At 61.7% G+C, this 40,491-nt stretch carries 33 protein-coding genes and 1 riboswitch; of the genes, 27 read left to right on the top strand and 6 right to left on the bottom strand.

Going from position 1 to position 40,491, the window contains the following annotated elements:
- Together ABW043_RS20405 and ABW043_RS20400 are read left to right on the top strand one after the other, a co-directional pair.
- Positions 1–1,550: chemotaxis protein CheA (locus ABW043_RS20405; RefSeq protein WP_353923029.1), on the top strand; the 1,550-nt coding region annotated here is incomplete at its 5' end.
- A gap of 110 nt (positions 1,551–1,660) precedes the next feature.
- Positions 1,661–2,149: a chemotaxis protein CheW gene (locus ABW043_RS20400; RefSeq protein WP_353923028.1), complete on the top strand. Its 489-nt coding sequence runs from the start codon at positions 1,661–1,663 to the stop codon at positions 2,147–2,149.
- A 58-nt stretch (positions 2,150–2,207) separates the two neighbouring features.
- On the opposite strand, the gene ABW043_RS20395 is transcribed toward ABW043_RS20400, so the two are convergent.
- Both ABW043_RS20395 and ABW043_RS20390 read right to left on the bottom strand, forming a co-directional pair.
- Positions 2,208–2,843 carry a DJ-1/PfpI family protein gene (locus ABW043_RS20395; protein ID WP_353923027.1) on the bottom strand — a complete coding sequence of 212 codons (636 nt, stop codon included), beginning with the start codon at positions 2,841–2,843 and terminating at the stop codon, positions 2,208–2,210.
- Positions 2,844–2,860: 17 nt separating this feature from the next.
- A riboswitch (ZMP/ZTP riboswitch) is annotated at positions 2,861–2,940 on the bottom strand.
- A 56-nt stretch (positions 2,941–2,996) separates the two neighbouring features.
- Complete coding sequence (locus ABW043_RS20390) at positions 2,997–3,350, bottom strand: hypothetical protein (protein ID WP_295412704.1); 354 nt, start codon at positions 3,348–3,350, stop codon at positions 2,997–2,999.
- A gap of 208 nt (positions 3,351–3,558) precedes the next feature.
- Here ABW043_RS20390 and ABW043_RS20385 point away from each other — a divergent pair, with 208 nt between their 5' ends.
- The 17 genes from ABW043_RS20385 (at position 3,559) to ABW043_RS20305 (ending at position 24,170) form a co-directional block, all read left to right on the top strand.
- A complete protein-coding gene (locus ABW043_RS20385; protein ID WP_353923026.1) occupies positions 3,559–4,104 on the top strand; it encodes a chemotaxis protein CheD in 546 nt (181 codons plus the stop codon).
- Between the two features lie 170 nt (positions 4,105–4,274).
- The gene (locus ABW043_RS20380; protein ID WP_353923025.1) at positions 4,275–5,117 is read left to right on the top strand and encodes a CheR family methyltransferase; all 843 of its coding nucleotides are present in this window, start codon (positions 4,275–4,277) and stop codon (positions 5,115–5,117) included.
- A complete protein-coding gene (locus tag ABW043_RS20375; RefSeq protein WP_353923024.1) occupies positions 5,114–6,160 on the top strand; it encodes a protein-glutamate methylesterase/protein-glutamine glutaminase in 1,047 nt (348 codons plus the stop codon). The genes ABW043_RS20380 and ABW043_RS20375 overlap by 4 nt, the downstream gene beginning before the upstream one ends.
- Before the next feature lie 111 nt (positions 6,161–6,271).
- On the top strand, positions 6,272–6,661 hold the full coding sequence (locus tag ABW043_RS20370; protein WP_035085417.1) for a response regulator: 390 nt from the start codon (positions 6,272–6,274) through the stop codon (positions 6,659–6,661).
- A 226-nt stretch (positions 6,662–6,887) separates the two neighbouring features.
- Entirely contained in the window at positions 6,888–9,398 is a 2,511-nt protein-coding gene (locus ABW043_RS20365) for a methyl-accepting chemotaxis protein (protein WP_353923023.1), read from the top strand.
- A gap of 157 nt (positions 9,399–9,555) precedes the next feature.
- Positions 9,556–11,631, top strand: a complete 2,076-nt coding sequence (locus ABW043_RS20360) for a methyl-accepting chemotaxis protein (protein ID WP_353923022.1) — start codon at positions 9,556–9,558, stop codon at positions 11,629–11,631.
- 306 nt (positions 11,632–11,937) lie between these two features.
- The gene (locus ABW043_RS20355; RefSeq protein ID WP_353923021.1) at positions 11,938–14,346 is read left to right on the top strand and encodes a methyl-accepting chemotaxis protein; all 2,409 of its coding nucleotides are present in this window, start codon (positions 11,938–11,940) and stop codon (positions 14,344–14,346) included.
- A gap of 309 nt (positions 14,347–14,655) precedes the next feature.
- On the top strand, positions 14,656–16,356 hold the full coding sequence (locus ABW043_RS20350) for a methyl-accepting chemotaxis protein (RefSeq protein ID WP_353923020.1): 1,701 nt from the start codon (positions 14,656–14,658) through the stop codon (positions 16,354–16,356).
- A 151-nt stretch (positions 16,357–16,507) separates the two neighbouring features.
- Positions 16,508–18,133 (top strand): methyl-accepting chemotaxis protein, encoded by a 1,626-nt coding sequence (locus tag ABW043_RS20345; protein WP_353923019.1) that lies wholly within the window; start codon positions 16,508–16,510, stop codon positions 18,131–18,133.
- A gap of 82 nt (positions 18,134–18,215) precedes the next feature.
- The gene (locus ABW043_RS20340) at positions 18,216–18,575 is read left to right on the top strand and encodes a DUF1801 domain-containing protein (RefSeq protein ID WP_353923018.1); all 360 of its coding nucleotides are present in this window, start codon (positions 18,216–18,218) and stop codon (positions 18,573–18,575) included.
- A gap of 36 nt (positions 18,576–18,611) precedes the next feature.
- Complete coding sequence (locus tag ABW043_RS20335; RefSeq protein ID WP_353923017.1) at positions 18,612–18,974, top strand: methylglyoxal synthase; 363 nt, start codon at positions 18,612–18,614, stop codon at positions 18,972–18,974.
- A 156-nt stretch (positions 18,975–19,130) separates the two neighbouring features.
- Positions 19,131–19,916 (top strand): ABC transporter ATP-binding protein, encoded by a 786-nt coding sequence (locus tag ABW043_RS20330; protein ID WP_353923016.1) that lies wholly within the window; start codon positions 19,131–19,133, stop codon positions 19,914–19,916.
- On the top strand, positions 19,916–20,620 hold the full coding sequence (locus tag ABW043_RS20325) for an ABC transporter ATP-binding protein (RefSeq protein ID WP_353923015.1): 705 nt from the start codon (positions 19,916–19,918) through the stop codon (positions 20,618–20,620). Before ABW043_RS20330 ends, ABW043_RS20325 begins: the two co-directional genes overlap by 1 nt.
- Positions 20,621–20,623: 3 nt before the next feature.
- Positions 20,624–21,628: a branched-chain amino acid ABC transporter permease gene (locus ABW043_RS20320; protein ID WP_353923014.1), complete on the top strand. Its 1,005-nt coding sequence runs from the start codon at positions 20,624–20,626 to the stop codon at positions 21,626–21,628.
- Positions 21,625–22,914, top strand: a complete 1,290-nt coding sequence (locus ABW043_RS20315; protein ID WP_353923013.1) for a branched-chain amino acid ABC transporter permease — start codon at positions 21,625–21,627, stop codon at positions 22,912–22,914. Before ABW043_RS20320 ends, ABW043_RS20315 begins: the two co-directional genes overlap by 4 nt.
- Before the next feature lie 60 nt (positions 22,915–22,974).
- Positions 22,975–23,508, top strand: a complete 534-nt coding sequence (locus tag ABW043_RS20310) for an antitoxin Xre/MbcA/ParS toxin-binding domain-containing protein (protein ID WP_353923012.1) — start codon at positions 22,975–22,977, stop codon at positions 23,506–23,508.
- A 2-nt stretch (positions 23,509–23,510) separates the two neighbouring features.
- On the top strand, positions 23,511–24,170 hold the full coding sequence (locus tag ABW043_RS20305; RefSeq protein WP_353923011.1) for an RES family NAD+ phosphorylase: 660 nt from the start codon (positions 23,511–23,513) through the stop codon (positions 24,168–24,170).
- Here the strand turns inward: ABW043_RS20305 and ABW043_RS20300 are convergent, their stop codons facing one another.
- Positions 24,171–24,764, bottom strand: coding sequence for a class I SAM-dependent DNA methyltransferase (locus ABW043_RS20300; protein WP_353923010.1), 594 nt, complete (start codon positions 24,762–24,764; stop codon positions 24,171–24,173).
- 77 nt (positions 24,765–24,841) lie between these two features.
- Positions 24,842–26,038, bottom strand: a complete 1,197-nt coding sequence (locus tag ABW043_RS20295) for an ABC transporter substrate-binding protein (protein WP_353923009.1) — start codon at positions 26,036–26,038, stop codon at positions 24,842–24,844.
- A gap of 223 nt (positions 26,039–26,261) precedes the next feature.
- Here ABW043_RS20295 and ABW043_RS20290 point away from each other — a divergent pair, with 223 nt between their 5' ends.
- From ABW043_RS20290 to ABW043_RS20265, 6 genes are all read left to right on the top strand, one after another.
- Positions 26,262–27,326 (top strand): glycine betaine ABC transporter substrate-binding protein, encoded by a 1,065-nt coding sequence (locus ABW043_RS20290; RefSeq protein WP_353923008.1) that lies wholly within the window; start codon positions 26,262–26,264, stop codon positions 27,324–27,326.
- 222 nt (positions 27,327–27,548) lie between these two features.
- Positions 27,549–29,054 (top strand): putative bifunctional diguanylate cyclase/phosphodiesterase, encoded by a 1,506-nt coding sequence (locus ABW043_RS20285; RefSeq protein ID WP_353923007.1) that lies wholly within the window; start codon positions 27,549–27,551, stop codon positions 29,052–29,054.
- A 104-nt stretch (positions 29,055–29,158) separates the two neighbouring features.
- Positions 29,159–29,575, top strand: coding sequence for a protein tyrosine phosphatase family protein (locus tag ABW043_RS20280; RefSeq protein ID WP_353923006.1), 417 nt, complete (start codon positions 29,159–29,161; stop codon positions 29,573–29,575).
- 107 nt (positions 29,576–29,682) lie between these two features.
- Positions 29,683–33,123 carry a pyruvate carboxylase gene (gene pyc, locus ABW043_RS20275; protein ID WP_353923005.1) on the top strand — a complete coding sequence of 1,147 codons (3,441 nt, stop codon included), beginning with the start codon at positions 29,683–29,685 and terminating at the stop codon, positions 33,121–33,123.
- A gap of 339 nt (positions 33,124–33,462) precedes the next feature.
- Positions 33,463–35,265 (top strand): ABC transporter ATP-binding protein, encoded by a 1,803-nt coding sequence (locus ABW043_RS20270; protein ID WP_353923030.1) that lies wholly within the window; start codon positions 33,463–33,465, stop codon positions 35,263–35,265.
- Complete coding sequence (locus tag ABW043_RS20265) at positions 35,262–37,160, top strand: ABC transporter ATP-binding protein (protein ID WP_353923004.1); 1,899 nt, start codon at positions 35,262–35,264, stop codon at positions 37,158–37,160. The genes ABW043_RS20270 and ABW043_RS20265 overlap by 4 nt, the downstream gene beginning before the upstream one ends.
- A gap of 49 nt (positions 37,161–37,209) precedes the next feature.
- On the opposite strand, the gene ABW043_RS20260 is transcribed toward ABW043_RS20265, so the two are convergent.
- Entirely contained in the window at positions 37,210–37,749 is a 540-nt protein-coding gene (locus tag ABW043_RS20260; protein ID WP_353923003.1) for a glyoxalase superfamily protein, read from the bottom strand.
- A 334-nt stretch (positions 37,750–38,083) separates the two neighbouring features.
- On the opposite strand from ABW043_RS20260, the gene ABW043_RS20255 reads away from it, so the two are divergent.
- Together ABW043_RS20255 and ABW043_RS20250 are read left to right on the top strand one after the other, a co-directional pair.
- Complete coding sequence (locus ABW043_RS20255) at positions 38,084–39,061, top strand: L,D-transpeptidase family protein (RefSeq protein ID WP_353923002.1); 978 nt, start codon at positions 38,084–38,086, stop codon at positions 39,059–39,061.
- Positions 39,062–39,130: 69 nt separating this feature from the next.
- Positions 39,131–39,832, top strand: a complete 702-nt coding sequence (locus ABW043_RS20250) for a hypothetical protein (protein ID WP_353923001.1) — start codon at positions 39,131–39,133, stop codon at positions 39,830–39,832.
- On the opposite strand, the gene ABW043_RS20245 is transcribed toward ABW043_RS20250, so the two are convergent.
- The coding region (locus ABW043_RS20245; protein WP_353923000.1) for a queuosine precursor transporter at positions 39,829–40,491 on the bottom strand (663 nt) is incomplete at its 5' end. The genes ABW043_RS20250 and ABW043_RS20245 overlap by 4 nt on opposite strands.

Below are 40,491 nucleotides of genomic sequence, written 5' to 3'. Positions count from 1 at the left end.
AATTCGTCGACGGCGATTGCAGCATCGAAGTGGTGCCGCTCGGCCATGTCGTGCCGCCTCCGGCTTCTGTGGTGGCTCCGGCGCCTGTTGCCGTCGTCCAGCCCGCCAAAGGCAACGAAAATCTGATGGCGCTCACTGAAGACGAAGTGGCTTCCGCTCCTGTGCGCCTCGTCGCCCAAGCGCCTGCCGCTCCAGTGGAAGCAGCGCCTGTTGCCGAAGAGCCGGCGCTCAGCTTTGCCGATCTCGCCAATGAAATCTCGGCCTCTGCGCCGCCCCGGCCCGTGCCGCAGGCTGCAGCACCCAAGGCTGTTGTCGCGCCAAAACCCGCTGCGAGCGGAGAAGGTGGCGAAGAAGGCGGCAATCGCGCCACTGGTGTGCAGTCGATCCGCGTCGATCTCGACAAGGTTGATCGTGTCGTCAACATGGTCAGCGAGCTGGTGATCACCCAGTCGATGTTGACCCAGCAGATGGATGAGAACCTGCGCGCTCGCTACACCGAGCTGGTGCGCGGCCTCGAAGTTCTGGCGCAGACGACGCGTGGCCTGCAGGACTCGGTCATGGCCATCCGTGCGCAACCCGTGAAATCGGTGTTCTCGCGCATGCCGCGCCTCGTGCGCGAACTTGCGACCAAGACCGGCAAGAAGATCAAGCTCGAAACGATCGGCGAAAACACCGAAATCGACAAGACTGTCATCGAGCAGCTTTCCGATCCGCTGACCCACATGATCCGCAACTCGGCCGACCATGGCATTGAGGATCCGGAAAAGCGCAAGGCGCGTGGCAAGTCCGAAATCGGCACCATTCGCCTTTCGGCCGAACAGGCTGGCGGCAATATCCTCATCATCGTTGAAGACGATGGCAACGGCATCAACCGTGAACGCGTGCTCCAGCTTGCCCGCGACAAGGGTCTCGTTGCCCCCGATATCACCCCGACCGACGAGCAGATCGACCAGTTGATCTTCGCGCCGGGCTTCTCGACCGCCGATGCGGTGAGCGACATTTCCGGCCGCGGCGTCGGCATGGACGTGGTGCTCTCCAATATCAAGAAGATCGGCGGCTCCGTGCATGTCCGTTCCTGGACCGGCAAGGGCTCGCGCATGACGCTGCGCCTGCCGCTGACCCTGGCCGTGCTCGATGTCATGCTCGTCAAGGTCGGCGAAAGCCCCTATGTGGTGCCGCTTTCCTCGATCGTTGAAACCATGCAGTGCTCTGGCGCCGTGTTCGAACGCGTACCCTCCGGCGGCCAGGTGCTGCAGGTGCGTGGCGAATATGTGCAGGTCATCGACGTGGCGCAGCGCTTCGGCATGCATTCGAACAAGGCGCCCGACGATCGGTTCGTGGTGCTGTGCGAAAGCGAAGGCAGCCAGAAAGTGGCGCTCGTGGTCGACGACATCATCGGCCAGCAGCAAGTCGTCATCAAATCGCTCGAAGAAAACTTCGAGCAGGTCGAAGGCATTGCCGGCGGCACGATCCTGGGCGACGGCAATGTCGCTCTCATCGTCGACGTGCAGGGTCTGCGTGTTCACCAGATCCACCAGAACGCGGCCTAGTCGAACAAGTGGCGCGGCGGCGATGCCGCGCCGGAATACGAGTAATGCGCGGCTCGTTAGCCGCTCACAGTGTGTAACCGGCCCAGAAGGGCGGCAGAAAGGCCTGGAAAATGGAAGCGCTCAGCCTCCGCGAAGACATTGGGGATAAAACGGCCGTCGCAGGCCAGAACACCCTGCAACTTATCGCCTTCTCGATTGGCGAGCAGACCTATGGCGTGGAAATCACCACGGTGCGCGAAATCCGCGCCTGGAATGGTGCTACCCCGCTGCCGAACACGCGCGACTTCGTGCGCGGCGTGATCAACCTGCGCGGCACCATCGTGCCGATCTTCGACCTGCGCGCCCGCTTTGGCGATGGCCAGACCTCGCCCACCAAAAACCACGTCGTGGTGGTGATGAGCGTGGGTGACAAGTGGGTCGGCATCCTCGTCGACGCTGTGTCCGATATTCTGACCGTGAGCCGCGAAGACATCCACAACGTGCCCGAAGGCAATGCCATCGACACTGAACTGCTCAACGGCATCATCACCCATGACAGCCGCATGGTGGGTCTCATCGACCTCCACGCCGTGGTCAACGGCGCCAAGCTCGACGGCTAGTCGAAACTGCAATTTTCCGAAATGGATGGGGCGCCGTTGGCGCCCTTTCTATTGTTGCCTACCGGAGCATATCTTCGACCAATCGAACGCGTTCGGGGGTGGCATGGCGCTTGGGATCGCCCGTTCCGTACGGAGGCGTGGGGTCGTATTGCATGCTGAGTTCGATTGCCTCGGCAAGTTCGGTGCCGAGGAGTTGGCCGCAGACTGTCAGCCCAAGGTCGATGCCCGCGGAGACGCCTGCACTGGTCATGTACTTGCCGTCGTGGGTGACGCGATCGGGAGAATAGATCGCGCTGAAGCCGGCCAGGGCATTCCTTGCCCGCCAGTGCGTTGAGGCGCGACGACGATCAAGCAGTCCGGCAGCGCCCAGAATGAGAGCGCCTGTGCAGACCGAACAAGTCAATCTAGTTGTAGCATCGATCTTTCTTATCCATGCGTGGAGTTTGACGTCCGCTAGGGCCTCACCCAGTCCGGGAGCGCCGCCGCCGGGGACAATTAGGACATCGGCTTGTTCGACATCGTCGATGCAGTGATCGACAAAGAGGCCCAGTGCTCGATTGCCGGTTCGGACCTGGCCAACCTGCCGTCCGACGAAGGAGACCTCGATTTCGGGGCTTCGAGAAAGCGACTCAAATGGCCCTACGGCATCGAGAGCGGTAACGCCGTCAAATAGGTAGATTGCAACGCGCAGCATGACATCCTCATTGTTTTCGAGAATGCCCAGGCGAGCGGCCGATAACGCTGTGGTCCCCGGTGGTCTCCCACCTCAATCGCCAGTAGCACAGCCACCAAAAGGTATCTCATTTGCACCTATTGGCAAGTAACGCAAACTTGGCTGCCATTCGGCCTAAAAAAGCTCGATCTCGCCGTGGGGCTGGTTGGCGGCGACGCCGGAGAGGGCTGGGACGCGCAACTCGTCGAGCGTCAGGCTCTGCCAGATTTCGTCGTAGACGCTTTCAGGGGCAGTCGGTGGCAAGAGCGAAAACTGGCGGGCGGCCAGTGCCATATTGCGGCAGCGTTGTTCGATGCGGTCCTGGCCCTGGAGGGCGGTGATGATCATCATCATGGCCTGGCGTACGGAAGCGTCCTTGCCGGCCGAAGAATCGGTCAGAAGGTCTAGGGCTTCGGTAATCCCTTCCAACATTGCGGCGGACTGACGGGCTGTTTCGTCGAGCTCTCTTGCCAGTTTCTGCAATGACATACGCATAACCTCAGGTCTACCGGCCCACACTATCCGATTATTTCTAAACCGCTTCTTGCCGTGACCACTAGATCGGGATCACCCGCGTAGCGTGGTTAGCGTTTGGCTAACGAGTTAAAGCTAAGGTCGGAAGCAATTGGACTCGACGGGTATTCGTAGACAAATGGGCCAGAATAGCTCCCTGCCTCCTGAATTCGACAGAGGTATCGTGACCACGGTCCATCAGGGTGATTGCCACGTTTCTGCGGCGCAGGATGTCACGTTCTCGACTGTTTTGGGCTCGTGCATTTCGGCCTGCGTCAGGGACCGAGTCGCCAATGTCGGCGGGATGAACCATTTCCTCCTTGCAGAGCAGTCGGGTTCGGCCAAGGACCGTTATGGCGCTTCGGCCCGCTATGGCGCCTTCGCCATGGAGCAGCTCATCAACAAGGTGCTCTCGCAAGGCTCGGGCAAGAAGTCCAATCTCGAGATCAAGGTCTTTGGCGGCGGCAAGATCAATTCGGCGCTCGACGATGTCGGGGCCAAGAATATCGAATTCGTGCGCCAGTTCCTCGCCGACGAAGGCTATATGGCCTCGAGCGAAGACCTTGGCGGCAATTTCGCCCGGCGCGTGCTGTTCAAACCCCATTCCGGTCGCGCCTTCATCAAGCGGCTCGACAGCGATGTCGGTGCCAATGTCGCCAAGGAAGAACTGGCGCTCGCCAAGCGTCGTGTCGTGGTGCCCGCACCGGTCGACGATATCGAACTTTTCTAGGCGGCCTGACGCAAATATCGCCCGGCTTTCCGGGGGGAATTTACGCAATCTAAGGAATGAACCGGCCAGAATGACTTTCGCTCAACAGCGTGGCGCGGCAATCGCACCATGCTCGCGGAACGGCAACTCGCCGCTGCGCGACAAGGGCCTGGGTAGTCGGGGAAGGTTTCATGGAACAGGGAGAAATTTCCCTCAGCGAGCGCGAGTTTTCGCGCATCAAAAGCCGCGTCTATAAGGTCGCCGGCATTTCCCTTAGCGACGCCAAGCGGACCCTGGTGGTATCGCGCCTGTCAAAGATCGTCCGGGCGCTCGAACTCGCCAGCTTCGACGACTATGTCGATTTTCTCGAAAAGGGCGCCTCGGCCAGTGACGGGCAAGACTTCGTCAACGCCCTGACCACCAATCTCACGCGCTTTTACCGCGAAGATCACCATTTCGATCATCTCAAGACCTATGTCGGCACGCTGATGAGCGAACGCCCACGCGGACAGCGCCTGCGCATCTGGTCGGCCGGCTGCTCGACGGGGCAGGAGCCCTATACGATCGGCATGGATCTGCTCAATGCCTTTCCAGAGCTCAAGCGCTGGGACTTCAAGATTCTCGCGACCGACATCGACACGGCCGTGATCGCCAAGGCGGCGCGCGGCATCTATCCGGAAAACGAGCTTTCCGGCCTCAGCAGCGAACGCGCCCGGCCATTCCAAAAGCACGGTGATGGCACGGTGCAGGTGCCGCAGGCCGCGCACGAACTGGTGTCGTTCAGGCCGCTCAACCTGATCGCCGAATGGCCGATGAAGGGGCCGTTCGACGCCATCTTCTGCCGCAATGTGGCAATCTATTTCGACAAGCCGACGCAGGGGGCCGTCTTCGGCCGCTTCGGCAAGCTCCTTGCCCCTGAAGGCTTCCTCTATATCGGCCACTCGGAAAATCTGGGTTCGGGCGGGGAAGGTTTCCGCCTCGTGGGCAAGACCATCTATCAATCCAAGCGGATGAACAAACGAGAAGCAGCATGACTATCAAGGTTCTGGTCGTCGACGACTCGGCCCTCATTCGCGAGGTGCTCACCCGCATGTTGTCCCGCGACGCCGACATCACTGTCGTCGGCACGGCAACGGACCCGATCGAAGCGCGCGAAAAGATCAAGCAGCTCAACCCCGACGTGGTGACGCTTGATATCGAAATGCCCAATATGAACGGGCTCGACTTCCTCGAAAAACTGATGCGCCTGCGCCCCATGCCGGTCGTCATGGTGTCGACGCTCACCAAGAAGGGCGCCAGTGAAACGCTTCTAGCGCTCGAACTGGGCGCTATCGATTTCGTGGCAAAGCCCAGCGCCGAATTTGCCGGCGGACTCGATGCGTTCGGCGCAAGCCTTCGCGACAAGATCCGCGATGCGGCTCGCGCTGACGTTCGCGGCGCGGCGACACGGATCGAGGCGCCGAAGACTTCGGTGAAAACCGCAGCGGCGCCCGATGGGGCCCTGATCGCCATTGGCGCTTCTACCGGTGGCGTCGAAGCCATCCGCGCCGTGCTCACCAACATGCCGGCAGATTGTCCGCCGGTGGTTATTGCCCAGCATATGCCGGCCGGCTTCACGGGCCGCTTTGCGGCACGGCTCGATGAGCTTTGCGCTATCAAGGTGGTCGAGGCCGAGGACCGCATGATCCTTGAACGCGGCCACGCCTATGTGGCGCGCGGCGACTATCACTTGCGTGTCGAGCGGTCTTCGGGGCAGCTCAAATGCCGGCTGAGCCAGGACGAGTTGACCAGCGGTCATCGTCCCAGCGTCGATGTGCTGTTTGAATCCGTCGCCAAGGCCGTGGGGCATATGGCGGTTGGCGCCATCCTGACCGGCATGGGCCGCGATGGGGCGCGGGGCCTCAAGCTCATGCGCGATGCCGGCGCCTATACGGTGGGGCAGAGCCAGGCTTCGGCCCTGGTCTATGGCATGCCGCGCGTTGCCTTCGAGGAAGGCGCCGTGGTCGAACAGGCTCCCCTCGAACAGGTAGCGGGCAAGCTTGCCAATGCCCTCGTTCGTTTACGCTCGGCAGCTTAACGGCAAGCCCGCAATCCATGCGGTGCAATTGAGAGAATTGTAACCTCTCGCACCTAGGATGATTTTGAATACCGGGGCCCAGGCTCCGGCGGTAAGAGGTAGATAGAGTCCATGCCTAAAGCCAGTGCTGTCAGCGTCCTGATCGTTGATGACCAGCAGTCCATGCGTGGCATCTGTAAGTACATTCTCAATCAGCTCGGCTTCAAGGATATCATCGAGGCCAAGTCTGGCCGCGATGCGTTGGGCAAGCTCGAAGGGGCCAATGTCGATCTGATCATTTCCGACTGGAACATGGACGATATCGACGGGCTGACCCTGCTCAAGGTGATCCGCAAGCACCCGCGGACCCAGGCCATGCCCTTCATCATGGCGACCGGACGTTCCGACGCCGAGCAGGTGAAGGAAGCCATCTCCGCCGGGGTGAACAACTACATCATCAAGCCGTTCGACGTTTCGACCATGAAGAAGCGTATCGAGGCGGTCATCGGCGCGCTGACCTGATCGGTCTACCACTGAACCAATTGCTGAAGCGCCTCCAACCGACCGGTTGGGGGCGCTTTGCTTTTCCGGGCCTGCTTTCGCGTCCGTTGACGCCGTAATAAGTGGTTAAACCTAAATATGTAACGATTGCAGGAGGAGATTTGTCCGATCCCGCAGCGCCAGACGCTGGCTGGGACGCGGTCGGCCGGAGGGCCGCCGGATCGGAACATGCTTGGGGGAAACAAGGGTGCGATTTATTCCGCAACTGCGCATCGCGCAGAAGCTGCCATTGGCTTTGGTCGGTTCGGCGCTGGTAGTCAGTGCCGGGGTTGGCATTGCAAGCTATTTCATCGGCCTGGGGACGGTCGAGGAACAGCGTAACCAATCCATGCAGGCTTCGCTTGCGACCGCCACGACCATGGTCAGCGAGTATTTCTCGAGCGCGGAGGTTGACCTCCGGCTGTTCGTCCAGCGCTCCGATACCGTAACGGCGATGAAGAACCTGACCCGCGCGCTCGAGGAATTGCGCATGGGGCTCAAGGAGCGCGCAGCGCTGCAATTGCAGGCGGCCTATGTCACCGAAAATCCCAACCCGGCCGATCGGGCGGCGGTCGACAGTGTCGGCGCAAAGGGCGCGAGCTATGACGCGCCGCACAAGCGCTTCCATCCCGGCTTCCGCACCCTGCAGGTCGAGCGCGGCTATTCCGACGTGCTGCTGATCAGCGCCACGGGGGATGTGGTCTACTCGGTTGCCAAGAACATGGATTTCGCCGGCAATGTGATTGCCGATCCGGTCCTGTCTGCCTCGGGGCTCGGCCAGGCTTTCAATGCGGCCAAGGACCTTGCCGACGGCTCTGCCGCCTTTGTCGATTTTGCCGTCTATGGGCCGGCCGGCACTCCGCAGAGTTTCATGGCCATGCCGGTCTTTGACAAGGATGAAAAGACCGGCGTCATGGTGCTGGCGATTTCGCCGGCGACGATGAGCGCCCGGGTGTCCGCGCTTTCGGGCATGGGCGCGAGCGGCGAAGTGGTGGTCGTGGGCCAGGATGGCCTCCTGCGCAGCGAGTCGCCCAAGACGCCAGCAGACGACGTGCTCGTCGCGACGCTGACCTCCGATGTGGTGACGGCGGCCTTTTCCGGGCAGACCGGCGAGGGCATGAGCACCGACTATCGCGGCGCGTCCATGGTGGTACGGGCCGTGCCGGTGAGCGTGGGCGGTGTTACCTGGGCGGTTACCGCCGTGCAGCCGGAAGAAGAGGCCTTTGCGCCTGTGGTCAGCATGCGCAACATGACGCTGCTGGTTGGCGGCGTGTTGCTGGCTATTGCGGCGGTATTGGGCGTTATTTTCTCCCGTTCGATCAGCCGGCCGATCTCGCGGCTCACCCACACGATGGAGACGCTCGCCGAGGGTGATCTCTCGGTGGAAGTGGCAGGTGGCGCTCGCGGCGACGAGATCGGCGCCATGGCGCGGGCAGTGGAAGTGTTCCGTCAGAACGGGCTGCGAATGGCCGAGATGACCGAGGCGGAAGCGGCCTCGATCATTCGTGGTCAGGCGGATCGTGCGGCCATGATGCAGCAGTTGCAGCGCTCGTTTGGGCACGTGGTGGATGCGGCCATTGCCGGCGATTTCTCACGTCGGGTGGAAGCCGATTTCCCCGATGACGAACTCAATGCGCTGGCGCGCTCGGTCAATGGCCTGGTCGAAACAGTCGACCGAGGCGTTGGCGAGACCGGGGTCGTGCTTTCGGCGCTGGCGAATACCGATCTGACCCATCGCATGGAAGGCGACTATCAGGGCGCCTTTGCGCGGCTGAAGTCGGACGTCAATGCGGTGGCGGATCGCCTGACCGATGTGGTGGGCGAATTGCGTTCGACCTCGGGTACGCTGAAGACCGCGACGGGAGAAATCCTCTCGGGCGCCAATGATCTCTCGGAACGGACGACCAAGCAGGCCGCGACGATCGAAGAAACCTCGGCCGCCATGGAGCAGCTTGCGTCAACAGTGCTGCAGAATGCGCAGCGCGCGCAGGAAGCCAGTGCGGCGGCGGGTGATGTGACCAGTTCGGCCGAAGTCGGCGGTCAGGTGATGGCGCAGGCGACCGAGGCGATGGAGAAGATCACGCAGTCTTCGGCCAAGATCTCCAACATCATCGGGCTGATCGACGATATCGCTTTCCAGACCAACCTGCTGGCGCTCAACGCTTCGGTGGAAGCAGCGCGAGCCGGTGAAGCGGGCAAGGGCTTTGCCGTGGTGGCCGTCGAAGTGCGACGGCTGGCGCAGTCTGCGGCAAGTGCATCTTCGGATGTGAAGCAGCTCATCGAACAGAGCGCGACGGAAGTGCGGGGCGGGACACGCCTTGTCGGCGACGCCGCCTCGAAACTGGCGGCTATGCTGCAGGCGGCACGCTCGTCCAATGACCTGATGAACGGCATCGCTCGTGAGAGCCGCGAACAGGCCTCCTCCATCGAGGAGGTCAATGCTGCCGTTCGGCAGATGGACGAAATGACCCAGCACAATGCGGCGCTGGTCGAAGAAATGAACGCCGCCATCGAGCAGACTGAGGCGCAGGCCACCAAGCTCGATGGGATCGTCGACATCTTTGCGACGGACGGGCGAAGGGCGGCTCCTGTTGCACGCCCTGCCGAACCACAGCCTCAAGGTGCACGGGGTCTGCATAACAAGCTCAAGTCGGTCGCAAAGGCCTATCTCAACCACGGCAATGCCGCGGTAAAGGCCGACGATTGGAGCGAGTTCTAGAGCACTGTCAGATCGACAAAAAATGAGAGGGCGCCGCGTGCGCCCTTTTTCTTGGGCGGCCTACCATACAAGCAACGCCGCATTAACCCCCCGCTCCTTAGGATGCGCACCAAGAGATTTGAGGCGATGGCACCGGGCAGGGTGTCGAGGGGGACGCATGAAACTTTTTTCCGCGCTTGGCAGCACCAAGCTGACGACGGCTATTGCAGGTCTGGTTCTGGGCAGCATCGTCGTAACGATCATCGCCTATTCGGTGAGCAACTACATGGGTCTGCGCGAGCAGGCTTTGCAGCAGGCCCAGATTCAGCAGCGGACCGACCTCAAGACGGCCGCGACGATTCTGGAAAAGCGGCTGGCGAGTTCGGTGGTGACCTGGGCCGAGGACAATAGCGTCGGGGCGTTCCAGACCTATTCCATCCCGCGCTTTTACGACAATGGCACGATCGACTCGATCACGCGTGTGACAGGCGCCGAGGCTGTCGTCTTCTCGATCGATCCTGCGACCGGACAGTTTCTGGCGAAAACCTCGAGTTTCCCCGGCGAGGGTGACGATCGGGCAGTGGAGTTCGCGATCGATCCGCAGAGCCCTGCGCATGCAGCGCTGTCGCAATCGCTGCCCTATGAGGGCGAGGTCGAACTTCTGGGCAAGACCTATTGGGGCGAATTCTTCCCCATACTCAAGCTCGACAATACGCTGCTCGGCGCTTTCTGGGTTGGTGCCGATCTTGGCGCAGCAGAAGCTTCGGCCCGTGCGTCAATTCCGGGCATGCTGGTGATCGGCGGCGTGCTGCTGGCCGTCATGGGCGCTCTTGCGCTCTTTGTTTCGCGGCAATTGACCAAGCCGGTGCCGAAACTTGCCGCGACCATGCAGGCGATCGCCGACGGCAATTTCGATACCGAAGTGCTCTATGTCGAGCGTCGCAACGAGATCGGCGCCATGGCCAGGGCGGTGGAAGTGTTCCGCGAGAATGGGCTCCGCGTCAGCCAGATGACCGAGGCGGAAGCGGCCCGTATCCTTTCGGAACAGGAAAGCCGCCAGCAGATGATGACCGACCTGCAGCGCTCGTTCGGGCATGTGGTGGATGCGGCCATTGCCGGCGATTTCTCGCGCCGGGTGGAAGCCGATTTCCCCGATGACGAACTCAATGCGCTGGCGCGCTCGGTCAATGGTCTGGTCGAAACGGTCGATCGCGGTGTCGGCGAGACCGGCGTCGTGCTTTCGGCACTGGCCGATACCGATCTGACCCACCGGATGGAAGGCGACTATCAGGGCGCTTTTGCGCGGCTGAAGTCGGACGTGAATGCCGTAGCGGATCGTCTGACCGATGTGGTGGGCGAACTGCGTTCGACCTCGGGCACGCTGAAGACCGCGACGGGAGAAATTCTCTCGGGCGCCAATGATCTCTCCGAACGTACGACAAAGCAGGCCGCGACGATCGAAGAGACTTCGGCGGCGATGGAGCAACTTGCGTCAACGGTGCTGCAGAATGCCCAGCGCGCACAGGAGGCCAGCGCTGCAGCGGGCGACGTAACCAGTTCGGCTGAAGTTGGCGGCCAGGTGATGGCTCAGGCGACCGAGGCCATGGAGAAGATCACGCAGTCTTCGGCCAAGATCTCCAACATCATCGGGCTGATCGACGATATCGCCTTCCAGACCAATCTCCTTGCCTTGAATGCCTCAGTGGAAGCGGCGCGGGCGGGCGAAGCGGGCAAGGGCTTTGCCGTGGTGGCCGTCGAAGTGCGACGGCTCGCCCAATCTGCAGCGAGCGCATCTTCGGATGTGAAACAGCTTATCGAACAAAGCGCGACGGAAGTGCGTGGCGGTACGCGCCTTGTTGGCGACGCCGCCTCGAAACTGGCGGCCATGCTGCAGGCGGCACGCTCGTCCAATGACCTGATGACCGGCATTGCCCGCGAGAGCCGGGAACAGGCTTCTTCCATCGAGGAGGTCAATGCGGCCGTCCGGCAGATGGACGAAATGACCCAGCACAATGCGGCGCTGGTGGAAGAAATGAACGCCGCCATCGAGCAGACCGAGGCGCAGGCCACCAAGCTCGATGGGATCGTCGACATCTTTGCGACGGACGGGCGGAGGGCCGCTCCGGTTGCACGTGCCGCCGAGCCACAACCACAGGGTGCACGGGGTCTGCAGAACAAGCTCAAGTCGGTCGCAAAGGCTTACCTCAACCACGGCAATGCCGCGGTGAAGGCCGACGACTGGAGCGAGTTCTAAGCCCAATCACAGATCATCTGACCGTTTAGACAAGGGGAAGGGCGCCAAACTGCGCCCGTCCCCTTGTTCGCTCTGGGCTTGCGCCTGCCCATCGCCGGGCGCGGCAATCGTTTGCCGTTATGCTTTACCGGCACTTAACTCAAATCGTGCATTGCTACGGTTGGACGCAGACATTGCAAATCATGGTCCGCTTCGGCGGCCACCAGACGGCCCTCTCACAGGTGCTTCTCTTGGCTTGGCCGGGGGACAGCAATGGGCTGTGCGAGGGAATTCCGCCCAGAAGGGTGTGGAGGCAATTGCGTTGAAATGAAGTTTTCCGATCTTTCCATTCGCGCCAAGCTGGTCACGGGCGCCGGGGTTCTGTTTGCGGTCAGCATGGCCGGGCTCATCGCGGGCGGTATCGCCCTGATGTACCAGACGGCCGGCACCGAAGCGCAGGAGCGTGCCAGGGCGCTGGTTGCCTCCTATTCGCAGATGGCCTCGGGCCAGCTCGGCGGTATCGTCAACATGACCCAGGGCGTGGGTGCGGCGATCGAAGGCGCCATACAAGGTGAAGTGGTCGATCGCGACCAATTGGGGCGTATCGTCACCCAGGCGATCGGCGCACGGCCGACACTGATGGGCATGACGCTGGCTTTCGAGCCGAACCAGCCCGATGGACGGGATGCCGAATTCATCGGTCATGCCTATTCGGACGCGACGGGCCGTTTCGTTCCCTATTTCGCCCGACCCAATGGCGAGTTGATTGTCGAGCAGCTCGACATGTCGCCCGAAGCCGGAACCGGCGACTGGTATGACACCCCGCTCAAGGAAGACCGCAATGCGCTGGTGCCGCCCTATAGCTATACGGTGGGTGGCAAGACCGTATTGATGACCACGGTCAGCGTCGTCATCCACAAGAACGAAAAGCCAATCGGCATCCTGACCTCGGACCTGACGCTCGACACGATCTCGGGCGTGATCGGCCAGCTCAAGCCTTTTGGCGTGGGCAATGTGCAGATCATCAGCAATAACGGCCTCTGGATCGTCAATCCCGATCCGGCGCTGGCCGGCACGGCGGTCGAGGCCGGTGTCGCCGCCGCGCTGCAGGATACGGCGCGCATGGAACAGGGCATGGCCTATGTCGATGCCGATGGCGTGCAGCAGTTTGCGGTGACCACGACCATGCAGTTCCCGGGCGTGCCCGAGACCTGGACCATGATCATGCAGGTGCCGCTGGCAACGATCTATGCCGGCGTCGACAATACCCGCAATCTCGCCATCGGGGCTGCCGCGGTCCTGGCGCTGATTGCGCTCGGTCTCGTCTGGTTCGGGGCCGGGTTCATTTCCGGCCCGATCAGCAAGATGACCGCCATCATGCGTCAGTTGGCGCAGGGGAAGTATGATCTCGATGTGCCCTACCAGCAGGGTAAGGACGAGATCGGCAATATGGCACGGGCCGTGGAAGTGTTCCGCGAGAATGGGCTCAAGATCAGCCAGATGACCGAGGCGGATGCAGCGCGCATCGTGGCAGACGAACAGCAGCGCCGCGCCATGATGACGGACCTCCAGGCGGCTTTCGGCGAAGTGGTGGATGCCGCCATTGCCGGGGATTTCACCAAGCGCGTGCATGCCCAATTCCCCGATGCCGAACTCAACAGCCTCGCACGCAGCGTCAATTCGCTGGTCGAGACGGTCGATAGTGGTGTGTCCGAGACCGGCATCGTGCTCGGCGCTCTGGCACAGACTGACCTGACGGTACGCATGCAGGGCAATTTCAGCGGCGCCTTTGCCAAGCTGAAGAACGACGCCAATGCGGTGGCCGAAACGCTGAGCGATGTGGTCGGCCAGCTCAAGCACACCTCGCGCTCGATCAAGACGGCCACCGGAGAAATCCTCTCGGGCGCCAATGATCTCAGCGAACGCACGACCAAGCAGGCGGCCACCATCGAGGAAACCTCGGCGGCCATGGAGCAGCTCGCTCATACCGTGCTGCAGAACGCCGACCGGGCACGCGATGCCAATGCCGATGCGCAATTGGTGAGCCGCACGGCCGAAGAGGGCGGGGAAGTGATGAGCCGCGCCACCAAGGCGATGGAGCAGATTTCCACCTCCTCGGGCAAGATCTCCAACATTATTGGGCTGATCGACGACATCGCCTTCCAGACCAATCTTCTCGCGCTCAACGCCTCAGTGGAAGCGGCGCGGGCGGGAGATGCCGGCAAGGGCTTTGCCGTGGTGGCCGTGGAAGTGCGCCGGCTCGCCCAATCGGCAGCGCAGGCATCCTCTGACGTCAAGGCGCTGATCGAGGCATCTTCGGGTGAAGTGGGCGCGGGCACCAGGCTCGTGGCGGAAGCGGCGGCCAAGCTGGCTGCCATGCTCGAAGCGGCACGCTCCAATTCGGCACTGATGGACGGCATGGCCCGCGACAGCCGCGAGCAGGCGGCAGCGATCGAGGAAGTGACGGTTGCTGTGCGGCAGATGGACGAGATGACCCAGCACAATGCCGCGCTGGTGGAACAGACCAATGCTGCCATCGAACAGACCGAGGCCCAGGCGAGCGAGCTCGACCGGATCGTGGCCGTGTTCCATACCGACGATCGATCCGCCGCGCCCCAGCCCTCCGTTTCGAGGTCTTCGCGGCCAGCGCCGCGACCGGTGGCGCGCCAAAATGCGGCCAAGACCTATCTCAGCCAAGGAAATGCCGCCGTCTCGGCCGACTGGGACGAATTCTGAGCCGAAACACTGAGCGGACGGCCTATACCGAAAGCAAAGGGGCGCCGAAATGGCGCCCCTCTTTATTCGCCGGGACAGGGCCTATAATATAGGCGCTCTATTGTTGGTCGTGATCTGATAATTTCCGGCAACCTGTTATCTACGCAGATTTCCGTATAATCACACTATTTGCAGGCATGTCTTTTTACATGCGCTGTCTTGAGATACGAAAAACATTCTACTTGCATCGCAGGGATTTGTTAACCGTCGGGGCGCAGCCTTGTGACGAGGGTGATAGGCGGCTGTCGCCCCAGAGAAGAGGCCAAAATAATGCGAGCGCTGGGCTTTGGGCAGAGTGCTTCGATACGCGATCTCGAGGCCAAATGTGCGGCCATATCGCGTAGCCAGGCAGTCATCGAATTCACTCTCGAGGGGAAGATCATCACGGCCAACGAAAACTTTCTCGGCGCGATGGGGTATCGCCTCGAGGAAATCGTCGGCAAGCATCATTCGATGTTTTGTGATCCCGCCTATGCAGGGAGCGACGACTACAAGAATTTCTGGTCCGAACTCCGGCGCGGTTCGTTTCAGTCCGCGGCCTATCGGCGGCTCGCCAAGGGCGGGCGCGAAATCTGGATCCAGGCCAGCTACAATCCGGTCATGGATAAATCGGGCAAGCCGATAAAGGTCATCAAGTTTGCCACCGACATCACCGAACAGGTGAGCGTGGCGGCCGACCACGCGGCGCAGGTGGCTGCGATCTCCCGCGTTCAGGCCGTCATCGCCTTCAAGCTCGATGGCACGGTGATCGAGGCCAACCAGAACTTTCTAGCGACCCTGGGTTATCGTCTTGAGGAGGTCGCCGGGCGGCACCATTCGATGTTCTGCGACAAGGACTTTGCCGCGAGTACGGAATACAAGTCCTTTTGGCAAAGACTGGGAGCGGGCGAATATATCTCGGCCGAGTTCCAGCGCTTCGGCAAGGGCGGCAAGGAGATATGGATTCAGGCCTCCTACAACCCGATCTTCGATGCCGCCGGCAAGGTGGTGAAGGTCGTCAAGTTCGCTACCGACGTTTCCGAGCGCAAGCGGGCGGAAGGCATTATCGCGCTACTGACCGAGAGCCTGGCACGCATGTCCAATGGTGATCTCGGTGGGCGGATCGATACAAGTTTCACCGGGCAATATGAGCAGCTTCGGCAGGCATTCAATCAGTCGCTGAGCCAGCTCCAGACGATTGTCGGCGGATTGCGCAATGCGTCGGGCTCGCTCAAGACCGCGACCGCCGAAATTCTCGCCGGCGCCAATGACCTGTCGCAACGCACCACGCGGCAGGCCGCGACCATCGAAGAGACCTCGGCCGCGGTTGAACAGCTTGCCGGAACCGTCGCCGAAAATGCCAAGCGGGCGGCGGCGGCCAGCGAGAAGGCCAAGAGCCTTGCCGACGACGCAACCAAGGGTGGTGTCGTGATGGGGGAAGCGACCGGGGCCATGGCTGCCATCGAGGCTTCTTCGGGCAAGATTTCCAACATTATCGGGCTCATCGACGACATTGCCTTCCAGACCAACCTTCTGGCGCTAAACGCTTCTGTGGAAGCGGCGCGGGCGGGTGATGCCGGCAAGGGATTTGCGGTGGTGGCTGTGGAAGTGCGGCGGCTCGCCCAATCGGCGGCGCAGGCATCGGCCGACGTCAAGGCATTGATCGAAACCAGTGCCGGCGAAGTGCGGACCGGCGCTCAGTTCGTCGAGCAGGCAGCGCGCAAACTTGACGATATCCTGCGCGGAGCCGAGGACAGTTTTGGGCTGATCGGGGACATGGCCAAGGCCAGCCGGGAACAATCGAGCGCGCTCAACGAAGTGGCGACCGCGGTTCGGCAGATGGACGAGATGACCCAGCACAACGCGGCGCTGGTGGAAGAGACCAATGCGGCCATCGAACAGACCGAGGCCCAGGCCGCCAAGCTCGACGGCATTGTCGACGTCTTCCGCCAGGAGCAGAGAACGACACGGCAGGAGCGCTCCGCGGCCTAGCTAAACCTGCCCGTTCTTTAGGCAATTTCGGGGTCGGTAAACGAGAAATTTACCAAGAACGCCATAGGGTTCCCAGGTTGATCGTGATCAAGACTGGGGACTTGCCCGCGGTTCAAACTAAGCAAACTCTTGCGCTAGTCAAAGGCCGGTCATGTCTAAATCTTCTCACGAGCAGCTGCAGTCGCGGCTGGATTTCGTTCAACTCGATGAGGAGGCGCGGGGCCGCCTGGCGCATATCCGCCCGCTGATCGATGCGCATCTCGTGCCGGCGCTCGAGCGGTTCTATGGTCATATCGCCACCGTGCCGGCCGCCGCGCGTTTCTTCGACGGCAAGCCGCAGATGAACCGTGCCCAGGGCAAGCAGGTAGGTCACTGGGGCGCCATCGCCTCCGGCCAGCTCGACGCGAACTATTTCGAATCGAGCACCCGCGTCGGCCTGCGGCACGCCCAGATCGGGCTTGAGCCGCGCTGGCATATCGGGGGCTATAGCCTCATCGTCGAAACGCTGATGACGGGCATCATCACCGACTACATGACGACGGCCCTGGCTCCCACCAAGGGCGCCTTCGGGCGCTCCGTGCCGCGCGATCTCAAGGAGGTCATGAAGGACGTCCAGGTGCTGACCGGTGCGCTGGTTTCGGTGCTCAAGGCGATCATGCTCGACATCGATATCGGCGTCTCGGCCTATTTCGAAAAGCTCAATGACGACACGAGGAAAGCCGACGACGCGGCCAAAGCCAAGATCGAGGCTGCCGTATCTGCCGCGGGTGCCGTGCTGCAGGACGTGGCGCGGGGCGACCTGACGACGCGCGTGACGGCTGAACTTGAGCCTGAATTCGACCAGATCAAGCACGACACCAATGCGGTGGCCGAACGGCTCAGCACCATTGTCGCGCAATTGCAGCAGACCTCGCGCCAGATGAAGGTGGCGACGAGCGAAATTCTCTCTGGCACCAATGACCTGGCCGACCGGACCACGCGCCAGGCCGCGACCATCGAAGAAACCACGGCCGCGATCGAGCAATTGTCTACGGCGGTGGTGGAGAACGCCAAGCGAGCCGCGACAGCAAGCGACAAGGCCCGCAGCGTGGCCGAAAGCGCGACGACCGGCGGCGAAGCCATCACGGCCGCCAACGGCGCCATGGGCGCAATTGAAACGTCCTCGTCCAAGATTTCCAACATCATCGGTCTGATCGACGACATTGCCTTCCAGACCAACCTCCTGGCCCTCAATGCTTCGGTGGAAGCAGCGCGGGCCGGCGAAGCGGGCAAGGGTTTTGCTGTTGTCGCCGTGGAAGTGCGGCGACTGGCGCAGAGCGCTGCCAATGCATCCTCGGAAGTGAAGGCGCTGATCGAAACCAGCGCGGCCGAGGTGCGCAGCGGCACGCAATTGGTGGCTCGCGCCGCCGAAGTGTTGCTCGACATTTTGGCCGGTGCCCAGGAAAGCGCTGATCTGATCGATACCATCGCCCAGGCCAATCGCACCCAGTCGGCGGCGCTTGAGGAAGTGACCGTCGCTGTGCGGCAGATGGACGAAATGACTCAACATAATGCGGCACTGGTCGAAGAAACCAATGCCGCCATCGAGCAGACGGAAGCCCAGGCGAGCGAACTCGACAAGATCGTCGACGTGTTCCGCATCGAAGGCCATCAGCGGCTTGCGGCAGCGCCTGTCTCGGCAGTGCGCCGGCCGAAGACCCCGCCGAAACCGGCTGTGCGCCCCCTGCCCAAGAGCCATGGCAATACGGCCCTGGCACAGGATTGGGACGAATTCTGAGGCCTGCTGACAGCGCCTGTCAGCGCAAACGAAGAAAACGAAGCGTCGCCTACGAGGCGGCGCTTTGCTTTTGGATGACGCGATGCAGGACCTGCCTGATCTCAACGATCTGCTCGATCCCTTGCCCGAGGAAATCGGCCTCCTGGCCCGTGAATTGATCGGGGTTGTAGGCGGCATGCCGGGTCTGACCGGCAAGGTCATGCGCGGCTGGCGTTCGGTCAATTTCCGTCACGCAAAGGCGGGCCATGTCTGCGCGGTCTTTCCTTATGCCGACAGGGTCTCGCTCTATTTCGAGCATGGACGGGTGCTGTCCGACCCCGAAGGCCTGCTGATGGGTGACGAACTCAAGAAGGGTCGTTTCCTGCGGCTCTATCCCGGCAAGCCGATTCCCGAGGCTTCCATCTATGTGCTGGTCAGCGAAGCCATTGCGCTTTTCGCCTGAGCCGTGCTTGAAGGGTCATGATCGAGGGAGACAAGCATGGCTCGCATCGGCCTTGTGGCGCATGACGACAAGAAGGACGACCTTTGTGCCTGGGCCGAACGGCATCGGCACAAGCTTGTTCAGCACGAGCTCTGGGGCACGGGCACGACCGGCAGCCGGATCATGGCGGCAACGGGGCTTGAAGTGACGCTGCTTAAAAGTGGTCCACTGGGCGGGGACCAGCAGCTTGGAGCGATGATCTGCGAAGGCCGGCTCGATGTGCTGATCTTCTTCATCGATCCGCTTTCAGCCCAGCCGCACGATGTCGACGTCAAGGCACTGACGCGTTTGGCGACGCTCTATGATGTGCCGCTGGCCAATAACAGGTCGACGGCCGATGCTGTGTTGGCAGCAGTCTGACCCACTGAAATTCCTGAAAGAATCGATTTCACCCGGGCTTTTTGTCCCCAAGGGCCGCGTAGCGGCGTTGACCCTTTGTCCCTCTTGTGAGCAGATGCCCCAAAATTGCCCGGATTTAACTGGGCGGCATGGCATTCAGGAAATTCGGGGCGCTTAGTGACCACCGATTTGGTTATAGACGTTCGCAACGTCTCTAAAAGATTTGGCGGCCTCCTGGCCGTCAACAATTGCTCGCTCTCGGTCCGGCGCGGATCGATCACCGGGCTGATCGGCCCCAATGGTGCGGGCAAGTCGACCCTGTTCAACATGGTCGCTGGTAATATCACGCCCGATAGCGGCCAGGTCATCTTCGATGGTGCCGATGTCACTGGTATGAAGCCCTACCAGCTTTTCCGCATCGGCATGTTGCGCACCTTTCAGATCGCTCACGAATTTTCGCAGATGACGGCCCTCGAAAACCTGATGATGGTCCCTGGTGACCAGCCGGGCGAGCACCTGGTTTCGACCTGGTTCAAGCCCAGGCTGGTAAAAAACCGCGAGACCGAGGTGCGCAAGAAGGCGCTCGACGTCATCGACTTTTTGAAGCTCGGCCATGTGCGCAACGAGTTGGCAGGCAACCTCTCCGGCGGGCAGAAAAAGCTGCTTGAGCTTGGCCGTACCATGATGGTCGATGCCAAGGTCGTGCTGCTCGACGAGGTGGCGGCGGGCGTTAACAAGAGCCTCCTCAATGATCTTGCCAGCAATATCGAGCGCATGAATCGCGAGCTGGGCTACACCTTCTTCGTCATCGAGCATGACATGGACCTGATCGGACGGCTCTGCGATCCCGTCATCGTCATGGCGCAGGGCGAGAAGATCGCCGAAGGTCCAATGGCCGAAATTCGTGCCAATCCGCAAATCGTCGAAGCCTATTTCGGCTCGCCTGCCGAGGTTGCTGTCTGATGCCGCTGATTGAACTGAAACATGTGGTGGGCGGCTATGGTGGCGCCCCCATTCTCAATGGCGTCAATCTCGCCATCGAGAAGACCGATATCGGCGTCATCGTCGGGCCGAACGGCGCGGGCAAGTCGACGACGCTCAAGGCCATTTTCGGGCTCCTGAAGGTCACCGGCGGCACGATCGAGTTTGGTGGCGAGAACGTCGCCAATTCCCTTCCGGACAAGCTCGTGCCCAAGGGCTTGAGCTTTGTGCCGCAGGAAAAGAACGTTTTCACCTCGATGTCGGTCGAAGAAAATCTCGAAATGGGCGCCTTTACGCGCACCGACGATTTTCGGTCCACCATGGAATGGGTCTACGAGATGTTCCCGGTGCTGCGCGAGAAGCGTCGGCAGCCGGCGGGCGAGCTTTCGGGCGGCCAGCGGCAGATGGTGGCCATGGGCCGAGCCCTGATGAGCAAGCCGACCCTTCTGATGCTCGACGAGCCTTCGGCTGGCCTTTCGCCGCGCTACGTCATCGAGATCTTCGAGACCATCCAGCGCGTCAACAAGGAAGGCGTTGGCATTCTCATGGTCGAACAGAATGCAAGACAGGCCCTGGCCTTTGCCTCCAAGGGCTTCGTGCTTGCCAGCGGGCAGAACCGCTTCACCGGCACCGGGGCGGAGCTTATCGCCGACCCGGAAGTCGCCAAGTCTTTCCTCGGGGGCTGAGCCGTGACCGAACTCGTTTTCTTCACCAATCAGGTGGTCATTTCCGGTCTCGTTCTCGGCTGCATCTACGCGCTGGGTGCCATCGGTATCACGCTGATTTTTGGCATTCTGCGCTTCGCGCATTTTGCCCATTCCGAACTGATGACGGGCGGCGCGTTCATCGCTTTCCTGCTCGCCAGCCTCTTTGCAGCCTGGGGCATCGTTACGCCGATCCCCACCGGGTTTGTCGTGCTGCCCATCGCCATGGTGCTGGCTGCAATCATGGCACTCGGGATCGACAAGGGTTTTTATGCGCCACTGCGCAAGCGTGGCGCCAAGCCGGTGACGCTGTTGATCGCGTCCATTGGCGTGACGCTGATGATCCAGGGGCTTATTCGCCTGTTCTTCGGCGCGGGTTCTTATTCGTTCTTCGAAACCGAGCCCAAGGAAGTGTTCCGCATCGACATGGCCGGTATCGGTTCGACAAGGCCGCTTGTCATCACCGAGCCGCAGGTGCTGATGATTCTGGTCACCGTCGTCTCCGTGCTGGCACTGCATTTCTTTCTGACCCGCTCGCGGCTAGGCAAGGCCATGCGCGCCATGGCCGACAATGCTGACCTCGCCCAGGTTTCGGGCATCAATACCGCGCTCGTCGTGCGCGTGACTTGGATCATCGCCGGGGCGCTCGGCTGCATGGCCGGCACCATGCTGGCGCTCGATGTGACTCTGAAGCCCGACCTCGCCTTCAACATCATCCTGCCGATCTTTGCCGCCGCCATCGTCGGCGGTCTCGGCCAGGCCTATGGTGCTATCGCCGGTGGGCTGCTTATCGGCTTTGCCGAAACGCTGGCGGTGTTCAACTGGACCATGCTGCTGCGGCCGCTCAATGCGATCCTGCCCGAGTGGATGCAATTGCCGCCGACGCTGGCTCTGGTGCCGACTGAATATAAGCTCACCGTTGCATTCATCATTCTTGTCGTGACGCTGCTGGTGCGGCCGACCGGTATCTTCAAGGGAGCCTCGTCATGATCCAGCGTTCCCTGACGCTTTTCGGCGGCCTGTTTGTCCTGATCCTGCTCATGGGCTGGGTGATGGGTGCTCCCTTCACCTCCTCGCGCCTTGTCGAAGCTGCCGCCTATGCGCTGATTGCCCTGGGGCTCAATATCCAGTGGGGCTATGGCGGGCTGTTCAATTTTGGCATCATGGGCTTCCTGATGGTCGGCGGCGCCGCCGTTACCTTCATTTCCTATCCGGTCAATCCCGTTTTCTGGGGCGGGGAAGGTCCGGCAATGCTGGGCAAGGCACTGTTCGCCTTCGCAATCGGGGCCCTGCTGGTGCTGGCCGCGCGCAAGGCTGATCGAGTCGGGATTACCGGCAAGTGGAAGGCGGCGCTGACTGTGCTCGCCTGGTTCGTCGCCTATATCCTCTATCGCAGCCAGATCGATCCGGCCGCGGCCTATATCGAATCTGCTGCCGGTGGTGGCTGGGTTGGCGGCCTTGGCGGCCATCCGGTTCTCGGCTGGCTTTTTGGCGGCGTACTCGCGGCTGGCATTGCCTATGTGGTCGGAAAAATCTGCCTTGGCCTCCGCACCGACTATCTCGCTATCGCCACGATCGGCATTTCCGAGATTATTCGCGCGCTGATCAAGAACATGGACTGGCTGACACGCGGCACCCTGACCGTTTCGCCGATCCCGTGGCCGACGCCATTGCCGCAAGAGTGGCAGGCGAGCGGCATGAACCTCGCCAATTCGCTGCTGGCGGCACGCGCGGGCTTCCTTCTCTTGGCGCTTGTGGTGCTCGGCGTCGTTTTGTGGCTGATCTCGCGCGCCTATGCCGGTCCATGGGGCCGCATGATGCGAGCCATCCGCGACAACCACATCGCGGCGACCTCCATGGGCAAGAACGTCACGGCCCGCCAACTCGAAATCTTCGTTTTCGGCTCGGTGCTGATGGGCATTGGCGGCGCCATGCTGGTCAGCTTCGTGCAGATTTTCGATCCCTCGAGCTATCAGCCGATCAACCACACCTTCCTCATCTGGGTCATGGTGATCGTGGGCGGTGCAGGCAATAATTGGGGTGCGCTGTTCGGCGCGGTGCTGCTCTGGTTGATCTGGGTCGTCTCCGAGCCGCTGTCCAAGGCAGTGTTCGAATTCGTCAGCACCTGGTCGACGCAGTTCGGTTGGGGCGCGATCCCCGAAATCGAGGCGCGTTCGGCGCAGATGCGCGTCTTCGTGCTCGGACTCGTCATCACCATTGCGCTGCGATTTGCACCCAAGGGGCTGATCCCCGAAGTGGTCAAACGCGAAAACTGATCTGCCCAAAACTTGACAAATGTCCAAATATAGACAATCTTGATCTCGAAGGAGATTGAGATGTCTGTATTTGGCTTTGGTGAGGCGCCGCAGTCCGCGCTTGCTGGTCAGGCTCAGGTTCTCGGCGTTGAACGCTTCGAGCCTGCCAATCGGCGGCGGCTGAGTGCGCCGGCGCTCCGCACCTTTGTGGCCATTGCCGATCTCTGGGGGCTCAACGAGGAGCAGCGCCGGCTGGTACTGGGCTATCCGAGCCGGTCGACCTATCAGAACTGGATGAAGATCGCTCGCGAGCAGGGCGAGGTGACGCTCGACGTCGATGCGCTTATGCGCCTTTCGGGCGTGTTCGGCATTCATCAGGCATTGGGCGTGCTCTTTGGCGATGCGCAGGAGCAGCTAGGTTGGCTCAAGGGGCCGCACGATGCGCCGGTCTTTGGCGGGCAAAAGCCGCTCAGCCTGATCACGTCCGGTTCGGTCGATGGCATCGTGCAGGTCCGGCGCTTTCTCGATGCGGCGCGGGGCGGGGTATATATGGCGCCCAATGGCCTCGATGCCGATTTTCCGGCGACGACGGCGGGAGATATCGTGTGGCGCTAGAAATGCGTCATACGCTAGCGCCGCAACCGAGCTTTCGGCTGATCCCGTCGCAATTTCCGCCAATCGGGCTTTTCGACACGGTGTCTCGCGCTGCTGATCTTGATGCGGTGATGGAGCTTGCGGGCTGGACCAATGATCGGCTCGTTGCCGAACGTATCGCCCGGTTGCCGCAAAGCGAGTGGGTGTTTGGTCGGTCCAATTCCTCCATCGTCATGGCAGCGTTCCTCCATGCGGCGCCCGATGGCGGACGATTTTCGGGGCCGGATCTTGGTGCCTGGTATGCAGCGGACAGGATCGAGACCGGTCTTGCCGAGGTGGCGCACCACCTGCGGCGCGAGGCCTTTGCACGACGCCAAGCGACCGCGACGCGCCGTTTCCGCGTCTATGTCGCCCGGCTCGAGGGCACGTTCGTCGATCTCTGCGGGGCTGATGAACCCGCGCTCTACGATCGGCAGGATTATGCCGCGAGCCAGGCGTTTGGAGAGCGCCAGCGGGCGTCCGGCGAAGACGGTATTGCTTACGACAGCCTGCGCTTTGTGGGTGGGGTCGCCGTCTGTGCCTACCGGCCGAGCAAGGTGCTCGACGTGGTGCAGGCACAGCATCTTTCAGTGACGGTGCGAACGGATGGCCCGGCTATCGAGGTCGAAACGCTATCGCAATAGCTAGACCGGACGCTGGGCGGTGACCCAGAGCCATTCGGTGGGCTTTGCGTCGTAACCGCTGCCCATTCGGGTCTCGAGCACCACGTCACGCCAACCGGCGGAGGCATAGTCGGCGCGGAGACGTTCGGCGCTGGGGTAGTTGAAATAGCGCCCAAGACTGTCATGGCCCTCGCCATTGCCGGCCTTGAAACTGGCGGTGAAAACGCCATCGGGGCGCAGGGCGCGATGGATACGGCTCAGAATATCGACGAGATCGCCTGCTGGGGCGTGCAGCAGGCTGGCGCAGGCCCAGATGCCGTCATAGGCGCCGATCGCGTCGAGTTGCTCGAAGCGCAGGATGCGGACTGGCTGCCCGATGCGCCTCTCAGCTTCTGCGGCCAGTTCCGGCGTGCCATCGGTAGCATCCATGTCAAAGCCAAGGGACAGCATGTGGGCGGCGTCCCGTCCATTGCCGCAGCCAAGTTCCAGGATTTTGCCGCCGGAAGGAAGAAGGGAAAGGAAAGCGCTAAGCTGCTGGCCGGTCGGAATGGTCACATGCTGGGCGTAGGTCGCGGCATTGTCGGCGTAAAATCGTAGGGTCGGATCGTCGGTCATGCTCGGACTTCCAAGAAAAAGGCCCGGGATTGCTCCCGAGCCTCGTTTTCTGATCGGTCGATGCCTTGGGCTTCGACTTACTGGATCGTACCCTTCTCGACGAACTTGCCGCCTTCGACAGCGAGTTCGACGATGATGCCGTCAACGTCGCCAGCGGCGTCGAAGTCGAGCGGGCCACCGGCGCCTTCATAGTCGATGTCGGTGCCGGCCTTGATCAGCTCGACAGCCTTGGTCCATTCGCCGGGCAGGATCTTTTCGCCCGGAGCCGAGGAGACGTCGCGCAGCGCGGCGGCGAGACCTTCGCGGCTGGTCGAACCGTTCTTCTCGATGGCGAGAGCCAGGAGGAAGGCGGCGTCATAGGCCTGCGGAGCGTAGGTGGCGTTGGCCGTGAAATTCTCGCCGGTGAAGGCGTTGTAGATATCAACGGCCTCGCCGGTCGGGGCGCCGGCGCGGGTCGCGATCAGGCCTTCGACGGCAGCGGTGTCGATGCCGTTCAGCAGGTCGTCGCCAACCATGCCATCGCCACCAACGTAGGTGGTGAAGTTGCCGGATTCGACAGCCTGACGCAGTACGGTGTTACCCGAAGCGTTGGCATAGGCGAGGATCACGAGGTTCTGCGAGGCAACGAGGTTGCCGAGCTCGGCGCGATAATCGGCCTTGCCTTCTTCGTGAGCGAGATTGGCAGCGACGGTACCGCCGCCGGCGGTGTAGGCAGCAGCCAGTGCATCGGCAAAGCCCTTACCGTAGTCATTGTTGACATAGGTGATGGCAATGTCGTTGACGCCCTTGGAGAGAAGCAGGTTGGCCAGCTTCACACCCTGGAGAGCGTCGGACGGGGTGGTGCGGTAGACAAGGTCATTGTCTTCGAGCGTGGTCAGGGCCGGAGCCGAAGAGGCCGGCGAGATGAACACGACACCGCCCGAGAGACCCGAGCCGTTGAAGGCGCCGATGGTTTCACCGGTGCAGAGCGCGCCGACGATGCCGGTCACGTTGTCGGTGTTGATGAGCTTGTCGGCAGCGGCAGCAGCGGCCGTTGCATCGCAGGCGCCGTCGGCGGAGATGAGCTTGAGCTCGCCGCCCAGAATGCCGCCCTGCTCGTTGATCTGCTTCACGACCAGTTCAGCGCCGCCAAAGATCGGCGGGGTGAGCGATTCAATCGGGCCGGTGAAGCCGCCGATAAAGCCGATAGTGGCACCGGTGTCCTGGGCCAAAGCCGGAGCGGCGATGGACATGGCGGTAGCTGCGACCGCCAGGGTCAGGGTTTTCTTGAACAATGGACGTCCCTCTGTTGACGTTGCGCGCCGGGTGGCCTTGCCAGCCTCCTCCTTGCAGCGCTGCAACGAATGCCGGGGGCGCCTCACGCGCCCCGCTGAGAGGGACTGTTGCACATTTTCGTGTTGGGAGTCACCGGGGGTCTTGGGCAAAATGGTGAACGCTCGCGGTTGCTTAAGGCAAGGCGATTGCGCATAGACTGGCACCGTTGGAATGAGGATGCGCATGCTATTTCGGCACCCTGTTATTGCTGGCTTGTTGCTGGTCCTTCTGGCGGGTCCAGCCATCGCGCAGATCACCGTGCTCGATAGTGCCCAGGATCAACCGCAAGGTGGGGAGGCCGCGGCGCCGATTGCCCCAGCAGGGGACGTCGTCTCGACGCCGGTTGCGCCGCCGCCGCCCTGCGGCACCCAGTCGATGAGCATTGCACGCATGACTTGGCCTTCGGCGGCGCTGCTGGCTGATATTCACGCCCGCATTCTCAATGCCGAGTTTGGTTGCGACGCAAAGGTGGTGCCGGGAGACCTCGCAGCCACCGCCTCATCCATGGGTTCGACCGGCCAGCCGGCCGTGGCGCCGGAAATGTGGGTCACGCGCATTGCCGATGTCTGGAATGGCACGATTGAAACTCAGATGGTGCGCAGCGTCGCTCCGAGCTTTGCCGAGGCGACCATGGAGGGCTGGTTCATACCCGCCTATATGGAGGGCGCCTTTGGCGGGCCGCCAAGCGCTGCCGGTTTGCAACCACTGCTCTCGACCCAGACCAGTGAAACACCGGTGCGTTTCATTTCCTGCCCGGTAGATTGGGCCTGCTCGGTGATCAACCGCAATCTCATCGCAGCCTATGGGTTGGGTGATCTCGTGGAGCTGGTCGAGCCGGCCAATCGCTTCGAAATGGATGCGCTGATCGCCGAGGCGGTAAGCCGGCGAGAGAATTTCATCCTCTACTACTGGCAGCCCAATGCGGTGCTGGCGCAGCTCGATTTCCGCGCGCTCGATATGGGCGCCTATGACGAAGAGGCGATGAAGTGCCTCGCGCGTCTCTCCTGCCCCACGCCTGTACCCTCCGCCTTTCCGGCGGAAACAGTGGTTATTGCTCTGGCGGAATGGGTCTTTGCCGAAGCGCCGTCCATAGCCTCCTATTTCCAGCGCGCCACGCTGCCGATTTCGGAGATGAACACGCTGCTCGGCCAGCTCAACGAGCCCGGCGCGACGGTCGAAGCGGTTGCCGAGCGCTTCGTCGCAACCCGCCAAGACCTTTGGGGGGCGTGGGTCGGGGCGACCCCTTAGAAGGCTTTACGCGCCATATACCATAAGTTCGGGCATCGATGATTTGTCATCGAACTGTCATCCAGAGCGCTGCGCGGTGACGTAATGTGGCGTTACCTGCGCCTTTAAGCCCCTGAACTATTTATGAATCTTTCACTAAGAGAGCGGAGCCAAGCGATGCTTGCTCGCGGTATTTCCCGGCCGGGTCGCGCGCTTCGCAGAAACAGCGCGGGTGATAGGGATTTGCGTCAGGTCGACCAGATTGTCCGCATTCTTTCGAGCTACCGGGCCATCGCCGCTCTCGTTGCAGTGAGCTTGGTCGGGGCTATCGGCGCAGCACTGCTGGCGGCCGAACGGGCGGAGGGTCGGCTCGATCCTTCGATGATCCTTATTGCCATCGCTCTTGGCGGCATGGGGCTGGCGGGACTCTTTGCCGGTCATCGCATGATCCGTCGCGATCTTCTCCATTCCGCCCGTGCCACGCGGGCCATCATGGCCTCGGTGCATCGCGACGCGCTGACCGGGGTTTTTACGCGCTCCTATTTCATGGAAGCGCTGCGCAATGACGTGCATCACGGCTCGGACAAGTCGCTGGGCTATCTGCTGCTCGATATGGACAATCTCAAAGTCCTCAATGACGGGGCCGGGCACGCTGCGGGCGATGCGGCCCTGACCCATCTTGCCAAGACGATTGGCGCGGTGATGCCGGGGGCTGTTGTCGGGCGCCTCGGGGGCGACGAGTTCGGCATTGCCATTCCCGGCTGCGACAACCGAGGTGCGCTGCGGCGCCTGGGGGAAGAATTGCTGCGCCGGCTCGATCAGCCGGTCAATGTCGCCGGACGGCCGACCCGTCTTTCGGCCACCATCGGTATGGCACTGGCGCCGGCCGACGCCACCGATGTCGATGATCTCATCGCCAAGGCCGACCTCGCGCTCTACAAGGGCAAGAAGGCCGGGCGCCGCCAGGTCGTGGCCTTTGATCCTGACATGCTGGGCGATGAGCGACATCGGCGGTTTATCGAGCGCGAATTGCGCGCGGCGCTGCTGATGGACGAACTCGAACTGCATTATCAGCCGGTCTACGGCTCCGACATGCGCGTGCGCTCGCACGAGGCGCTGCTGCGCTGGCGGCATACCGTGCGAGGCATGATTCCGCCGGCGCAATTCATTGCCATTGCCGAGGAAAGCGACCTGATCGACAAGCTTGGCGATTGGGTGTTGCGGCGCGCCTGTGCCGACCTCGAGGCGCTCGGTACGCCGGTAGCGGTCAATGTGTCGCCGGCGCAATTGCGCCGCGCAGACTTCGCAAGACAATTAGGCCTGGTCGTTGAGGAGATGGGTATTGATCCCGGTAGGTTGATCGTCGAGGTCACCGAAACGGTGCCCATGGTGGCGGGTGCGGTGGAACAGGCCAATCTCGATGCGATCCGTGCCCTGGGGCTCAAGGTCGCCATTGACGATTTCGGGGCCGGGCATGCGAGCCTTCAGTATCTGCGCGGCTTTGCTTTCGACATCATCAAGATCGACCGCACCTATATCGCCAATCTCGGCGATAACAGGATCGATGCGATGATCGTCGAGGCGATTTGCGATATTGCCCGCTCGCTCAAGGTCGATGTCATCGCCGAGGGCGTCGAGACCGAAGCCCAGCTCGATATGCTGCGCCGGGCGGGGTGCGGCGCCTTCCAGGGATATCTGCTTGGACGGCCGGCGCCGCTCAAGCGTCCTTCGGTCGCCAATGCGGCCTAACCGTAACTCTTAGTACTCTTCGACTAACCGACAGTTGCATGGCTTGCCGCCCGGTGGATATAAGGGGGGCGGGAAGCCAATGGGCGAATTCGGGGAGTAGCGACTTGGACTTGAAGCGGATCAACGATCACGTCAGTGTTTCTGGGCAAATCAGCCCCGAAGATGTCGCCACGCTCAAATCCCTGGGTTTCGTTGCCATCGTCAACAACCGTCCCGACGGTGAATCACCTGACCAGCCGGCAGGTGAGGAAATCGAGGCTGCCGCCAAGGCGGCCGGGCTTGCCTATCATGCTATTCCGCTGGGGCGAGAAGGCGTCAATGCCGATCTCGTCGAGAAGACCAAGGCCGTCATCGAGGGGAGCGACGGCCCTGTATTCTGCTTCTGCCGTTCCGGCACCCGTTCGACGACCCTATGGGCGCTGAGCCAGGCTGGTGAAATGGATGCGTCCGATATCATCTCGCAGGCGGCGGAAGCCGGCTACGACATGAGCCATCTGGCCGGCATTCTTTCGAGAAGCTGACATAACCAACTTGGCGGCGTGGATGGCCCGCCATCCATTCTACCGACATTGCTGAGCCGGACCCGGGCAAACGGGTCCTCAACCTCTCCTGCTCGGAATTTAAATCGATGCCAATCAAGAAAATCCTCGTCGCCAACCGTAGCGAAATCGCCATCCGCGTGTTTCGTGCCGCCAACGAACTCGGGCTCAAGACCGTTGCGGTCTATGCCGAAGAAGACAAATTGGCGCTGCACCGTTTCAAGGCCGACGAGGCCTATCTGATCGGCAAGGGCAAGGGCCCGGTCGAAGCCTATCTGCAGATTGAAGAGTATATCCGTATCGCCCGGATCTCCGGCGCCGATGCCATCCACCCCGGGTATGGCCTCCTCTCGGAAAGCCCGGAATTCGTCGACGCGTGCGACGATGCCGGCCTCATCTTCATCGGCCCGCGCGCCCAGACCATGCGCGATCTCGGCAACAAGGTTGCCGCGCGCAATATGGCGATTGCCTCAAAGGTCCCGGTTGTGCCCGCGACGGAAGCGCTGCCTGATGATCCAGAGCAGATCAAGAAACTGGCGGCCGAGATCGGCTATCCGCTGATGCTCAAGGCGTCGTGGGGCGGTGGCGGTCGCGGCATGCGCCGCATCATGGACGAAAAGACGCTGCTTTCGGAAGTTTCGGAAGGCAAGCGCGAGGCAAAGGCGGCCTTCGGCAAGGACGAGATGTATCTCGAAAAGCTGATCGAGCGCGCCCGCCACGTTGAAGTGCAGCTTATCGGCGACGATCACGGCAATCTCGTGCATCTTTATGAGCGTGACTGCTCGGTGCAGCGCCGCAACCAGAAGGTGGTCGAGCGCGCGCCTGCGCCCTATCTCTCCGATGCGGTGCGCACGGAGCTTACCGACGCTGCAGTCCGCCTTGGTAATGCCGCGAACTATCGTGGCGCCGGCACGGTCGAATTCCTCATGGATGCCGACACCGACAAATTCTACTTCATCGAAGTGAACCCGCGCATTCAGGTGGAGCATACCGTCACCGAAGAAGTGACCGGCATCGACATCGTCAAAGCCCAGATTCACCTGCTCGACGGCGCTGTCATCGGCACACCGGAATCGGGTGTGCCGCTGCAGGAAGACATCAAGCTCAACGGCAATGCCATCCAGTGCCGCGTGACGACGGAAGATCCGGAGCAGAATTTCATTCCGGACTATGGCCGTATCACCGCCTATCGCGGCGCGACCGGCTTCGGTGTGCGTCTCGATGGCGGTACCGCCTATTCTGGTGCCGTGATCACGCGCTACTACGATCCGCTGCTCGAAAAGGTCACCTGCTGGGCTCCTTCGGCTGAAGAAGCCATTGCCCGTATGCATCGCGCGTTGCGCGAATTCCGTATTCGCGGCGTCGCGACCAATCTCGCCTTCCTTGAAAACATCATCACGCATCCGGACTTTGTCGAGAACCGCTATACGACGCGCTTCATCGATACGACGCCGGAGCTGTTCAACTTCAAGCCGCGTCGTGATCGCGCCACCAAGCTTCTCAGCTACATCGCCGATGTGACCGTCAACGGCCACCCGGAAGTCCGCGATCGCCCGCGTCCGCCGGCGGATGCCGCTGCGCCCTTCGTGCCGGAATTCGATCCGCTGATTGTCGTGGAAGGCAGCCGTCAGGTGCTCGATCGCGATGGTCCGGTTGGCCTTGCCAAGTGGATGAAGCGTCAGGGCCGCGTGCTCTTTACCGACACGACCATGCGCGACGCGCATCAGTCGCTGCTCGCAACGCGCATGCGCTCGTTCGACATCACTCGCATTGCCCAGGCCTATTCGCGTGGCCTGCCGAACCTCTTCTCCCTCGAATGCTGGGGCGGGGCAACGTTCGACGTTTCCATGCGCTTCCTCAATGAGGATCCCTGGGAACGCCTGGCCCGTGTGCGCGAAGGCGCGCCCAACATTCTGACCCAGATGCTGCTGCGCGGCAGCAACGGCGTCGGCTACACGAACTATCCCGACAATGTCGTGAAGTTCTTCGTGAAGCAGGCGGCCCGCGGCGGCGTTGACGTTTTCCGCATTTTCGACTGCCTCAACTGGGTCGAGAACATGCGCGTCTCGATCGATGCAGTGGCGGCCGAGGGCAAGGTTGCCGAAGGCGCCATCTGCTATACCGGCGATCTCTTCGACCCCGATCGCTCCAAGTATGACCTCAAATACTACGTCGGTCTTGCCAAGGAGCTGGAGGCCGCTGGCGTCCACGTGCTCGGCATCAAGGACATGGCGGGCCTTTTGAAGCCTGCTGCGGCCAGGAAGCTGATCTCGACGCTACGCAACGAGACCGATCTGCCGATCCACCTCCACACCCACGACACCTCGGGCGCTTCGGCGGCGACGGTTCTGGCGGCGGTGGAAGCTGGTGTCGACGCCGTCGACGCGGCGATGGACGCCCTCTCCTCGACCACCAGCCAGCCGACATTGGGTTCGCTCGTTGCCGCGCTTGAAGGCAGCGACCGCGATCCTGAGCTTGATCCCAAGGCGATCCGCCAGATCTCGTTCTATTGGGAAGCCGTGCGCACCCAGTACCGGGCCTTCGAGAGCGATCTCAAGGGCGGCGCCTCGGAAGTCTATCTCCACGAAATGCCGGGCGGCCAGTTCACCAATCTCAAGGAACAGGCGCGCTCGCTCGGTCTTGAAACCCGCTGGCACGAAGTCGCCCAAACCTATGCTGACGTGAACAAAATGTTCGGCGATATCGTCAAGGTGACCCCGTCCTCCAAGGTTGTCGGCGACATGGCGCTGGCCATGGTTTCGGCCGGCATCACTCGCACGGATGTCGAAAATCCGGACAAGGACATCGCCTTCCCCGATTCGGTAGTGGGCTTCTTTGCCGGCGATCTCGGCCAGCCCCCCGGCGGGTTCCCGCAGGCGCTGCAGAAGAAGGTCCTGAAGGGCAAGACGCCGCTGACCGAGCGTCCAGGCTCTTATCTCAAGGACGTGGACCTCGAAGCCGAGCGCAAGAAGATTTCGGACGAGGTCGGTGTGCCGGTCGACGATTTCCGGTTGGCCTCGTACCTAATGTACCCCAAAGTCTATTCGGATTTCGAAAAGACCCAGGACCGCTATGGTCCGACCGAAGCCCTGCCGACGCCGGTCTATTTCTACGGCCTTGACGAAGGCGACGAGCTGCTTGTCGATATCGAAAAGGGCAAGACGCTGGTCGTCAATTATCTCGGCCGCGCCCCCACCAATGAAAAGGGTGAGGTTCGCGTCTTCTTCGATCTCAACGGCCAGCCGCGCACCATTGTTGTGCCGGACCGGTTGAAGGCCGGAGAAGTCAAAGTTCGCGCCAAGGCAGTGGCGGGCGATCCCAAGCAGGTTGGCGCGCCGATGCCGGGTGTCATCTCGACGCTTGCCGTTAAGGAAGGCCAGAAGGTCGAAGCGGGTGACGTCCTGTGTTCGATCGAAGCCATGAAGATGGAAACGGCGATCCATGCCGAGGTCGATGGCGTTGTGGCGGAGCTGCTCATCCGTCCGGGCGATCAGATCGACGCCAAGGATCTGCTGGTGCGGCTGGAGTAGGCGCCCTCGCCATTTTACCGAGACCCAACAAGCCCTTTTTGGCGTTCCGCGTAGCGGGACGCCTCGCCACTCGAGCGTAGCTCTCGTGGCCTTTTCGACTTGAAAGGCTCCACTGGAGCCCTTCACCCATGACGGGACGTCGAAAAGTTGCGAAATTTGCGCAATTTGCACCTTGAATGGTACGCGCAATGCGACTTTTATAGGCAGGCATTGATTTGCCCGATCCCGGTCGACGGATCCCCGCCTCCCCCTTCGGGCTCCACTTTTTAAAGTCTGGATAGTCCCTTGCCTACCCTCAAGGCTGGCCGCGAACGTTCACGCGGCGATGCTCGGGCTCACTTGGCCGCCGTATATGCCGGCAAAGGCCGAAGCCCGTTGTTGCGCATCACCTTCTTCTCCCTGCGGCACTATTGGCAGGCGAGCCTGGCCATTGGTGCAACGATCATCGCCTCGGTGTTGCAATTGATGATCCCGCGCCTGCTCGGCCATGCGGTCGATCAGGCACAAAACGTGCTGAGCACGGCGGCGGAGGGGGCCCAGCAGGCATTGCTCTGGAGCGCGGTGACGCTGCTCCTTGTCTCGGTGGCGCGCGGATTGTTCACCCTGGTGCAGAACTACTATTCAGAATCGGTCGGCCACCATGTCGGCTACGAGTTGCGCCTCGCCTTCTACGACAAGGTGCAAAAGCTCTCCTATTCCTACCATGACCGCGTGCATTCGGGCGATCTCATCACCCTGGGTCTCCTCGATCTCGATGGCGTGCGCATGTTCTTTTCGACCGGCTTCGTGCGCACGATCCTGCTCACGGTGCTGATCGGGGTCGGCGCCTATATGCTGCTGACGACCGATGTGGTCCTGGGGCTGCTCGCCCTGAGCTTCGTGCCCTTTGTCGCCTGGCGCTCGTCGGTGGCGCAGTTGAAGCTGCGCGCTACCTGGGTCGTGCTGCAGGAGCGGCTCTCGATCATGACCCGCGTCATGGATGAGAATCTCAGCGGCATCCGCGTGGTGCGCGCCTTTTCGGGCCAGCTCTTCGAGCTTGTCAAATTCGACAAGGCATCCAAGGCGGCGCTGGAACTGGCGCATGATCGCGTGCTGATCCGCGTCAAGAACACGTCCATGATGACCTTCTCATTCTTTGCCGCCATGGGCCTGGTGCTCTGGGTCGGGGGCAACAAGGTCATTGGTGGGGAAATAAGCGTTGGTACGCTGGCAAGCTTCCTCACCTTCATGACCATCCTGCAGATGCCGGTGCGCCAACTCGGCCTGATGGTCAATTCCTTCGCCCGCGCCGATACCTGCGGCGAGCGTTTCTATGCCTTTATCGACCAAGGCATCGACATAGAGGACAAGCCGGGGGCACAGCCACTGCTGCTTGGTGAGGGGACGCTGCGCTTCGAGGACGTGCATTTCACTTATCCCGGCGCTACCCATCCGACCCTCAAGGGCATCACCTTCGAAGGTCGGGCTGGCGAGACCATCGGCATTGTCGGCGCGCCCGGCAGCGGCAAGTCGACCGTCGCCAATCTCATCCCGCGCTTTTACGACGTCACTTCGGGGCGCGTCACCATCGACGGCCAGGACGTACGCGACGTGACGCTGGAATCGCTGCGTCGGCAGGTCGGCGTGGTGCAGCAGGATTCTTTCCTCTTCACCACCACGATCGAGAACAACATCGCCTATGGCGATCCCTGGGCCAAGGAAACCAAGATCGAGAAGGCGGCGGAAAGCGCCCAGCTCCACAATTATATCATGGGCCTGCCGACCGACTACGATACCGTCGTGGGCGAGCGCGGGGTGTCCCTCTCGGGCGGTCAGCGTCAGCGCCTCGCCATTGCGCGTAGCCTCGTCATGCGCCCGGCCGTCATGGTGTTCGACGATTCAACGGCGGCTATCGATGCCGGCACCGAGCACCGTATCCGCTCGGCCATCCGCGCCTATGCCAGCGATCGCGTGACCATCATCATCGCGCATCGCCTGTCCTCACTGATGCATGCCGACACCATTCTCTTCCTCGAAGACGGCGCAATCGTCGAGCGCGGCAGCCATGCCGAACTCCTGGCTCTGGGCGGGCGCTATTCGGCGCTTTATGACCTCCAGACGCGACCGACCGAGGATATCGATGCAGAAAGGGCCGCCCAATGAGCGTGGTCGAGGACGAAGAACGGGACGTCGCGAGCTTTCCAGGCCAACGGCCGCCGCGCGCCTCGGTGGGCAGCCACCGGATCGAGGAAGAGGTCTTTGGAAAAGCCTATGACCCCAAGACGGTGCGCCGTATCTGGGCTTTCGTAAAACCCTATCGGGTCAAGATCTATCTCTCGGTGGCTGCCGTGCTGGTGTTCACCGCCACCCAGCTTGCCATTCCGCTGATCATTGGCTGGGCCATTGACGGCGCCATGGTGGCGGGCGGCAACGCCAACAATCTGACATGGGCCGTGCTCGCCTTTGCCGTGGCCGTGCTGTTCAATTTCGCCGCTTCCTACGTGCAGGAAACACAGGTGGGGCAGGTTGCCGAAAATGTGCTGTTCGACATGCGTCGCGCCATGTTCGCGCAATTGCAGCGCGTGTCCCTCAGTTTCATGGACAAGACCGAAGTCGGCCGGCTGATGAGTCGCTTGCAGGGCGACGTCAATTCCATGCAGGAATTTTTGGAAACCTCGGTCATTTCCGTTGGTGATATCGTCTTGCTCTTCGGCATCGTCGCGGTGCTGCTGACGCTCGATCCATGGCTGGGGCTCCTCACCCTCGTCACCATGCCGGTGCTGTTCATCGTCCGCATTTTCTGGCTACCGCCGGCCAAGCGCGCCTTCTGGGCAGCACATGAGACCAACTCGCTGACCAATGGCGCCATGGCCGAAGGCATCAATGGCGTGCGTACCGTGCAGAACCTTGAGCGCCAGCAGGTCAATTTCGACCTCTATGACGACAAGGCCTATCACAACCTAGAAACCCAGCTCACCGGCAGTAAATATGCTCAGGTGATGGTGCCCATCGTCGACAGCCTCACCGGCATTGCCATGGCGACCGTGGTGCTGGTCGGCGGTTCTCTGGTGCTCAACGGCACGTTGCAGGTCGGCGTCATCGTCGCGTTCCTCTTCTATATCCAGCGCTTCTTCGACCCGATCCGCTCGCTGACCATGCAATATTCGATCATGCAGCGCGCCATGACCTCGGGCCGCCGCATCACGGAAGTGCTCGACTTGCCGGTGACCATCAACGACAAGCCCGATGCCCTGACGCTGACCGGCGACATGGATGGCTCGGTTGCCTTCCACGATGTGGTCTTTGGCTACGATCCGGCGCGGCCAGTGCTGAAGAATGTCTCCTTCCGGGTCAATCCGGGCGAGACCGTCGCGCTTGTCGGACCGACGGGCTCGGGCAAGACCAGCGCCATGTCGCTCGTCCATCGCTTCTATGAAGTGCAGGGCGGGGCGGTGCTGGTCGGCGGGCATGATGTGCGCAACGTCACCCAGGAAAGCCTGGGCGAGCAGGTCGCCATGGTGTTGCAGGAGCCGTTCCTCTTTACCGGCTCGGTGTTCGACAACATCAAGTACAACAAGGCTTCGGCGACCCGTGAGGACGTCATCGCGGCGGCCAAGGCGGTTGGTGCGCATGAGTTCATCGAACGCCTGCCGGGCGGCTATGACAGCAGGCTCGAACAGCGCGGCTCCAACCTCTCGCTGGGGCAGCGCCAGCTCCTGAGCTTTGCCCGCGCACTGGTTGCCGATGCCAAAATCCTGGTGCTCGACGAGGCGACAGCCAATATCGACAGCTATACGGAACGGCAGATCCAGAAGGCTCTCGAAATCCTGCTCAAGGGCCGTACCGGCCTCGTCATCGCACACCGCCTCGCCACTATCCGCGGGGCAGACCGGATCATCGTGTTGCAGAATGGCGAAAAGATCGAAGAGGGCAATCACGACCAGCTCATGGAGCTGGGCGGGCTCTATTCGCGCCTCTACAACATGAACTACGCGAGCTTCGACGACATTCCGGATGAGCTGGTAGCCGAGGCCAATGCCAAGGCGGCCAACACCTGATCAGCTTGCATCAGCCGTCACCGCTTCTGCAGTGACGGCTGTATCGCGCTCAGGCGCCCACGATTTCCATGAAGCGAATGTGGTTGTTGAAGGGGTCGGTGACGGTCACCTCCAGCCGGTCATCGCTCTTTTCGAGCCCCGGCTTCATGTAGCGGTAGTTTTTCCCGATCAGCTCGGCATGGAAAGCGCGGATGCCTTTCATATAGACGCACATATTGCCGCCGGGCGTTGCGTCCCCGGCATGTTCGGAAAGGTGCAGTCGCAACCCTGCGCGCGAGACCTGCATATAGACCGGGAAATTTTCGCCATAGCGGTGCTCCCAATCGAGCGAGAAGCCGAGGAAGTCGAAATAGAATTCCTGGGTTTTTGCCAGATCGAAGATGCGCACGATCGGTACGGCCTGCTCGAAGGCGATGGCGGGCTGTTGGTCCTGTCTCTCGATCTTGCTCGAAAGCACGTTCCAGCTTGGAAAATCGAACTGTCGCGCCACGATTTCGAGCGCTCGGGCGTGAGCGATTTCCTTGCCGTCCTGTTCGAGGGCCAGTTTCAGTGCCTTGGCCATGGCTTTTGCATCGCGAAAATCGCGCATGGGTTCCGTCTCCACTCGGGCGAAACGTCTAGTCAGCGCTCGCATTGCCGACGGCGTCGCCCGGAAAGGAAAGGGAAGCGCGTGTCGCAAGGGAAGGCATTTGCCATGCCTCCGGGGAGGCGCGAGCTGCGGGCCGCCTTCCGGCCGCTGCAGGTTTTCTAGCGGGTTTGAGCGCGTCTGTCATCGGCTCGATATGGCCGGCCGGCATCCACACTATTGCGTGAAAAGCGGGAGCTTTTCGGCTCTGTGGGCGGCGTGATAAGGCTTCCTTCACCCAGCCTAGTCATGCTGTGCTAACCATTGCCCGTCTGGGCGGATTTTTCAGGCCCTGTTCGTGACTGCAAATATCTTTCATCGTATCGCAGCTGTCATCATCGTCCTCTGGCTGGGGTTCGGGCTTGCCGCCTGCGCCAATTTCGTCAAGGGCGGCGACAACCGGCACAACATTCCCCTGGCTCCTGCCATGGTGAAGGCGCTCTATGATATGGGCTCATCGCCCGCCGAGGGCATGGTTGTCCGCATCTTCAAGCGCGAACAGCAGCTCGAGGTGTGGAAACGCACGAGTTCTGGTCAGTACAAGGTCTTCAAGACCTATGAGATCTGCTCCTATTCCGGCGATCTCGGACCCAAGTATAGGGAAGGCGATTATCAGAGCCCGGAAGGGTTCTATACGATCACACCGGGCCTGATGAACCCGAAATCGAACTACTATCTCGCCTTCAATACCGGCTTTCCCAACAAGTTCGACCGCGCCAATGGGCGCTCCGGTTCGAACCTGATGGTGCACGGCGACTGCAAGTCGGTGGGGTGCTATGCCATGACCGATGCGGGCATTGCCGAAATCTATGCGCTTGCCCGCGAAAGCTTCAAGGGCGGCAATCCGAGCTTCCAGGTCCAGATATTCCCGTTCCGCATGACCACGGCAAGCCTGACCCAGAATGCCTCCAACCAGCACCTCAATTTCTGGCGGAACATCAAGGAAGGGTACGATTACTTCGACCTGACCAAGACCCCGCCGGCCTGGGACGTGTGCGAACAGCGCTACATTTTCAATCCGACGGCCTCGGGTCTTGATGCGATGGGACCGTGCCCGGCGACCTACCAGAATGCCGAGGTCGAGGCGCGCAAGGTCGCCGATGCAAGCGCCCTCGCCAATGTGGCAGCCGGTATCGAGCGACAGGCGGCCAACGAAGTGGCGCTGAAGGAGCGGAGCCAGGCGGTGTCGGGCTTCTTCTCGGGCATTGGCAACATGATCACGGGCACTCAGCAGCAGCAGCAGGCCACGGCCGAAGTTGCAACGCCCGCGCAATAGTATTGGTCCTTAGTTCGGCCCCAGTTTGGTGTGACCTCCGTCACGCCAATGTGAGCAGGAGCGAGCAGCGTGGACGACAAGCCGAGCGAGAAGCCATCGCCGGATACGAGGAGCGTCGGGGAAGCCCCTGACGTGCTCGTAGGAGATATCGATTCTCCCGCTCTCGCCGGCGTCAGGCGGCCCCGACGCCGCCGCCGGTTGAAGAAGAGCCTGATCTTTGGCATCTGCGCCTCGGTCATCGGGCTGGCCTCGCTTGCGGCCAGTGCCTGGATTTACACCGATATGCGGCGTGAGATGGTTCGGGTTTCAACCGAAATTGCCCAGTTGCGACTGAGCCTTGATCTCTATGTCCAGCGTGGCGCTGCGCCTGCGCCCACGACGGAGGCGCCTGATACCGGGGCTCTGTCGGCGCTCGAAAACCGGCTTGCCATTCTCGAACAGAACTGGCGCGGGGTGGCTGCTGCCGCCGAGGCAGCGCCACAGGCGGCGCCGACCGCGACCGGCCCTGCGGTTGCCAGCGAGAGCGACGGCGATTGCCTGCCCTCGGGCATGCGTCTCCTCGTCGCCGCAGGGGATTCCTATCCCGTATGCGGCACCGAGACGACGATCGAGGTGATGAATGTCAGCAATGGCTATATTTCGCTGACCGACGGCACCACCGTGCCCTCTGGCAGCACCGTGCCGCTTCCGGGCACGTCCTGCATGATCGCGGTCACCTCCGGCGGTGACGAAGCCACCACCGGTTTTGCCGAGATTCGCGTTACCTGCTAGGCGAGCGTGCTGCTACCCAGCGGCGGCAGCGGCTTGAACTTGCCCATCAGCGCACGGTAGGGGGCCAGCAGCACCAGAGCGGCAAGGAACTTCACGAGGAAATCGCCGGCGGCGAGGGACGTCCAGAGCGGGACTTCGGGGCCGACGCCGAGGAATGGCGCCGGGAAGGCCAGCGAGCCGTCCTGCAGGCCGAAGAGCGCATCGACGCCAGCAAGCGCCGGGGCGAAGGCGATGGTGAAGAAAATGGCTGTGTCGAGCATGGAGCCGAAGAGCGAGGCAGCCAACGGTGGCAGGAACCACGCCCGGACGGCGCGCAGCCGAGAGAAGATGCTGATATCGAGCAGTTGACCGGTTACGAAAGCAGCCGCCGAGGCGAGTGCGATGCGCTGGGTCGTTGCTGGCGTGCCACCGGCGTTCCAGGGCAGCGGGTTGAAGCTGAGGTAGAACGACACGGCGAGGCCGACTAAAAAGCCGACCAGAACGACGCGGCGCGCATTGCGCGGGCCGTCGTAGCGGTTGGTGAGATCAGTGATGAGGAACGCGAAGGGGAAGGTGAAGGCGCCCCAGGTCAGAAGATCGGCGAGATTGACCGAACCAAGCTGCACCTGAAAGGGATAGAGCACCAGGATATTGGACGCGGCAACGACCACGACCATGGC

The sequence above is a fragment of the Devosia sp. genome (assembly GCF_040509215.1).
Taxonomy (GTDB): Bacteria; Pseudomonadota; Alphaproteobacteria; order Rhizobiales; family Devosiaceae; genus Devosia.
The sequence above is the reverse complement of the archived record's forward strand: the minus strand, read 5'-3'. Positions and strand labels throughout refer to the sequence as shown.

What these genes read in the sequence shown, in the direction of transcription:
- ABW043_RS20345 (WP_353923019.1), top strand. Translation starts at nt 16,508, where the DNA reads ATGTCTAAATCTTCTCACGAGCAGCTGCAGTCGCGGCTGGATTTCGTT.
- ABW043_RS20350 (WP_353923020.1), top strand. Translation starts at nt 14,656, where the DNA reads ATGCGAGCGCTGGGCTTTGGGCAGAGTGCTTCGATACGCGATCTCGAG.
- pyc (WP_353923005.1), top strand. Translation starts at nt 29,683, where the DNA reads ATGCCAATCAAGAAAATCCTCGTCGCCAACCGTAGCGAAATCGCCATC.
- ABW043_RS20380 (WP_353923025.1), top strand. Translation starts at nt 4,275, where the DNA reads ATGGAACAGGGAGAAATTTCCCTCAGCGAGCGCGAGTTTTCGCGCATC.
- ABW043_RS20390 (WP_295412704.1), bottom strand. Translation starts at nt 3,350, where the DNA reads ATGTCATTGCAGAAACTGGCAAGAGAGCTCGACGAAACAGCCCGTCAG.
- ABW043_RS20265 (WP_353923004.1), top strand. Translation starts at nt 35,262, where the DNA reads ATGAGCGTGGTCGAGGACGAAGAACGGGACGTCGCGAGCTTTCCAGGC.
- ABW043_RS20315 (WP_353923013.1), top strand. Translation starts at nt 21,625, where the DNA reads ATGATCCAGCGTTCCCTGACGCTTTTCGGCGGCCTGTTTGTCCTGATC.
- ABW043_RS20260 (WP_353923003.1), bottom strand. Translation starts at nt 37,749, where the DNA reads ATGCGCGATTTTCGCGATGCAAAAGCCATGGCCAAGGCACTGAAACTG.
- ABW043_RS20335 (WP_353923017.1), top strand. Translation starts at nt 18,612, where the DNA reads ATGGCTCGCATCGGCCTTGTGGCGCATGACGACAAGAAGGACGACCTT.
- ABW043_RS20290 (WP_353923008.1), top strand. Translation starts at nt 26,262, where the DNA reads ATGCTATTTCGGCACCCTGTTATTGCTGGCTTGTTGCTGGTCCTTCTG.
- ABW043_RS20305 (WP_353923011.1), top strand. Translation starts at nt 23,511, where the DNA reads ATGCGTCATACGCTAGCGCCGCAACCGAGCTTTCGGCTGATCCCGTCG.
- ABW043_RS20370 (WP_035085417.1), top strand. Translation starts at nt 6,272, where the DNA reads ATGCCTAAAGCCAGTGCTGTCAGCGTCCTGATCGTTGATGACCAGCAG.
- ABW043_RS20310 (WP_353923012.1), top strand. Translation starts at nt 22,975, where the DNA reads ATGTCTGTATTTGGCTTTGGTGAGGCGCCGCAGTCCGCGCTTGCTGGT.
- ABW043_RS20375 (WP_353923024.1), top strand. Translation starts at nt 5,114, where the DNA reads ATGACTATCAAGGTTCTGGTCGTCGACGACTCGGCCCTCATTCGCGAG.
- ABW043_RS20395 (WP_353923027.1), bottom strand. Translation starts at nt 2,843, where the DNA reads ATGCTGCGCGTTGCAATCTACCTATTTGACGGCGTTACCGCTCTCGAT.
- ABW043_RS20400 (WP_353923028.1), top strand. Translation starts at nt 1,661, where the DNA reads ATGGAAGCGCTCAGCCTCCGCGAAGACATTGGGGATAAAACGGCCGTC.
- ABW043_RS20300 (WP_353923010.1), bottom strand. Translation starts at nt 24,764, where the DNA reads ATGACCGACGATCCGACCCTACGATTTTACGCCGACAATGCCGCGACC.
- ABW043_RS20360 (WP_353923022.1), top strand. Translation starts at nt 9,556, where the DNA reads ATGAAACTTTTTTCCGCGCTTGGCAGCACCAAGCTGACGACGGCTATT.
- ABW043_RS20340 (WP_353923018.1), top strand. Translation starts at nt 18,216, where the DNA reads ATGCAGGACCTGCCTGATCTCAACGATCTGCTCGATCCCTTGCCCGAG.
- ABW043_RS20355 (WP_353923021.1), top strand. Translation starts at nt 11,938, where the DNA reads ATGAAGTTTTCCGATCTTTCCATTCGCGCCAAGCTGGTCACGGGCGCC.
- ABW043_RS20325 (WP_353923015.1), top strand. Translation starts at nt 19,916, where the DNA reads ATGCCGCTGATTGAACTGAAACATGTGGTGGGCGGCTATGGTGGCGCC.